The sequence below is a fragment of the Psychrobacter cryohalolentis K5 genome (genome assembly GCF_000013905.1).
GTDB classification, from domain to species: Bacteria; Pseudomonadota; Gammaproteobacteria; order Pseudomonadales; family Moraxellaceae; genus Psychrobacter; species Psychrobacter cryohalolentis.
This window is the reverse complement of the sequence record NC_007969.1, coordinates 1,499,457-1,557,127: the sequence shown is the minus strand read 5'-3', so window position 1 is coordinate 1,557,127 and position 57,671 is coordinate 1,499,457. Positions and strand designations below refer to the sequence as shown.

The 57,671-nt window shown below is 42.3% G+C and carries 51 protein-coding genes (2 of these 51 cut by a window edge); 35 read left to right on the top strand and 16 right to left on the bottom strand.

Translation table 11 applies throughout. The annotated features are described in order from the left end of the window. A protein-coding gene (locus PCRYO_RS06565) for a TonB-dependent receptor (protein WP_105575663.1) crosses the window boundary here: on the bottom strand, nucleotides 1–305 show its 5' end (the start). Its footprint begins 1,783 nt before the window's first position; 305 of the gene's 2,088 nt are visible here — the first part of the coding sequence; it begins with the start codon at nucleotides 303–305; the stop codon falls past the left edge of the window. A 205-nt stretch (nucleotides 306–510) separates the two neighbouring features. Here PCRYO_RS06565 and PCRYO_RS06560 point away from each other — a divergent pair, with 205 nt between their 5' ends. The 6 genes from PCRYO_RS06560 to PCRYO_RS06535 all read left to right on the top strand — a co-directional run bounded on the left by PCRYO_RS06560 (nucleotide 511) and on the right by PCRYO_RS06535 (nucleotide 10,819). Further along, nucleotides 511–2,706, top strand: a complete 2,196-nt coding sequence (locus PCRYO_RS06560) for a TonB-dependent receptor family protein (RefSeq protein WP_011513613.1) — start codon at nucleotides 511–513, stop codon at nucleotides 2,704–2,706. 329 nt (nucleotides 2,707–3,035) lie between these two features. Next, complete coding sequence (locus PCRYO_RS06555; protein ID WP_011513612.1) at nucleotides 3,036–4,271, top strand: ATP-grasp domain-containing protein; 1,236 nt, start codon at nucleotides 3,036–3,038, stop codon at nucleotides 4,269–4,271. Between the two features lie 52 nt (nucleotides 4,272–4,323). Next, nucleotides 4,324–6,132: an IucA/IucC family protein gene (locus PCRYO_RS06550; protein WP_011513611.1), complete on the top strand. Its 1,809-nt coding sequence runs from the start codon at nucleotides 4,324–4,326 to the stop codon at nucleotides 6,130–6,132. Further along, complete coding sequence (locus tag PCRYO_RS06545; protein WP_011513610.1) at nucleotides 6,132–7,445, top strand: MFS transporter; 1,314 nt, start codon at nucleotides 6,132–6,134, stop codon at nucleotides 7,443–7,445. The genes PCRYO_RS06550 and PCRYO_RS06545 overlap by 1 nt, the downstream gene beginning before the upstream one ends. Before the next feature lie 52 nt (nucleotides 7,446–7,497). Then, nucleotides 7,498–9,552, top strand: a complete 2,055-nt coding sequence (locus PCRYO_RS06540) for an IucA/IucC family protein (protein ID WP_011513609.1) — start codon at nucleotides 7,498–7,500, stop codon at nucleotides 9,550–9,552. A gap of 1 nt (nucleotide 9,553) precedes the next feature. Next, a complete protein-coding gene (locus PCRYO_RS06535; protein ID WP_011513608.1) occupies nucleotides 9,554–10,819 on the top strand; it encodes a type III PLP-dependent enzyme in 1,266 nt (421 codons plus the stop codon). Between the two features lie 771 nt (nucleotides 10,820–11,590). Here the strand turns inward: PCRYO_RS06535 and PCRYO_RS06530 are convergent. Next, nucleotides 11,591–12,409, bottom strand: a complete 819-nt coding sequence (locus PCRYO_RS06530; RefSeq protein ID WP_011513607.1) for a DODA-type extradiol aromatic ring-opening family dioxygenase — start codon at nucleotides 12,407–12,409, stop codon at nucleotides 11,591–11,593. Between the two features lie 221 nt (nucleotides 12,410–12,630). After that, entirely contained in the window at nucleotides 12,631–13,083 is a 453-nt protein-coding gene (locus PCRYO_RS06525) for a DoxX family protein (protein WP_011513606.1), read from the bottom strand. Between the two features lie 162 nt (nucleotides 13,084–13,245). Between PCRYO_RS06525 and PCRYO_RS06520 the strand changes: the two genes are divergently transcribed. Then, a complete protein-coding gene (locus PCRYO_RS06520) occupies nucleotides 13,246–14,157 on the top strand; it encodes a LysR family transcriptional regulator (RefSeq protein ID WP_011513605.1) in 912 nt (303 codons plus the stop codon). A 96-nt stretch (nucleotides 14,158–14,253) separates the two neighbouring features. On the opposite strand, the gene PCRYO_RS06515 is transcribed toward PCRYO_RS06520, so the two are convergent. After that, nucleotides 14,254–15,171: a LysR family transcriptional regulator gene (locus tag PCRYO_RS06515; RefSeq protein ID WP_011513604.1), complete on the bottom strand. Its 918-nt coding sequence runs from the start codon at nucleotides 15,169–15,171 to the stop codon at nucleotides 14,254–14,256. A 187-nt stretch (nucleotides 15,172–15,358) separates the two neighbouring features. Between PCRYO_RS06515 and PCRYO_RS06510 the strand changes: the two genes are divergently transcribed. From PCRYO_RS06510 to PCRYO_RS06445, 14 genes are all read left to right on the top strand, one after another. Continuing rightward, complete coding sequence (locus tag PCRYO_RS06510) at nucleotides 15,359–16,531, top strand: muconate/chloromuconate family cycloisomerase (protein WP_011513603.1); 1,173 nt, start codon at nucleotides 15,359–15,361, stop codon at nucleotides 16,529–16,531. Nucleotides 16,532–16,573: 42 nt separating this feature from the next. After that, nucleotides 16,574–16,864 (top strand): muconolactone Delta-isomerase, encoded by a 291-nt coding sequence (catC, locus tag PCRYO_RS06505; protein ID WP_011513602.1) that lies wholly within the window; start codon nucleotides 16,574–16,576, stop codon nucleotides 16,862–16,864. A gap of 99 nt (nucleotides 16,865–16,963) precedes the next feature. Further along, nucleotides 16,964–17,887 carry a catechol 1,2-dioxygenase gene (gene catA, locus PCRYO_RS06500; RefSeq protein ID WP_011513601.1) on the top strand — a complete coding sequence of 308 codons (924 nt, stop codon included), beginning with the start codon at nucleotides 16,964–16,966 and terminating at the stop codon, nucleotides 17,885–17,887. A 128-nt stretch (nucleotides 17,888–18,015) separates the two neighbouring features. Beyond that, the gene (benA, locus tag PCRYO_RS06495; RefSeq protein ID WP_011513600.1) at nucleotides 18,016–19,398 is read left to right on the top strand and encodes a benzoate 1,2-dioxygenase large subunit; all 1,383 of its coding nucleotides are present in this window, start codon (nucleotides 18,016–18,018) and stop codon (nucleotides 19,396–19,398) included. Nucleotides 19,399–19,460: 62 nt separating this feature from the next. Further along, entirely contained in the window at nucleotides 19,461–19,958 is a 498-nt protein-coding gene (gene benB / locus PCRYO_RS06490) for a benzoate 1,2-dioxygenase small subunit (protein WP_011513599.1), read from the top strand. Between the two features lie 65 nt (nucleotides 19,959–20,023). Further along, a complete protein-coding gene (gene benC, locus PCRYO_RS06485; protein ID WP_011513598.1) occupies nucleotides 20,024–21,040 on the top strand; it encodes a benzoate 1,2-dioxygenase electron transfer component BenC in 1,017 nt (338 codons plus the stop codon). Between the two features lie 59 nt (nucleotides 21,041–21,099). Further along, nucleotides 21,100–21,879: a 1,6-dihydroxycyclohexa-2,4-diene-1-carboxylate dehydrogenase gene (locus PCRYO_RS06480; RefSeq protein WP_011513597.1), complete on the top strand. Its 780-nt coding sequence runs from the start codon at nucleotides 21,100–21,102 to the stop codon at nucleotides 21,877–21,879. Nucleotides 21,880–21,954: 75 nt separating this feature from the next. Next, complete coding sequence (benE, locus tag PCRYO_RS06475; protein ID WP_011513596.1) at nucleotides 21,955–23,184, top strand: benzoate/H(+) symporter BenE; 1,230 nt, start codon at nucleotides 21,955–21,957, stop codon at nucleotides 23,182–23,184. A 111-nt stretch (nucleotides 23,185–23,295) separates the two neighbouring features. Beyond that, nucleotides 23,296–23,988, top strand: coding sequence for a 3-oxoacid CoA-transferase subunit A (locus PCRYO_RS06470; protein WP_011513595.1), 693 nt, complete (start codon nucleotides 23,296–23,298; stop codon nucleotides 23,986–23,988). A gap of 26 nt (nucleotides 23,989–24,014) precedes the next feature. After that, nucleotides 24,015–24,680, top strand: a complete 666-nt coding sequence (locus PCRYO_RS06465; protein ID WP_011513594.1) for a 3-oxoacid CoA-transferase subunit B — start codon at nucleotides 24,015–24,017, stop codon at nucleotides 24,678–24,680. A 17-nt stretch (nucleotides 24,681–24,697) separates the two neighbouring features. Then, nucleotides 24,698–25,933: a 3-oxoadipyl-CoA thiolase gene (pcaF, locus tag PCRYO_RS06460; protein WP_041753097.1), complete on the top strand. Its 1,236-nt coding sequence runs from the start codon at nucleotides 24,698–24,700 to the stop codon at nucleotides 25,931–25,933. Between the two features lie 82 nt (nucleotides 25,934–26,015). After that, complete coding sequence (gene pcaD, locus PCRYO_RS06455; RefSeq protein WP_041753096.1) at nucleotides 26,016–26,798, top strand: 3-oxoadipate enol-lactonase; 783 nt, start codon at nucleotides 26,016–26,018, stop codon at nucleotides 26,796–26,798. Between the two features lie 77 nt (nucleotides 26,799–26,875). Then, a complete protein-coding gene (locus PCRYO_RS06450) occupies nucleotides 26,876–28,171 on the top strand; it encodes a M20 family metallopeptidase (RefSeq protein WP_011513591.1) in 1,296 nt (431 codons plus the stop codon). A gap of 417 nt (nucleotides 28,172–28,588) precedes the next feature. Next, nucleotides 28,589–29,953, top strand: a complete 1,365-nt coding sequence (locus PCRYO_RS06445) for an MFS transporter (RefSeq protein ID WP_011513590.1) — start codon at nucleotides 28,589–28,591, stop codon at nucleotides 29,951–29,953. Between the two features lie 30 nt (nucleotides 29,954–29,983). On the opposite strand, the gene PCRYO_RS06440 is transcribed toward PCRYO_RS06445, so the two are convergent. Then, nucleotides 29,984–30,775: an aspartate dehydrogenase gene (locus tag PCRYO_RS06440; protein ID WP_011513589.1), complete on the bottom strand. Its 792-nt coding sequence runs from the start codon at nucleotides 30,773–30,775 to the stop codon at nucleotides 29,984–29,986. A 748-nt stretch (nucleotides 30,776–31,523) separates the two neighbouring features. Between PCRYO_RS06440 and PCRYO_RS06435 the strand changes: the two genes are divergently transcribed. The 6 genes from PCRYO_RS06435 (at nucleotide 31,524) to PCRYO_RS06410 (ending at nucleotide 35,512) form a co-directional block, all read left to right on the top strand. Further along, on the top strand, nucleotides 31,524–32,060 hold the full coding sequence (locus tag PCRYO_RS06435) for a peroxiredoxin-like family protein (protein WP_011513588.1): 537 nt from the start codon (nucleotides 31,524–31,526) through the stop codon (nucleotides 32,058–32,060). Between the two features lie 112 nt (nucleotides 32,061–32,172). Next, nucleotides 32,173–32,862, top strand: coding sequence for a glutathione S-transferase family protein (locus PCRYO_RS06430; RefSeq protein ID WP_011513587.1), 690 nt, complete (start codon nucleotides 32,173–32,175; stop codon nucleotides 32,860–32,862). A gap of 190 nt (nucleotides 32,863–33,052) precedes the next feature. Continuing rightward, nucleotides 33,053–33,964 (top strand): haloalkane dehalogenase, encoded by a 912-nt coding sequence (locus PCRYO_RS06425; RefSeq protein WP_011513586.1) that lies wholly within the window; start codon nucleotides 33,053–33,055, stop codon nucleotides 33,962–33,964. 251 nt (nucleotides 33,965–34,215) lie between these two features. Then, entirely contained in the window at nucleotides 34,216–34,692 is a 477-nt protein-coding gene (locus tag PCRYO_RS06420; RefSeq protein WP_011513585.1) for a GFA family protein, read from the top strand. A gap of 47 nt (nucleotides 34,693–34,739) precedes the next feature. Further along, the gene (locus PCRYO_RS06415; protein ID WP_011513584.1) at nucleotides 34,740–35,180 is read left to right on the top strand and encodes a purine phosphorylase family 2; all 441 of its coding nucleotides are present in this window, start codon (nucleotides 34,740–34,742) and stop codon (nucleotides 35,178–35,180) included. 44 nt (nucleotides 35,181–35,224) lie between these two features. Beyond that, complete coding sequence (locus PCRYO_RS06410; RefSeq protein WP_011513583.1) at nucleotides 35,225–35,512, top strand: HupE/UreJ family protein; 288 nt, start codon at nucleotides 35,225–35,227, stop codon at nucleotides 35,510–35,512. 202 nt (nucleotides 35,513–35,714) lie between these two features. Here PCRYO_RS06410 and PCRYO_RS06405 read toward each other — a convergent pair whose 3' ends face one another. From PCRYO_RS06405 to PCRYO_RS06390, 4 genes are all read right to left on the bottom strand, one after another. Beyond that, entirely contained in the window at nucleotides 35,715–36,116 is a 402-nt protein-coding gene (locus PCRYO_RS06405) for an ExbD/TolR family protein (RefSeq protein ID WP_011513582.1), read from the bottom strand. A 54-nt stretch (nucleotides 36,117–36,170) separates the two neighbouring features. Further along, nucleotides 36,171–36,812, bottom strand: coding sequence for a MotA/TolQ/ExbB proton channel family protein (locus PCRYO_RS06400; protein ID WP_011513581.1), 642 nt, complete (start codon nucleotides 36,810–36,812; stop codon nucleotides 36,171–36,173). 112 nt (nucleotides 36,813–36,924) lie between these two features. Beyond that, a complete protein-coding gene (locus tag PCRYO_RS06395; RefSeq protein ID WP_011513580.1) occupies nucleotides 36,925–37,941 on the bottom strand; it encodes a TonB family protein in 1,017 nt (338 codons plus the stop codon). A gap of 539 nt (nucleotides 37,942–38,480) precedes the next feature. Beyond that, on the bottom strand, nucleotides 38,481–39,476 hold the full coding sequence (locus PCRYO_RS06390; RefSeq protein ID WP_011513579.1) for a phosphatase PAP2 family protein: 996 nt from the start codon (nucleotides 39,474–39,476) through the stop codon (nucleotides 38,481–38,483). A 180-nt stretch (nucleotides 39,477–39,656) separates the two neighbouring features. Here PCRYO_RS06390 and PCRYO_RS06385 point away from each other — a divergent pair, with 180 nt between their 5' ends. The 5 genes from PCRYO_RS06385 to PCRYO_RS06365 all read left to right on the top strand — a co-directional run bounded on the left by PCRYO_RS06385 (nucleotide 39,657) and on the right by PCRYO_RS06365 (nucleotide 44,898). Further along, nucleotides 39,657–41,375 (top strand): phosphoethanolamine transferase, encoded by a 1,719-nt coding sequence (locus PCRYO_RS06385; protein WP_011513578.1) that lies wholly within the window; start codon nucleotides 39,657–39,659, stop codon nucleotides 41,373–41,375. Between the two features lie 42 nt (nucleotides 41,376–41,417). Beyond that, entirely contained in the window at nucleotides 41,418–42,104 is a 687-nt protein-coding gene (locus PCRYO_RS06380; protein WP_011513577.1) for a response regulator transcription factor, read from the top strand. Nucleotides 42,105–42,197: 93 nt separating this feature from the next. Beyond that, complete coding sequence (locus PCRYO_RS06375) at nucleotides 42,198–43,514, top strand: sensor histidine kinase (protein WP_011513576.1); 1,317 nt, start codon at nucleotides 42,198–42,200, stop codon at nucleotides 43,512–43,514. Nucleotides 43,515–43,687: 173 nt separating this feature from the next. Continuing rightward, nucleotides 43,688–44,131 carry a diacylglycerol kinase gene (locus tag PCRYO_RS06370; protein WP_011513575.1) on the top strand — a complete coding sequence of 148 codons (444 nt, stop codon included), beginning with the start codon at nucleotides 43,688–43,690 and terminating at the stop codon, nucleotides 44,129–44,131. 47 nt (nucleotides 44,132–44,178) lie between these two features. Next, nucleotides 44,179–44,898, top strand: coding sequence for a PAP2 family lipid A phosphatase (locus PCRYO_RS06365; protein WP_011513574.1), 720 nt, complete (start codon nucleotides 44,179–44,181; stop codon nucleotides 44,896–44,898). 191 nt (nucleotides 44,899–45,089) lie between these two features. Here PCRYO_RS06365 and PCRYO_RS06360 read toward each other — a convergent pair whose 3' ends face one another. The 7 genes from PCRYO_RS06360 to PCRYO_RS06330 form a co-directional block, all read right to left on the bottom strand. Next, nucleotides 45,090–46,229: a M14 family metallopeptidase gene (locus tag PCRYO_RS06360; protein ID WP_011513573.1), complete on the bottom strand. Its 1,140-nt coding sequence runs from the start codon at nucleotides 46,227–46,229 to the stop codon at nucleotides 45,090–45,092. A 335-nt stretch (nucleotides 46,230–46,564) separates the two neighbouring features. Next, on the bottom strand, nucleotides 46,565–47,596 hold the full coding sequence (locus tag PCRYO_RS06355; RefSeq protein ID WP_011513572.1) for a porin: 1,032 nt from the start codon (nucleotides 47,594–47,596) through the stop codon (nucleotides 46,565–46,567). 116 nt (nucleotides 47,597–47,712) lie between these two features. Continuing rightward, on the bottom strand, nucleotides 47,713–48,183 hold the full coding sequence (locus PCRYO_RS06350; protein ID WP_011513571.1) for an acyl-CoA thioesterase: 471 nt from the start codon (nucleotides 48,181–48,183) through the stop codon (nucleotides 47,713–47,715). A 97-nt stretch (nucleotides 48,184–48,280) separates the two neighbouring features. Further along, complete coding sequence (locus tag PCRYO_RS06345) at nucleotides 48,281–49,975, bottom strand: fatty acid--CoA ligase (RefSeq protein ID WP_011513570.1); 1,695 nt, start codon at nucleotides 49,973–49,975, stop codon at nucleotides 48,281–48,283. Between the two features lie 49 nt (nucleotides 49,976–50,024). Then, the gene (locus PCRYO_RS06340) at nucleotides 50,025–51,227 is read right to left on the bottom strand and encodes a 3-oxoadipyl-CoA thiolase (protein ID WP_011513569.1); all 1,203 of its coding nucleotides are present in this window, start codon (nucleotides 51,225–51,227) and stop codon (nucleotides 50,025–50,027) included. Between the two features lie 81 nt (nucleotides 51,228–51,308). Next, nucleotides 51,309–52,910, bottom strand: a complete 1,602-nt coding sequence (locus PCRYO_RS06335; RefSeq protein ID WP_011513568.1) for a 3-hydroxyacyl-CoA dehydrogenase — start codon at nucleotides 52,908–52,910, stop codon at nucleotides 51,309–51,311. Nucleotides 52,911–53,037: 127 nt separating this feature from the next. Further along, nucleotides 53,038–53,814 carry an enoyl-CoA hydratase gene (locus PCRYO_RS06330; RefSeq protein WP_011513567.1) on the bottom strand — a complete coding sequence of 259 codons (777 nt, stop codon included), beginning with the start codon at nucleotides 53,812–53,814 and terminating at the stop codon, nucleotides 53,038–53,040. A 313-nt stretch (nucleotides 53,815–54,127) separates the two neighbouring features. Here PCRYO_RS06330 and PCRYO_RS06325 point away from each other — a divergent pair, with 313 nt between their 5' ends. From PCRYO_RS06325 to PCRYO_RS06315, 3 genes are all read left to right on the top strand, one after another. Further along, nucleotides 54,128–55,282, top strand: coding sequence for an acyl-CoA dehydrogenase family protein (locus tag PCRYO_RS06325; protein WP_011513566.1), 1,155 nt, complete (start codon nucleotides 54,128–54,130; stop codon nucleotides 55,280–55,282). Between the two features lie 109 nt (nucleotides 55,283–55,391). Next, on the top strand, nucleotides 55,392–56,657 hold the full coding sequence (locus PCRYO_RS06320) for an MFS transporter (RefSeq protein WP_011513565.1): 1,266 nt from the start codon (nucleotides 55,392–55,394) through the stop codon (nucleotides 56,655–56,657). Between the two features lie 197 nt (nucleotides 56,658–56,854). Beyond that, nucleotides 56,855–57,671, top strand: the 5' portion of a protein-coding gene (locus PCRYO_RS06315; RefSeq protein ID WP_011513564.1) for an IclR family transcriptional regulator. Its footprint extends 29 nt past the window's final position; 817 of the gene's 846 nt are visible here — the first part of the coding sequence; the start codon lies at nucleotides 56,855–56,857; its stop codon lies off the right edge, out of view.

Sequence of the window (57,671 nt, the reverse complement as noted above, 5' to 3'; positions counted from 1 at the left end):
CGCACCGCGCCTCTATCCTCTAGCTCCGTTTTAGTTACTACCGATACTGACTGCGGCACATCTAACCACTCGGTCTGCGTCTTGGTCCCTGACGTTGGAGCATAAGCAGCATAGCCTTCATAGGTTTTAGCCATGACCACAATCGGCGCTAGCGTCGTTGATGGCAGTGTTGTTAATGGCTGTATAGCTGTCTCTTGAGCAGCAACCTGTTGACTCACCACCATGGTTAGACCAGTCGTCATCATGGCTAGGAATAATTGAGCACGGACCGCAGTCACTAAGGGTTTAGGTTGATGGTGAGACATAATTAGATCCATAGATGTGTTAAGGAATGAGCGAGGTTGTCAGTGGCTTAGTCTCAATAATTATTGAGCAGTATTTACTAATGCTTAAGCATATAAATGATAATAATTTTGCAAATGATAACTATTACTGTTTATAATTGCAACGTTTTAGTAACACTATTCACCTTTGACTGACATAAACACCTGCTAAATAATTGGAATTGTTATGGTTATTATTTTTAAACGTTCTTCGCTTTGTCTTGCTATGTTTTGCATTTATCAACAAAGTAGCGCTGAGATGACGCCCATTAGTAAGAAAACGAGTGTTGAGGCTCGCTCAGACACTTCCATTACAACTAGCTCCATTAATAATAAAGCAGAAACAAAAGTACTTTCTTTTACTGCCGCGCCAATCATTGTCACTGCAGAGACGTTAGGTGATTCTAGTGCTAATCAGGTAAAAGCATTTGCCGGTAATCGTACGGTAATTGATAACGATTTCATTAAAAAAACCGTGAGTAACTCAATTGACGGTGCATTACAGTTTATTCCAGGTGTCAAAATTGACGATGAAACGGGGACCGGTGTATTACCTAATATATCCATACGTGGTCTACATGCCAGCCGTAGTGGACAGGCGCAGTTTTTAATGGATGGCATTCCTTTAACCTTGGCACCTTATGGTCATACCGGTCAATCTATCTTTCCAGCAACCCTTGATAATCTTGAGCGCATTGATGTCGTACGCGGCGGGGCTGCGACCCAATATGGTCCAAATAATGTCGGTGGTGTGATCAACCTCATCACCAAACCTATTGCGAAAGAGACTCAAACTGAGATTGGTACCAATTTAACGGTCTTTGAACAGAACGGTAAGCCATTGACCAGTTTATATGCCCGTCACAGCCGCTGGTTAAATGATGATTTCGGAGTACAGTTAGAAGCCAATGGTATTAAGGGTGACAGCTTTAGAGATCACTCAGACACTGAAGTTACCAACCTACAAGCCAAAGCCCTTTGGTATATCGACGACAATCAGAAACTAGAAGGGTTTTTACAATACTATGATGCTGATACAGAAATGCCAGGTGCGCTCTCACCTGCTGCCTATGAGCAAGATGTTGGACAGAGTCAACGCCCACTTGAAGCTTATCAAGGTAAATCAACACGCTGGCATGCTAAGTACAAAAACTACTTGGATATCGGTGATGAAGCGGTCTTAGACCTCACTACTTTTGGTCATCATGCCACACGTAATTTTGAGTGGGGATTTAACTCACAAGCGAACAAACAAGGTGTACATTGGGCAGATCCTGCTATTGCAGCAGACAGCCTGCGTACCTCACCTCGTGAGTTTACTGTTTATGGCGTAGAGCCGAAGTTTTCTATGAAGATTGGTGATAGCAAAAATATCAAACATCACCTCATCAGTGGCGTGCGCTACGTCAATGAAGACATCGATTATAAACTGACGCAAACCAAACTTGCTGATGGTACGACGACCATGCCCCGTGATTGGAACCTACAAACGGATGCATGGGCCGCTTATGTTAGCGATGAGATAAGCTTTCTGGATGAGCGTCTAAAAGTTACCCCCGGTATTCGTTATGAAAATGCAAAAATGACGTTTAATGATGCTGGTAATAACACGCAAGCAGACAATACCATTACGGAATGGCTACCTGGGCTGACAACGTCTTATTCATTAACCAAGTCTGATGATAAGCTTTGGCTGATTTATGCCAATGCGCAGAAATCCCTAAGAACGCCGCAAATTGCCAACATTCGCGGTAACGGTGAAGAAGGCAGTGAGCTTGCGTGGAATTATGAAATAGGTACACGCTATACCACTGATAGTCTGCAAGCTAATTTGGGATTGTATCGCATAGACTTTAAAGACCAATTGCAATGGAACAGCGCAGAGCAAAGCTTTGATAATGTGGGTCGTACCCTGCATCAAGGTTTAGAAACTGCGATTACTTATGCCCCAAAAACATTCAAAAACCTAGATGTAGGTCTTAGTTACAACTATCTTGATGCCATGCTAAAAGAAGGGGCAGATGAAGGCAATCAACTGCCGTACAGCTCGCCACATCAGTTAGGCTGGCACGCCAGTTATAAGCATCAAGATTACAACGCCACTTTATCTGGCGTTTACTATGACAAAGCTTATGCTGATAATGCCAACACGGTAGCAGAAAGCAAAGACGGCGGCATTGGTGAGACACCTGCTTATCAAGTTTGGAACTTGAGCCTACAAAAAACATTGCAAGACACCAAGAACGAAAAGCTGTCTGTGCAGTTCGGTATTAACAATTTATTTGATGAGCAGTATTATTTCCGCGGTGTCGATACCAGTCCTGTTGGTCGCTATCCTGCACCCGGGCGTTCGTACAAATTAGGGCTCAACTATCAGTTTTAAGAGTTAATAAACCCTAATCCTGAGAGACCTCGCAACGATAAAAGCAAATCTACTTCCGATTTGCTTTTATTTCAAAAAAACATTGATAACTGCTTAGCGTTCTTACCAACGATATTACAAAACACAGCTACTCTCTATGTGAGTAATGGAAAATGGCTGAGCTGCCCGTCATCAATCCCCTCTTCAAAAAAATTGCTAGATTTTTACCATTAATTGCGTAATATTTTCATGTTTCACTTGTAAATGATTATCATTATCATTATCATTGCGTTCAATAAAAGATTGTGCTGCTTGTTTTTATTTATAGCTAATTATGAAAGGAAAACTCTATGACTTATTCTACGGTTCTCATCACTCATGTGGTCAACGATGCAGTTATTGAAGGTTTTATCCCCGCCTTATTGAAATCGAGGCACGTACCTGACAGTCAATTGATTATCATAACCGATGATAAAGAGGCACACATGGATGCGTTAATAGCGACGCCTTTAGGGGCGCAAATCAGCATCCTTGAATGCGATGTATTTAACCCTCTAGCGATCATTGATACCTTAAATAATTATCATATCCTGCCCAATCTCGTCTTTAGTAATAGCGACCATCTACAAGCCGCAACCGCTGTGGTCGCTGAATTTTTCCATTTGCCTAGTAAAGACTGGCGTCACTGCTTGGTCTTTAAAGACAAGTACTTAATGAGAACACAGCTGCATTCTGCTCACTTATATCAAGCCGGCTATCAGCTGCTAACCGCCAAAGATTTACACCTTGAGAATCTCAGCATCAGCTTTCCTCTGGTCGCTAAACCCAAGCAAGGCGTCGCTAGCATGGACGTTCAGCTTTGTATGAATAAAAACGAGCTGCTAAGCTATTGCCAAAGTTTTTGGCAGTCAAAAACCCTGCCTATTTTGGTTGAGTCCTATGTGGCTGGGCGCTTAATTACGTTAGAGACACTCGGAGATGGTGAGCGTTTGGTGGCGGTAGGCGGCTTTGAGGTGACATTGACCGAACCGCCACATTTTGTAGAGCTTGATGCAGTTTGGAATACGCCTTTATGTGTACAGTACCGTGAGCGTTGTTTGGCGATTCTACAAGATATCGGTGTGGGACTTGGCGTCTGTCACAGTGAGTTTATTATTACCCCAACGGGCGAGGTGCATTTGGTTGAAATCAACTATCGCAGCATCGGCGATGGTAGAGAGTTTCTATTACATGATATGGCGCACTACCCTTGGTTTGATACCATTGTTAGATTGCATCAAGGGGTCAGCATTGCTGAATTAGAGGCCGAGTTCGGACAGCTCGCCATCAGTACGCATGCACGCATTCATTACATTGTTGCACCTCAATCTGGCACCATTTGCATAGCACCTAGCCCATTTAATAAGCAAATGCAGCAGACGACCATTATCCATCAGCCCCTAAAAAAACAACATCAAACCATTCATATTACCCACTCTAATAAAGACTATCTGAGCCGACTACTGGCTTATTCCGATTGCGCGAACACTATGAATGACGTACTAAACGATGCCATAGCAAATTTGCAATGGCAGTTTGAATCCTAGGACGTTGTTACCTACTTTTTTACACATTTTAATTGTTATATTTTGAGAGTTTATGATGGATAAACAATATATTACTAAGCGCTTTATCAACACTTGTATCCGTGAAAATATCTATGGGTTGCTGTCAAATAATTCGATTATCGAAACAGAATTTGATATTCCTGATCTGCCAGAGGTATTAAAACAACAAAAATTGTGGCTAAAGATAACCTCGTCCAATCAAACCAACTGGTTGCCGATTGTAGCCAGTGACTATATGCAATATTGGCAACTTGCCAGCCCAATGTGGCTTCAAAAAAACTCAGACGGTTACCTCATCAAGCATGACTATCAGGATTTTGTCGCCATTCTCAAACAGTTGCCAGATGCCTGTGAGACTGCGCTCGACAGCTATCTGCTTGAGCTTGATTGTGCCACCGAACACCGAGCGTTAGCGCGCCAAGGGTTTGAGTCTCAACGCTGCCATCTTAAGCGCAATATTAATGGATACCCAAGCTGGTCTGAGCGTTTGCTATACGCCGATCAAGTCGCCTCGTATTTGGATCACCCTTACTATCCGACTGCTCGAGCCAAGCTTGGTCTGGACGCGTCTGATATCGCAGCCTATAGTCCAGAGTTTGCGCCAACCTTTAGTCTATATTGGGTTGCTATCTCTAAAGCAATAAGCACCGTCAGCGCGAAGCTACCTGATGTTTGGCCAAGCTTTACAGACGTCGGTCTCAGTCCGGACCTCCAACAGACGCACCATCTGTTTCCCATACATCCGTTAACCTTGCCGCTGCTGCACCAGCATGTTCTCAAGGATACTTCGCTGCAAATTATATTGGCACCCAAATCTGCGCTAAGCGTACAACCAACCTTATCTGTGCGCACAGTAGTGTGCTGTGCTGACCCAAATATTCATATCAAAGTACCGCTCATCGTCCGCACCTTGGGCAATAAAAACGTGCGCTTAATTAAGCCCTCAACCATTTATGATGGTCACTGGTTTCAGCGCACCTTACAGTTTATTGAAAAAAATGATGCCGCGCTGCAAGAGTGTTACGCCCATTGCGATGAAAGCCTAGGTGGTCATATGGGCGATGATAAAACTTTTGCCTTTATAGTCAGGCACTATGACGATATCAATTTAACGGACAAAACCCCTGTCCCAGTGGCAGCATTTGGCAGCGTCATGCCTGATGGTCGCCCCTTTATCAGTCACTTAATTGCACAGTTTTATGACGGTGATAGTAAGCTTTGGTTAAAAGAATACATCCATTTGTTATGCCATGTTCATTTAACTTTATGGATCAAATATGGCATTGCGCTAGAAGCCAATCAGCAAAATGCCGTCATTGTCTTTTATCACCATAGCCGCACGATGACCTTGCTCATGAAAGACAATGATTCTGCACGCCTTTATCCACCACGATTTAACGCTAGCATGGCACAAGTTGGTTTAGGCGATGTGATAAAGAGCAGTGCTATTAATGACATCAAGGATATTAAAGACCAACGTATCGTCGTTGAAGATGAGTTGGCATTAGCGCAGATGTTTTTGACCATCACGCTCCAGCTAGACATCGTTGCCATTATTGAGATGATGAGCGCCTATAACATCATCAACCGTCATGACGCCTATCAAACCTTAATAGACTGTATTGATACGACCTTACACAGCCTCTCTAAACAAGGTTACGACATCCATCTTGCCAAGCAAGTCTTATTAGAGAGCCAGCACTGGTATATCAAATACTTATTGTCTGCTGGTAGTCTGTTGTCAAAAGAGCAGTCTGGCGCGAGCGATATCAATAAGTTCTATGGCAAATCAGCACCCAACACCTTAAAACTTATGCAGCAACACAAGCAGGACTCCTAATGAGCTATCGAATTATGGTGGCAATCGTCTTATGTTGTCACTACCTGTCCGCGTTTTCTGCGTTAGGTATGCCTTTGTTTTTACCAATCATGCTCCAAGAGCTAAATGCGCCATTGCAATCAGGCTGGGTTGGTTTGCTGTTTATATTACCGACTCTCATGACTGCCATCGCTGCCAGATACTGGGGACGTTTTGCCGATACATATGGTCGCAAAACATCCTTGTTGCGAGCGGAGTTGGGGTTGGCAGTGGGGTTTTTAATATGCGGATTTTCTCAGTCTTTATGGCAGCTCGTCATAGGGCTGAGCGTTCAGGGGCTTTTTGGTGGGACAATGGCTGCCTCAAACGCCTATTTAGCCACCAGTATCACTGATAAAAACGCCTTAAAACAGGTGTTAAATTTCACTCAATTCTCAGCACGACTTGCCCTGATTACGGCCCCGATTGGGCTGGGTTTTTTGGTACACCATTACGAGGTGTTAAGTTTGTATCGCGTGCTTGCCATCCTGCCGCTCTTAGCATTACTACTCAGCTTTTTGTTAAAGAAAGACATTATCAAAGCAGGCAATATCGGCACAACCGCAAATACTACCGAATTGCCAAAAGCATCTACAAAAACCAAAACCAAAACCAAAACCAAAACCAAAACCAACAACAGTAACAGTAACAGTAACAGTAACAGTAACAGTAACAGTAACAAAGCTAAAAGCGATAAAAAGAAGACTCAGCACTCAGTGCAAGCAATAACGGGCACAGCTTTTTTCGCCAATCCTTATCTGTTTATATCGGTGCTGCAGTTTTTCTTGGCCTTTTGTATGGTAGCGACTTTCCCCTATTTTTTGCCATTTGCCAAAACTTTTGAGCTGAGCACCTCTCAAATAGGACAGTTATATGCCATGCCTCATGTCATGTATCTGATCTGTCAGCTGCTCTATGGACGTATCAGCCAACGCCTGCCAGCAATGTCCTTAAGCCTTGGCTTTACGGTATTAGCAAGTGCGGTTTTGCTGCATTTGACGGATTATCTTCCCCTGATTTGGTTGGCTAGGATGTTATTTGGCGTTGGTATGTTTATGTGTTATCAAAGCCTGCATGCGCAAATGGCGGATACCAATCAGTCTAAGCATAGCGGCAAAATATTCTCTCGCTATGATGCGCTAGCAAAATGGGGCGGCGTGCTAGCAGGATTGTCGGTCACTTTATTTGTACCGATGTTTGGTTTGCTCTCTCCGTTTGTTCTCTCAGCAATGATGGCAGTTATCGCGATAATAACCATCAAAATGTATCAAGCAAAACAGCGCAAGATTGTGTAAAGAGCACTACAGACAACAATCACTCTAAAAGCATCTAAAAAAGACTTCACTTATGAAACCAAACTATTCACTATCGAACAATACGATGCCAAATTTTCTACCACCCAGTAAAACAGTTGAAAATACCCCAGTGCCAAGCCTGCTTTCGCAGTACCATCAGTATAAGTCTGAGCAGCATGCACTGACAAATATCATCAATTGTTATCTTCGTGAGTTTGCCATCCCCAATCAAGACCTAAGCATTGATGAGTCTGATGACGATTTACCACTGTGTCTACGTGATAACCGCGCCTGCCTAAGCACGCGCCTATTAACGATTCGATTTCCTGTCGCTAATGAGATCGCTTCTGCAAAAATCGTATTGCCAGTGGCGTATTTTAGTCACTTAGGCAAGTGCCAGCCAAGCGGAGCGCCTTGGCTAAAAGCTCGCGGTCAATCATGGGCGTGCCTCAACATTCATCAATTGGTCGATTATCTGCACAGTTATATTGCTACGCGTTATCAAATCGATATCAACCAAGAGCTAAAATACCAGATTGATAATAGCATCAGCGTGACAACCGCTTTTTTGCAGGCCCTTAACAACCATGCTACTAACTACCATCACGATTTACAGCAAGATAAATCTACCGTTAATGGCTATATAGATAGCGAGCAAGCATTGCTGTGGGGTCATGCGTATCATCCGTCACCGAAAAGCCGGCAAGGGGTCGATATGACGTCTTTATTGGCGCACTCGCCCGAAACCCAAAGCCAGTTTGCTCTGTTTTGGTTTAAGGTTGATTCCTCCCTCGTCAGCTATATTGGCAAAGACACCCAAACCGTACTGCGCAATATCGCTCGCACGTTACTTGCTGGCGCTGGCGACTTACTAGAGTCTATTAATTCAGATACTGATACTTTACATCCTGATAGCGACACCGATTGGGTTTACTACCCTTGTCATCCGTGGGAAGCCGATGGCATCTTGGCAAATCCGATCATCAAGCGAGCAGTCACATCAGGATATATGATACCGCTTGGTCTGATAGGTAAGGCGGTATCCTCAACCTCATCAGTGCGCACCTTATATCATCACCAGCTATCACATTTTATCAAATGCTCTATCCATGTTCGTCTGACCAATTGCATTCGCAAAAACGCTTGGTATGAGCTCCACAGTGCCGTGTATTTGAATGCTATTTTAGAAAAAATTGATCACAGCAAGCGTCTGACTGCGCCAGCTTTTAAGCTGATGTTAGAGCCGGGGGCTGCCACCCTTGATATGAGCGCCAAATTCCCCGATGACGATTCCAGCTCGACTCAGTTTATTACCGAGTCCTTTGGCATGTTATTTCGAGAGTCATTTACGACGGATGAAATTAAATATCTTAAGCCACAAGTTGCTGCGGCCTTATTTACGGAGGATAGGTTCAGAGACAGCGTCATCGAGCGCCAGCTACAAAAACATTGCGTACACACTGGTCAACGTGATAATGAGCGTTCATCTTATGACACTCTAACCTGCTTATGGTTCAGCCGTTATGCCAATATTTTAATTGACGGTACGTTTGATTACTTCTTTAACCATGGTGTTGTGTTCGAGCCGCATTTACAAAACACGGTAATTGGCTTTCATCAAGGGCTACCGACATGCGTCTGGATTCGAGATCTTGAAGGCACCAAGCTGGTTGATAGCCTATGGTTACTTACTGACGCGACTGATTTATCCGAGCGCTGTAAACAATCCATCCGCTACTCTAAAGCAGCAGGATGGTCACGTATTGCCTATTGCGTTTTTGTGAACAATCTTAGTGAAGCCATCTTTTATTTATGCCGAGGTGCGCAATCAGCGGAGATTTTAGAGGCGCGACTTTGGCAGCATGTCAAAGAGATATTGATGAACTGGCAGCTGGTATATGGTACTCAGCCTGAAATTCAGGATTTGTTAGACGGCGGTAGCTTACCTAGCAAGACCAATTATAAAACTCGATTACTCACGCTTGCTGATAAACATTCCGCCTATGTGATGCTTCCTTGCCCATGGCAGTCCTCTATGCTCAACGCCAATAAAGACAATAAATCTAATATAAAAACTCATAAATTATCTGAATTAAAGGTTGCCTAAAATGATGACAAACGCGACAACAACACACTTAATCGAAACCTCAGATAAGCATTCGCTTCCTCAAAAAATAATTGACTGTATCCATAATTATGGTGCGCAGCCGTCACCGCTCTGTGCTTACATTTATGATTTAGAAGCTCTAGAAGAGCGTATAACAACTATGAAGCGCTGCCTGCCTGATAACACGCAACTGTTTTATGCCATAAAGGCCAATGCTGAGCCTAAGATACTATCAACCTTGGCAGAGCATGTAGATGGGTTTGAGGCCGCTTCTGCAGGCGAGCTAAATTGGCTACAAACCCACCAGCCAAACCATCCTATTATTTTTGGTGGACCGGGCAAGCTGACCTCAGACTTACAGCAAGCCATACACCAGCAAATCGATACCATTCATGTGGAGAGTCTGGTCGAGCTGACTCGAATCCAGATCTTAAGCCAAGCCTTGCAGCTTCCCGTCCGTATATTTTTGCGGATGAATATTGATATTGGTGATATCGGCAGCAGTAAGCTGGTCATGGGCGGCAAGCCTACCCCCTTTGGGCTAGATGAAACCCATCTCAAGCAAGCGCTAGCTATCATCGACTCAAGCCCATTTATTGAATTTTGTGGGTTTCATTTTCACTTGATGTCGCATCAATTATCCGTCGAGCGCCATCTGCTATTAATGCAGCGCTATATGGAGATGGTCAAGAAGTGGCAGCACGATTATCCGTCGTTGCCCTCAAACCTGACCATCAATGTGGGTGGCGGCATTGGTATTCACTATGATCAGCAGCCGCAGCATTTTGAGTGGGAAGTATTCTGTCAACAGCTTGCCAGCATTTTAACGGCAAATCTGCAGTTTACGGTCAGGTTTGAGATTGGACGTTTTATCACTGCGCCCTGTGGTTATTACGTCATGGAGGTACTGGATATCAAAAAAAATCTTGGCGAGACCTTTGTGATTGGTCATGGCGGCACGCATCACTTTAGAACGCCCGCCGCGCAGCAGCACAATCATCCTTTTTTCATCGTGCCGCGCCGCATGAGCCACGCAATGGAAAATAAGTTGCAAGCAAATCTGATAGAGCAAGCCGCTATCACTGGCACTAAGGCAACCCTTGTCGGTCAGCTTTGTACTCCCAAAGACATACTGGCAAAAGATCAATGGATTGACGCGCTACATATCGGCGATTACCTAGTTTTTACCTTAGCAGGCGCTTATGCTTGGAATATCTCTCACCAAAACTTCTTAATGCATCAGCCACCGAAAATGATTTTTTTATAAAAGGATAAGGCTAATTTAATATATGAAGAAGAATTTGCGTCTTTGTTAGGCACCGTTAATAATTAAGAAAGAATGAAGCTGGTTTAAGTGTGACAGGTTGACAGGTTGACAGGTTGACAGGTTGACAGGTTGACAGGTTGACAGGTTGACAGGTTGACAGGTTGACAGGTTGACAGGTTGACAGGTAAGGTTATGGCAAAAATAGAAACTCAAAGTCGTTGAATAAAGACTTATAAATACAAGAAAGCTGATGATGCGCATAAGACCCATGAAAACCTATTAAACTTTAACCCATCTGCGCTTAAACAATTCTAGACAGGTGATGTCACCTATATTCGTATCAAAGGCGGCTAGTGTTATCTAGCCGTGTTTAGGTTTGTATGCCTGTCGTGTGATGGGATTTGCCGTGTCAGACTTGCCTGATAGTATGCTGACCACTATAGACTGACTGTTGATTTTCGTGTGCTTAGAACCTCCTAACCATAACACTCATTTGCATTGATTTATGATCGATGCGCTATACAGATATCGAACTATTCATTTTAGATATGGATTGCATGATTACGAAATCGATAGCATAGGTTATTATTAAGCAGTATGCCTAAAATCTCCCAATTTAGTTCCTACCTGACTTACAGCGTAGACCACATAGCTGCGTTATGTATAAAAAACCCACTAAGCATCTACTGAGGCATTTTAGCGGGCTCTTATTAATTTTAGAAACATTCAGGTAGCTTGATTGATATTGAGGTTTGATAGAAGAATCTGAGCTTAGCCAAACTGAAAGGCTGATATCTGAGTCTTCATTACTTGCTGAGAATAGACCTTTTGCCCTTGATCTGTTCCTGCTGCGCCCGCGATAACCATCAGCGGGATCAAATGCTCTTCGCTTCCTAATAGATGAGACTCGATAGCATGGGGCGCTTTAGACCAATCACTAAGGGCTGCAAATCGCGCATCTTCATCGGCTGCAACCGTCTTAGTTAACCAATTATCAAATACCACTGATGGAGCCGTGAATTTTTTATCGCCATAACCGCGCATATTATGAAAACTCATACCGCTGCCCACAATCAACACCCCTTCATTACGTAATGCCGCAATTGCTTTACCTGCCATTAAATGGGCTTCAGGATCGAGATCATGACGTAGCGATAACTGCACTACTGGAATATCCGCATTAGGGAACATGAGTTTTAACGGGATGAATACTCCATGATCAAAGCCTCTTATAGCATCTTGTGTATTGTTTAAACCTGCATCAGTGAGCATATTACCTATCCGTTCAGCCAATACTGGCGCGCCCACTGCTGGATAAGTCAGCTGATAAGTATGCTCAGGGAACCCATAATAATCATAAATTAGATCAGGTTGCATACTAGTGGTGATACTAAACTCGGGTGCTTGCCAATGTGCGCTGATGATCAAAACAGCTTTTGGGCGCTGTGGCAAGCGACTTGAGATACCTTTTAAAAATTCGGCCATTTGATCCCAAGTATCAGTTGGCTGCCACTCCATAAAAAAACAAGGACCTGCACCGTGAGGTATAAATAATACTGGCTGCGTGGCTGAAATAGACTCATTATTCATTAGCTTCACTCCATTATCTTTACTAAATACTGCTAGGATGAACAGGGACAGTTCCATTAGGATTCAATGCTTTTAAATAATAATAAGCCACATGGAAGCATACTAACGTCACACGCCAGCGAACATAGCCTTCTTTATCTTATATAGGTTGCCAGTTTTTAGTCCAATTGTTGCCATTATTTAAGATGGACACTTACTATTAGCGAGTAAATGTGGATTTATTAATCATTATCTAATTTTTTTGATAAAGCGTTATCCATACTGAGATAACCGCCACCTTGTACCGCTAAAGCCAGCAAAGCTACCATTAAGGTCAAGGCATATTCGTAGCCACCATCAGCGGCAAATAATCCATTACCGATATGTACAGAGAAGATGGCGACTAACATCGTAAATGCAGCAACTAATGCAGCAGGTCGAGTCAGCAATCCTAAGACTAAGGCAAGACCACCAAAGAATTCGGCACCCCCTGCCAATATTGCCATTAACAAACCAGGTTCCATACCCATACTGCTTAACCACCCAGCCGTGCCAGCCAGCCCATTGCCACCAAACCAGCCAAATAACTTTTGTGCGCCATGTGCCATCAAAATCAAACCTACGGGTACACGAAGGATTAAGGCTGCAGTGCCAGCTTCTGATGTTAAAATTTTATTTAATAGTGATGGTTTCATTGATAATTACTCTATAACGTGTGATTAGGATAAATGCTATAGACACACTTTACTATCAACACAGTAAAAGAGTAAGATAGATAATATTGAGTAATTAACAACATATCATTGATAATTTTTTCGGCATTTAATTTTGATGGTTCAATAGAAATAGAGCAAAATATGGATAGAATCGATGCGATGCGTGCCTTTGTGGCAGTGGTGACCGAAGGCAGCTTTAGTAATGCGGCAAATACCTTGCAGCTGTCACCGCAGTTGGTAAGCAAATATGTCTCTAAGTTGGAGGAGCAGCTAAATAGTCGCCTGCTTAATCGCACCACTCGTAAAGTCAGCCTTACCGAAGCTGGTAGTCATTACTTCGGACATGCACAACAGATTTTACTTAGCATTGATGATATGGAATCAAAATTAGGTGGTTTACAACAGAATCCCAAAGGCGTCTTAAGAATCAGTGCACCAGTATCGTTTGCCTTAAAACATATGGCTAAGTTAATCACTGACTTTCAGATACATTATCCATTGGTCAAAGTCGACCTACAATTGACTGATCGCAAAGTCGATATTGTCGAGGAGGGTTTCGATGTGGCCTTGCGTATCGGGCAGCTAAAAAGCTCGTCATTGATTGCCAAGAAGGTCGCACCCATTCGTGTGATGTTATGCGCTGCACCTGATTACCTGAACAAACATGGCACGCCTACTCAACCTGAAGATATTGCCGAACACCGCTATTTGCATTACAGCTATATGAATATGGATGGTAAGGACGATATCTACCAATTATTAAAAGCAAAATACCTCAAGCAAGGTAGCGAGCTTCGTAGTAATAATGGTGATGTATTGGTGGACGCGGCTATTGCAGGCGCAGGAATAGTATTACAGCCGACTTTTATTATCAGCGAAGCGCTTAGTAGTGGCAAACTAGTCGTAGTGTTGCCAAAACTTGAGCCTGAGGCTTTGGGCTTATATGCAGTCTATGCTCATAGAAAATTGCTACCACATAAAGTGAGGTGTTTTATTGATTTTGTGGAAGGCTATTATGGCACGCCACCGTACTGGGACGAGTCCATACCTTAGCTTTTATTGGGCTTAACGGCAATGACTCGTTTATTGAACTAGCACTCGTAAATTCTCACGCATAGGTTTATATTCTATATTAACACTATGATGTATTCATATTGTCTCACGCTTATAATCAAACCCTTCTTCATCATAAATCTGATAAGTCACGTCTAACAATGTTTTTAACAATTCTGACTTGTCAAAGTGTCTCACACTCATGACAATAGGAGAGGTTAAAAGCCCGTCCTCGAAAGGAATATAAGTCACTTCCTGACTCCGCAGATGCTCAAGCGTTTTTGGTACGATAGTCAAGCCCTCACCTGCTGCTACCAACCCTAACGCAATATGCAGCTCACGTACCTCAGTAAAATAGTTTGCTTTTAGATTGCGTGCCTCAAACAACTCTAAGACATAGTCAATAAAACTAGGACGAGGTGCCATCGGATATAACAATAAGTTTTCATTGGTTAAGTCCATTAAACGAATGCTCTTTTGCTTCTCTTGTGCCAAACGATGTTTAACAGGAACAGCTACAACTAAGCTCTCCTCTCTTAATAGTAATCGTCTAATAGAAGCGTCTTCGAATAATAACCTTCCATAACCAACATCTATTTTACCCTCTACCAAGCTTTGTGTTTGCTGCCAAGAGTTTAATTCATATAACTTAATTTCTATATTTGGATAGACCTCTCTGAAGCGCGCAATCACTTTTGGCAATATGCCATATAATATCGACGATACAAAACCTATAGAGAGTGAGTTGTCAAAATTACCCTTACGAAAAGTCATAGCACGCAGATCATCTGATTTCTTTATTATCTGCAGCGCATGATCATAAAAAAACTCGCCAGCTTCAGTAAGTTTTAAAGGGCGATTGTCCCTATCAATGAGCGTGACGCCTATCTCTTCTTCTAATTGTTTTATCTGACGGCTCAGTGGTGGTTGTGAAATAAACAAACGCTCTGCTGCCTTATTAAAACTTTTTTCCTCTGCCACTGCTACAAAGTAGCGTAAATGTCTCAATTCCATTGAACGTTATTCCTTGAGTGATCTATAAGCTTATCGATACCTAAAGAACATAACATGGTGCGGGTTGGTTATCAAAATACCTAAAAGGTATTAATAATAGACTAAATGGGTCTTAGACATGTCGTTATACAGCAACTATAGTTCTTATTAAGCATAAGGAAGCAGCATTAACTTAATAGGGACTGTTATGATTCGTTCAATTAATACTTTATTGGTACCGATACCTACTATAAGAGCTCATAAGCTCGCTTGTACCGTTATGAACGAACAAGTTTTGGTGTTGGTGCACATTCAAACAGAAGATGGCTATGAAGGTTGGGGTGAAGCAACCACCATTGGCGGTCTAAGCTACGCAGAAGAAAGCCCTCATAGCATCAAGACTAATATCGACACCTACTTTACGCCTCTGTTATTAAAAGAACAGCCTACTAGCACAGCAAAAGCCATGCAGCTGCTAAGTCTTCATATCAATGGCAACCGCTTTGCAAAGTGCGCGATTGAAACTGCCCTACTCGATATCGAAGGCAAACGCCTAAACCTACCAGTAAGTGAGCTGATTGGTGGTCGTGTTCGTGACCGTATCGAAGTGGCATGGACGCTTGCCAGCGGCAATACAGCGACCGATATCGCCGAAGCGAAGCGCATGATTGAGCAAAAGCGCCATCGCATTTTTAAATTAAAAATCGGTAGCAATCCGATTATTGATGATGTTGCCCACGTATTGGCTATCAAAAAAGCGCTGCCTGATTGCCGCATTACGGTTGATGTCAACCAAGCATGGACAGAGCTTGAGGCAATGCAAGGTATTAGCCTATTGCAAGCTGGCGGCGTTGATTTAATAGAACAACCTGTCTCAATGCGCAATAAAGCCGCCCTAAAACGCTTAACCGAACATTTCGATGTAGCCATTATGGCGGATGAAATCGTCCAAGATCCTCAGAATGCCTTTCATTTAGCAGCAGATCATTATGCTGATGTTTTTGCCGTAAAAATAAATCAAGCAGGCGGATTAAAAGCAGCATGCTTAATCGGACAAATGGCACATTTAGCAGGTATCGAGCTCTATGGTGGCACTATGCTTGAAGGTCCTATCGGTACGGCCGCATCCGCCCATGTATTCTCAACCTATCCCAGTCTAAATTTTGATACAGAACTTTTTGGTCCTTTACTATTAACCGAAGACGTTTTAGTACAGCCTCTTGATTATCAAGATTTTGGTTTAAATGTACCTATGGGCGCAGGTCTTGGTATCGAAGTAGATAGCGATAAAGTCTATCACTACGCCAAACAAGCAATCAATAATTCACTTAAATCATCAAAGCCGCAACTTGCTACTAATGCTCAAACTGAAATACTGTAACAGCTAAAAAAATTACCCGTCATCAAATATAAGGAAATAATTATGTTATACCACGTCAGAATGGATGTCTTAATCCCAACAGATATGGATGCCGACAAGGTCAACGAGCTTAAAGCCACCGAAAAAGCATTATCACAAAAGCTCCAAGAGCAAGGTAAATGGCGTCATATTTGGCGCATAGCCGGTCAGTATTCTAACTTCAGCATCTTTGATGTTGAGAGTAATGAAGAGCTACACGACATTATGATGTCATTACCGCTCTATCCGTACATGAAGGTTGAAGTGACACCATTGTTACGTCATCCATCATCTGTTCGTAGTGATGACAGCTAAAGCAAGCCAGTACAGCTGATATCAGAATCTATAAAAACTGAGTAAGAATACTCACTGTAATTACCCCTTAATAAAACAGTCCTCAATAAGGAGAGAGACATGGAACGCAGCCAAATTGAAGCATTAGCCACTCAGTTCATCAAAGGCAAAATCGACTTCCCTGAGCAAGTCAATCCACGCGTACAAGAGATTGTCTTGCGTATCGTGACCGACCTTATGCAAACCATTAACGACTTAAAAATCACTGCAGATGAATATTGGTCTGGCGTTGAGTTTATCGGTGATTTGGGCAAAGAAGCTGGTTTATTATCACCAGGCTTGGGTTTCGATCACTTCATGGATTTAATGATTGAAGAGGATTTAAAAGCAGCCGGTCTTGACGGTGGTACTGTACGTACTATTGAAGGTCCACTCTATGTCGCTGGTGCGCCAGAAGAAAAAGGCTTTGCGCGTCTAGATGATGGCACTGACCTTGACAATGGCACCGTGCTATTTATGCAAGGCACTGTTTATGGTGAAGATGGAAAGCCTCTTCCAAACGCAAAAGTTGAAGTGTGGCATGCCAACAGCTTAGGTAACTACTCTTTCTTTGATGAATCACAGTCTCATTTCAACTTACGTCGTAGCATCATTACCGATGAAAACGGAAATTATGCATTCCGCAGCATCGTGCCGCTAGGTTACTCAGTACCACCAGAAGGAATGACGCAAAAAGTATTGGGCGCGCTAGGACGTCATGGTCATCGCCCCGCTCACATTCATTTCTTTGCCAGTGCTGACGGTCATCGCAAACTGACCACGCAGATTAACATCGATGGCGATGAGTACCTATGGGATGACTTTGCTTTTGCAAGCCGCGAAGGCTTGGTACCAGAAGTGACGATGATCGAAGATGCGGACAAACTAAAAGAAAAAGCGCTTGATAAGCCTTACGCAAGTATCGACTTTGACTTTCATTTAGTAAAAGACATTGACCAAGCTATACAAGGCAGCGAAGTAGAACGCCGCCGTGCTCAAGGTTAATGAGCACTCATATTAAATAGCATTAATTAATAACGATTAGCGACTTACGTTTGATATGTCCTCAGTTGTCGTATCAAACGTTAGCTTCTAATCTCATTTTATACCGTCATTATACAAGGAAGGCAGCCATGAGCGAGCGTATCAATCTAGTACCTGAAGGATCAGACATCACTATTGATGATTTTTTAGAAGAGAACAGTGAAAAAGGGATTTATCGCCTGCATCGTAGCGCCTTCACTAACGAAGAGTTGTTCGAGCTTGAGATGAAGTACATCTTTGAAAACAATTGGGTGTATTTGGCTCATGAGTCTCAAGTTCCTGATAACAACGACTACTACACCTCATACATTGGTCGTCAGCCTGTTATTCTTGCCCGCAATAAAGAAGGCGAGCTGCATTGCATGATTAACTCATGCTCACATCGTGGTGCACAGCTCTGCCGACATAAAAAAGGCAATAAAGCCACTTACACCTGCCCATTTCATGGTTGGACCTTTAACAACTCAGGCAAGCTGCTTAAAGTGAAAGACCCAAGACATGCAGGCTATCCAGAATGCTTCAATAAAGAAAGCTCACACGACCTAAAACAAGTAAAGATGGCCAACTATAAAGGCTTTATTTTTGCTAGCTTAAATGATGATGTCGACCCTATCGAAGACTGGCTTGGTGGTTCAACCAAGATTTTAGATATGATTGTCAACCAATCACCAGAAGGCCTAGAAGTGTTACGTGGTACCTCAACCTATACCTTTGATGGTAACTGGAAACTACAAGCTGAAAATGGCGCTGATGGCTACCACGTCTCAGCCGTACATTGGAACTATGCTGCCACGACTGCACGCCGTAAAGAAGAAACCGCTAAAGAAGACAATATTAAAGCCATGAATGCTGGCAAATGGGGTCGTCAAGGTGGCGGCTTCTATTCTTTTGAAAACGGTCACATGTTGTTATGGACACAATGGGAAAACCCACAAGATCGTCCAAACTATGCCTATCGCGATGACTATATCGCCAGCTACGGTGAAGCCATGGCGGACTGGATGATTGGGCGCTCACGTAATTTATGCCTATATCCAAACGTCTACATCATGGATCAATTCAGCTCACAAATCCGTATGCTCCGCCCTATCGCGGTTGACAAAACTGAAGTCAGTATCTGGTGTATCGCACCAAAAGGCGAAAGCGATGAGGCACGTGCACGCCGTATTCGTCAGTATGAAGATTTCTTTAACGTTACTGGTATGGCAACACCTGATGACTTAGAAGAGTTCCGCTCGTGTCAAGAAGGTTATAACGGTATCAAGCTTGAATGGAATGATATGTGCCGAGGCTCTGAGCATTGGATTCAAGGTGCAGATGAAGGCGCTGCCGCTATTGACCTCAAACCTTTAATGAGTGGTGTTAAGACTGAAGATGAAGGACTATATACCGTCCAACATCGCTACTGGCATGAAGAGATGAAAAAAGCTCTAGAGCAAGAGCAGCAGCTACACGGTGCTAATAGCGACTAATACATTTTTATTATTACTCTGCTATTTATTGTAGAACTGACAAAAAAATAAGGATATCAATCATGAAAAATGCAACTGTTAACATTGAAGACATTAGACAGTTTCTATACCGTGAAGCGCGTTTATTGGATGAGAAAAAATGGGAAGAATGGCTCACTTATTACGATGAAGACTGCCCTTTCTGGATGCCAAGTTGGGATGATGATGGTCAGCTCATCAGCGACCCACAACGAGAAATCTCGCTGATTTATTATCCGGATCGCCGTGGTCTTGAAGATCGCATCTTCCGCATCGAGACTGAGCGCTCATCAGCGACCATACCTGATACGCGTACCACGCACAATTTATCGAATATTGAACTACTCGAAGACAATGACGGTATTGTGACGGTGCGTTTCAACTGGATCAACAAGTCCTTTCGCTATCACGAGACCAATACCTATTGGGGTTACTCTCAGTACAAAATAGACATGACTCAAGACCAACCAAAAATCTTGGATAAGTATATGGTCTTAAAAGACGACTATGTGCATCAAATCATGGACGTCTATCACGTCTAATCATTATTCACTCATTATTTAGCCACTAGCTTTTAATTAATACGTGTTGAAAAGGGATATTTCTCATGGAATATAATATTGCTCTACAGTTCGAAGACGGCGTCACAGGCTTCATCAAATGTGAAGCCGACGAAACCGTCGCCGAAGCCGCTTATCGTCAAAAATTTAATATCCCTGTGGATTGCCTTGATGGTGCTTGCGGTACTTGCCGTTGCCATTGTGAATCTGGCAGCTACGACATGCACCCTGATATGTATATCGAAGATGCACTGACAGAAGCTGAAGCTGCTGAAGGGTATGTACTCACCTGTCAGATGATTCCAGAAAGCGACTGCGTGATCAAAGTACCAACCTCCTCTGAAGCCTGCAAAGTCGGCAAGTCTGTATTCAAAGGCAAACTACAGCAGCTGAATGTGCTGTCAGAATCTACCATTCACTTTGGCGTCGAAGTCGACAATCCAGATGCACTAGTATTTTTGCCAGGCCAGTATGTCAATGTCAGTATTCCTGATTCTAACGAGACACGCTCCTATTCATTTAGCTCTATACCTAGTGCCAATCAGGCTGAATTTGTCGTCCGCAATATTCCTAATGGCAAGATGAGCACCTTCTTATCTGATACTGCGACTATAGGTCAAGAGATTAATTTTGAGGGTCCATTTGGTAGCTTTTACCTGCGCCCTCTAATCCGCCCGACCCTATTTCTAGCAGGTGGTACTGGTATCGCGCCTTTTTTATCGATGCTAAAAAGTTTAGAGGTGTCTGGTGCTCATCATCCTGTCAGGATGGTCTACGGCGTCACCAACGACTTTGATCTTATAGAAGTTGAGAAACTAGAAGAAGTCAAACAAAACCACCCTTGGTTTGACTACCGCACCTGTGTCGCCACTGAAGACAGCCAGCATGAGCGTAAAGGCTATGTCACCGGTCATGTTGATAATGAGTGGCTGAACGATGGTGACGTCGATGTCTACTTGTGTGGTCCGTTAGGGATGGTGGATGCGGTGAGTAACTGGTTAGACAGCAGCAATCTAAAACCGAGTAATTTTTACTATGAAAAATTCACGCCCAGTGAACAATAACGTAGCCTAGCCGTATTACTCTACTAGCAAAGCATGAGCAAGATTTTTAGGAGACTGTCATGAGTAAAAGATTTGATAATAAAGTATGTATCGTTACTGGTGCCGCCCAAGGCATCGGGCGCGGAGTCGCATTACGCTTAGCAAGTGAGGGCGGAAAAATCGTCATGGCAGACTTTTCTCCATTAGTAGAAGAGGTGCTGGCTGAAATCATCGCTAATGGTGGAGAAGCCGTTAGCATTCAAGCTGACCTTGAAACCCATCAAGGTGCTAAAGAGGCTATTGATAAGGCACTTGATAGCTATGGGCGTATCGATATATTAGTCAACAATGTCGGCGGCGCAATATGGATGAAACCTTTTACCAGCTTCTCTGAAGTAGAAATTCAAAAGGAAATCAGCCGCTCATTATTTCCAACATTATGGTGTTGTCATGCGGTATTACCAACCATGGTCAAACAGCAATCAGGCACTATTGTTAATGTGTCCTCTATCGCTACTCGCGGTATCAACCGCATACCCTATTCGACAGCGAAAGGCGGCGTGAACGCCATGACCGCATCGCTCGCTTTTGAGTATGCAAACGATGGTATCCGTGTGAATGCTGTAGCAACTGGCGGTACTGAAGCGCCGCCCAGAAAGATTCCACGTAACGCCAAACCATTAACTGATGATGAAAAATCATGGATGAATGCGGTGGTTGATCAGACCATTGATCGCACCTTTATGAAACGCTACGGCACGATTGATGAGCAAGTCAATGCCATCTTGTTTTTAGCATCCGATGAGTCTTCTTATATTACTGGTAGTACCATTCCTGTGGGCGGTGGCGACGAAGGCTAATAATAAATCTGCCAATTAGTAGCATGCATCTTAATTTGCAACCCCGTAACGAATGCTAATTTGCAAGGAAGCAATATGGCCTCTGTAATCCAAACCTTAAAAAACGACTGGTCGCTCTCCGCATCGGTTGCAGGGTTCTTAGCGGTTCTTATTTCTTATGCGGGTCCTTTGATTATTTTTTTTCAGGCCGCACAAGCCGCACAAGTATCAGATGCCATGATGGCGTCTTGGATTTGGGGTGTCTCCATCGGTGCTGCCATTCCTGGTATTTATTTATCTATTAAATATAAAACACCGGTTATTACAGCATGGTCCGCCCCTGGTACCGCTTTACTGGTTACCCTATTTCCACAGATGAGTATTAATGAAGCTGTTGCTGGTTATATCATTTCAGCTATTATCATATTTATTGTTGGGGCAACAGGTTACTTCGACAAAATATTAAAATGGATTCCTAACGGTATCGCCGCTGGCATGATGGCAGGCATCCTATTTCAGTTCGGCTTAGAATTATTTAAAGCCACTGATAGCATGCCATTTATCGTCTTTAGCATGCTCGGTTGCTATTTATTAGCCAAACGCTTTTCGCCGCGCTATACGATGATCTGGGTACTACTGTGCGGTGTTATCTTAAGCGTCTTACTTGGCAAAATGAACCCTGTCCATTTCGATTTAGCCGTTACCATACCTACTTTTATTGCCCCTGAATGGTCGTGGAACTCAACGTTTAACCTCGCTATACCACTCATCCTTGTGAGCTTAACTGGCCAGTTTTTACCCGGTATGGCTATATTAAATCTAAGTGGCTATGACACGCCAGCCAAGCCTATTGTGAGTGTTACAAGCCTCGCCTCGTTAGCAGTTGCATGTGTTGGTGGTATCACTATCGTACTTGCCGCTATCACAGCCGCGCTTTGTACTGGCAAAGATGCGCATGAACTTAAGGAAAAGCGCTATATCGCAGGTGTCGCTAATGGCATCTTCTATTTATTTGGCGGTTTATTTGCTGGCAGTATCGTGATGGTATTTAGCTTGCTTCCAAAAGAGCTTGTCGCGGCACTGGCCGGCCTTGCGTTAATCGGTGCCATTTCTGCCAATATCACCATTGCTATGAAAAATGATGAGCAAAGAGATGCGGCGTTAATTACCTTTTTGGCGACAGCATCGGGTATGAGCTTTTTGGGATTAAGCTCTGTGTTTTGGGGCATTCTTATTGGCATGATTGCTCACTATATTCTGACCAAAAAACGCCTACTACCAACATCATCTATCTCATTAACGACCTCTAATAATGAAGCCAATTAATAATAACTCGCTTACAAAAAATTTAAGTAGTGTCAGAGTAATGACTCAACCTGTACACCGCTTATCAATCTTAAAGACACTACCTCATATGACTTTTTATAGGATATAAACATGATTAATAAAGCAGATAAAAATATCACTGACGTACTTAGTCAAATCAAAGATGGCGCTACCATCATGATTGGTGGCTTCGGTACTGCAGGGCAACCAGCTGAACTCATTGATGGACTTATTAATTTAGGCGTAAAGGATTTGGTCATCATTAATAATAATGCCGGTAACGGCGACTATGGCCTTGCCAAGCTCTTAAAAACAGGTGCTGTGCGTAAAATCATTTGCTCTTTCCCGCGTCAATCGGATTCTTGGGTATTTGATGAGCTTTATCATGCTGGCAAGATTGAGCTGGAGCTAGTACCACAGGGTAATTTGGCTTGCCGTATTCAAGCAGCAGGTATGGGACTCGGTGCGGTATATACGCCCACAGGCTTTGGTACTTTACTCGCAGAAGGCAAAGAGACTCGAGAAATCGATGGTAAAGACTATGTTCTTGAATATCCCATTAAGGCTGATTTTGCTTTAATCAAGGCGGATAAAGGCGATCGCTGGGGTAATTTAGTCTACCGCAAGTCTGCCCGTAACTTTGGTCCTATCATGGCAATGGCGGCTGATATTACTATCGCCCAAGTCTCCGAAACGGTTGAGCTTGGCGCGCTTGATCCTGAGCACATTATTACACCGGGTATCTTTGTGCAGCATGTGGTGCAAATTCAGCCTGCTAGCACAGCAACTACAGCCACCGCTTAATACTGCCAACTATAAGGAGCGTCATCATGAGCCATACTTCCTACACCGTTTTGACCCGCGATCAAATCGCTGAGCGCGCTGCACAAGATATCCCAGATGGTGCCTATGTCAATTTAGGCATCGGACTACCAACTAAAATTGCAAAATACCTACCGGATGATAAAGATGTATTTTTGCATTCAGAAAACGGTTTACTAGCTTTTGGACCCCCACCTGCTAAAGGTGAAGAAGATCCCGAGCTGATTAATGCCGGAAAAGAGTACGTCACCATGCTCGATGGCGGTAGCTTCTTTCATCATGGCGACTCCTTTGCCATGATGCGCGGTGGTCATATCGATATTTGCGTATTGGGTGCGTTTCAAGTGGCTGCCAATGGCGACTTAGCCAACTGGAGCACGGGTGCGCCAGATGCAATACCTGCGGTTGGCGGCGCTATGGACTTAGCCGTCGGTGCCAAAAAAGTCTTTGTGATGACCAATCACACCACCAAAACTGGCGACCCTAAAATCGTTAGCAAGCTTACCTACCCCGTGACTGGCAAAAACTGTGTTGATCGTATTTATACTGACTTATGTGTCATTGATGTCACTGATAAAGGTTTGGCCGTCACTGAAATGGTCGATGGCTTAAGCTTTGCGGACTTACAAGCATTGACGGGTGCGACGCTAATTGACGCTACAAATTCAAAATAATAAAAAGGACAAGGATGATGACTGATTCAATCACTGGTTTAAATAATGCTTATATTATTGATGCCATTCGCACCCCTTTTGGTCGCTACGGCGGCGGTCTAGCACCAGTACGTGCCGATGATTTAGGGGCTATACCTATCAAGGCGCTAATCGAACGTAATGCCAATGTCGATTGGGTAAAAGTAGATGACGTTATTTACGGCTGTGCTAATCAGAGCGGTGAAGACAATCGCAACGTCGGGCGTATGTCGTCGTTACTAGCTGGCCTACCTTATCAAGTGCCTGCCACTACGGTGAATCGCTTATGCGGCTCGTCAATGGATGCGTTAGCGATAGCGGCGCGTGCGATTAAAGCGGGTGAAGCCAACCTTATTATTGCAGGTGGTGTTGAGAGCATGAGCCGTGCGCCATTGGTAATGGGCAAGTCAGATCAAGCGTTTGGTCGTAGTCAAAAGCTCGAAGATACCACTATGGGCTGGCGCTTTATCAATCCAAAGCTTGATGAGCTATATGGTACGGAGACCATGCCGCAAACCGCCGAAAACGTCGCAGAGCAATTCAATATCAATCGCGCTGACCAAGATGCATTTGCATTACGTAGTCAACAACGTACCGCAGCGGCGCAAGAGGCAGGGTTTTTCAAAGATGAGATTACTCCAGTCAGCATCCCGCAACGCAAAGGCGAGCCTATCACCGTCGATACCGACGAGCACCCTCGTGCTGATACCACGCTTGAGAAGTTAACCAAACTGCGCCCTATCGTCACCGCAGAGGGTACAGTAACAGCTGGTAACGCTTCTGGTATCAATGATGGTGCAGCGGCTTTTTTAGTGGCATCAGAGCAAGCCGTTAAAGAGTTTAGTCTCAAGCCGCGTGCACGTATTGTTGCCTCAACTACAGTAGGTGTTGAGCCGCGTATTATGGGCTTTGCTCCAGCACCGGCGATGAAAAAGCTGCTTAAGCAAACTGGACTGTCACTTGATGAGATGGATGTCATTGAATTAAACGAAGCCTTTGCCGCTCAAGCTCTCGCTTGTACGCGTGACTTAGGGTTATCTGATGATAGCGCGCGCGTTAATCCGAATGGCGGTGCCATTGCCCTTGGTCACCCGCTTGGCGCCTCAGGCGCACGTTTAATTTTAACAGCACTCAATCAACTTGAGAAAACTGATAAGCGTTATGCCATATGCTCAATGTGTATTGGCGTTGGACAAGGTATCGCGATGATTATTGAGCGTGTTGTTAACGATTAAGCAGCACTATTAATAAATATCAATTAAATCACTCACCATTACTATTTCACGGACATCGTCAGGACTAAAAAGGATAATAATGATGCCTATATTTAACAACCAAGAAATTGCCCTAAACTATGCCACTTTTGGTGATAACAGCAATCCTGCTCTGATATTTTCTAACTCTTTAGGTACCAGCTATCATATGTGGCAGCCGCAAATCGATGCCTTACAAAACGATTATTTTATTATCTGCTATGACACCCGTGGCCATGGTAAGTCTTCCGCACCAAAAGGTCCTTATAGTTTCGATCAGCTTGGACAAGATGTGATTGATTTGCTTGATCATTTAAACATTGATAAAGCATTTTTTTGTGGCATCTCTATGGGCGGCATGACTGGTCAATGGTTAGCTATCAATCATCCTGAGCGCTTCCATCACTTGATGCTATGCAATACCGCCGCAAAGATTGGTAATGAGGCAGCATGGGTAGATCGCGCGCAATTGGTACGTGAGCAAGGTTTAGACCCTATCGCCACTACAGCTGCCTCGCGTTGGTTCACAGCAAGTTTTATCGATAACCATCCTGATGTAGTTAAAGCATTATCTGACGCTCTCGCAGCTGGCAGTAGTAAGGGTTATGCCAGCTGCTGTGAGGCATTATCTGTCGCTGATACTCGCGAGCAGTTAAAAACTATCCGTGTCCCAGTCACAGTGCTTGTAGGTTCTGAAGACCCAGTGACGACGGTTGCCGATGGTCAATATATGGTCGATCATATACCTAACGCTAAGCTAGCTACTATCGATGCCTCGCATATCTCGAATATTGAACAGCCTGAAGCATTCAATAAACTCGTGCGACAATATTTAAATGTTCAATAGCTCTATTGGTCACTAAAATTATCACATGAGCATATCAAAGCAATAACAAGGAAGTACCATCAAACAAGGAAGACAGTATGAAACGATCATTATTATCATTGGTTATCGGTATTTTTACTTTTAGCACATTTAGTGCTCATGCCAACATCAATATCGATAAAGAAGTTAAAAGTGTTGAAAGAAAAGTGATTGAATGGCGTCGGGATATTCACAAACATCCCGAATTGAGCAATAGAGAAACTCGTACTGCCGCTCTTGTTGCCAAGCATCTAAAATCACTAGGTATGCAGGTCGAAACTGATATAGCGCATACAGGTGTTGTTGGTTTTTTGAAGGGAGCTAAACCTGGCCCTACAGTGATGCTACGTGCAGACATGGACGCATTACCCGTTACCGAAAAAGCAGATGTGCCTTTTAAATCAACCATTGTGACTAAGTATATGGGTGAAGACGTTGGGGTCATGCATGCCTGCGGACACGATACTCATGTTGCTATGCTAATGGGAACGGCTGAAGTACTAGCTGCGGTTAAAAATGAATTGCACGGCAATATCATGTTTGTATTTCAGCCTGCCGAAGAAGGTGCCCCTGAAGGTGAAGAAGGCGGCGCTGAGCTCATGCTGAAGCAAGGCATATTCAAAAAACATAAACCCGAGGTCGCGTTTGGACTACATATTATGTCGAGCTTAAATAGTGGTCAAATTGGTTACCGAAGCGGCCCTATTATGGCAAGCGCTGATACCTTTGACATAACAGTAAATGGTAAGCAAACTCATGGCTCAGCGCCCTGGAATGGGGTCGATCCTATTTCAACTGCGGCGCAAATCGTTACCGGTGTTAATCATATAGTGAGCCGTCAGATTGATATTACTAAAGAGCCGGCTATTGTCTCATTCGGTAAAATAGGTGGCGGTGTACGCGATAATATTATTCCAGATAGTGTCAATATGATTGGTACTATTCGTAACTTTGATATGGATAATCGCGACCAAATTTTTGATAAGATGAAAACCACGGCCACTCATATCGCAATAGCATCAGGCGCTAAAGCTGACGTCAAAATCAATAAAGGTTATCCAGTTACGATTAATGACCCAGCGCTTACCGCGCAAATGTTACCAACGCTTAAAAATGTAGCAGGTAAAGACAATGTACTTGAGGTGCCTAAACTAACGGCATCTGAAGATTTCTCATTTTATGCCCAAGAAATACCTAGTTTATTTTTCTTTTTAGGCGGCACTCCAGTAGGACAAGACGTTAGCAAGGCGCCATATAATCATTCCCCATACTTTTATGTAGACGAATCATCATTCAAAGTTGGTACTAAAGCGCTTAGCCAACTAGCAATAGATTATTTGGCTATGAAAAAATAACTTTCTAAAAGAGCAATATCTATTGGTATGAGCACTTGCTTAACTCAATAATTAAAGTCGTCATTTTATCTCTTACAACCGATATAATTTAATAAAAATCGAAACAGCTCATATATTTAAAAGATATATGAGCTGTTTTTTCATCTACCTCTTAAGAAGTATTCTCTCTTACCAACAAGCGCATAAAATTCAGAAAAGCAGATATCTAAAGGTTTATTAGTTGTTTAGACATTATTTTAGTAAAAATACACTTTTTTATTGAAGCCATCTACTCGTACTTGTACTTTCTAATCTGCTATAAGATCAAAATCCATACCTTATAGGTATATATTTATACTTAGATGGTTTTTGACTTGCCCATCAGAAAACAATAACTTGTTAGATACTTATAAGGATATTACCCATGGAGAAATACGAATGGAATCACCAACCATAAACATCAATAAAGTTATTGATGAAGCCAAATTTGCTCCTTTTCATTGGAAGGTGCTGTTTTGGTGTCTATTGATCATTATCTTTGATGGTTATGATCTCATCATTTATGGAGTGGCCCTACCGTTACTCATGGAAGAATGGTCATTGACCGCGGTACAAGCAGGCTTTCTTGCCAGCGCAGCACTTTTCGGCATGATGTTTGGTGCCATGATTTTTGGTACTTTGTCTGATAAAATCGGTCGAAAAAAGACCATCATGATCTGCGTCGGTCTATTCAGTAGCTTTACCTTTTTCGGTGCTTTTGCTAATGGTCCGATGCAGTTTGCAGCTTTACGCTTCATTGCTGGTCTTGGTATCGGCGGCGTGATGCCGATTTGTGTGGCGCTGACCTCTGAATACGCCCCAAAGCGTATTCGTAGTACTCTAGTCGCTATTATGTTTAGTGGTTACGCGATCGGCGGTATGGCATCAGCATTATTGGGATCATTTTTGGTGGTAGATTACGGTTGGGAGATTATGTTTTATATTGCAGGCATCCCTACCTTACTCTTACCAATCATTTGGAAAATGCTGCCTGAATCCTTGATGTATTTGGTCAAAGAAAAAAGACATGATGAAGCCAAAAAAATCGTCCGCAAACTTGCACCACAAGAGACTATCACAACCTCTACTGACTTAATCTTAGATGAGCCAACCAAAGGCGATGACGCTCCTATCAAAGCGTTATTCCTAAAAAATAGAGGTTTTACCACCATCATGTTTTGGGTAGCTTTCTTTATGTGCTTGTTGATGGTATATGCTCTCGCCAGCTGGTTACCAAAGCTTATGATTCAAGCAGGTTATTCACTAGGCGCTAGTATGCTGTTCTTATTTGCGCTCAATATTGGCGGTATGGTCGGTGCTATTGGTGGCGGTGTGCTAGCCGATAGATTCCATCTAAAGCCTGTATTAACCGTTATGTTTGTCGCTGGTGCAGCCGCGTTGATATTACTTGGCTACAATAGCCCTCAAGTGGTGCTATATACCCTAATCGCGATTGCAGGTGCTACTACTATCGGCTCACAGATTCTGCTCTATACCTTTGTTGCTCAGTATTATCCGACTGCTGTACGTACGACAGCTATGGGCTGGGCATCGGGTATCGGTCGCATTGGTGCTATCGTAGGTCCTATCTTGACTGGGGCGCTACTCACGCTCGAGCTTAGCCACCAAACGAACTTCTTATTTATCGCCATACCAGGAATAATTGCAGCCGTTGCTATTTTCTTCGTAAACCTTAATGCAGCCGTAGATAGTAAAAAAATTCAAGAAAAACCAGTCACTTTAGACACACCTATAGCGACCTAAATTTGATTTCGACTCTATTTTAATTATACTTTACATTTGTATAACCTGATCGATCTGGCAGCATAAACGCAAGGCACTAAATGCTGCTAGACTTGAGGTTTTAGGGTTTTCGACCAATGGCAGTCCAGCCATGCTAATCTCAAGCTTACCGAATACCCCTTTCGCCATTATATGATGAATATTGTACTCAAGCGTTGGATCAGCGATTAACTCTACGGTTGTATCATCAAGGCCAACGCCTGCAATCGCAATCGTAGCGGCAACGTTTGAATTATCAGGGAATAAAGCAGCCGCTTCTCTAGCGGTACCCGTAAAAAACACAGTAGGTTCCACTAAATTATCGTAGTCAATAAGCCGATCTGCATGGCTTCCTTTCCAGCTCGATGGGTGCTTCTTACCTTGATAAACCACATCACTGAGTCCTGCGAAACTTGCAGCGTGTATGCCATCAATTCCAGCCACTGCACCCGCTAAGATATGAATTTCCACACCATTCGCTTCTGCAGTATCAGCAAGCGATATAGCAAACTTCTCATCAGTAAAAGCGCCGACAGATATAATCCCAAGTGGGATGCTCTTTCCCAATATTTTAATAGCATGTTCTTTGAGCCCATCCTGACCCGACATCTCAACTGCTAAATCAGGAGTTTCTATCAAATCGTCTACCGAAGTAATCACAGCTATAGACTCGCCTAGTTCAGTTTTTATAATCTCTGCGCTTCTGGTGCTGACCAATACTGTTGAGAGGATAATGTTTTTAGGCAACATCTCATGTACTTTTCTTGCCATAGATCCATAGCCTATAAACATCACGTTTTTCATACTTACTCCTATTTATTACTTTTTATATTTCTTCGCTTAGGCTATATAGTCTTGTGCTATTTTCATTCAGCTGCCCAAATATAGATTAAATATATTTTTGTAAAGCAATGATATTAATTGATGACATACCCTAAGACAATAACAAAACACTTTTATGCTGTTATTGGCTCTATATTCAATAGTAGCCATCATTCTGACTATGTGTTGCAAGCTGGGCTGCAAGTGGTACAGTAAAGAGGTATAGGCAATAGCTTTAAGGTAGTTTTTAGGATAGAAATTTTAATCCTATTCAAAGGGATTTTATTCAAAGGAGCTGAATACCAATGAGCATAACTAAACAGGCATCTATTCATATTCGTTGTGATTACGATTTAGCAAACGAATTTAAGTAAGTAGTCGAACAAAACGGATATATCAAATCACTTGTGATGTATGAATTGATGCAAGATTATATTAACAACTTTAAAAACCACAGTCTGCGATCCGAAAAGACGGTAATGGGTCAAGTCTTAAAAAAGTGAACTGGTGAATCTACCACATTACCTTCTATTTTAAATAATGCCTGTCTTATGCGCCCATACTCTTTTACTACACGCTTAGTAAACTGGATATTGGCATCTGTAGATTGGAATGATTAATTAAGTTGAGTGATTACTCAAATATATCTTGAACATTTATTTTAGTCCAGTTAAGATGATCATTGCTATATAAATTACTCCTACTTATAAACACTTCTAAAGGATAAATCATGCCATCAAATTACGGACAAAGAATTCAAGCTGGTGTCAAATTCCCCGATATAAACGTACAGATGCTAAATGGTGATATAAAGTCACTAGGTACGCCTGATAATGGTCATGACTGGAAATTGGTCGTGGTGTATCGAGGTCAACATTGTCCGATATGTACTAAATACCTCAACCAGTTAGAAACCGTAAAATCGTCATTTGCTGATGCGGGTGTCGATATCATTGCAGTATCAGGTGATAGTAAAGAGCAATTAGAGAGTCATTTAGAAAAATTAGATATCGACTTCCCTGTTGCCTATGGTCTGACTGTTGAGCAGATGAATACGTTAGGACTTTATATCTCAGAGCCACGTTCAGAGAAAGAGACCGATCATCCCTTTGCAGAGCCTGGTGTATTTGTGGTTAATGCTGATGGAGAAATTCAAATCGTTGATATCTCCAACGCACCTTTTGCTAGACCTGAACTTGAAGCCCTTGCGAATGGTTTAGCCTTTATTCGAAAAAATGACTACCCTATTCGCGGTACGCATCGTTAGACTCACTGTAAAAAATAATCCTTAATGACTGCATGAGTCTTTAAGGATTATTTGTATTTTTCATTGCTTTTATGATTGTCAAACTAAGACCTCAACACGATAGGATCAGGTTATGCTCAAATTTTATTTTCATCAAACCCCAAACCCGATGAAAGTAGCTGTCTATCTCGAAGAGACTGCCTTGCCGTATGAGTTGATCGCTATAGATACCTTAAAAGGCGAACAACATAGCCCTGAGTATCACGCTATTAACCCCAATGGTAAAACTCCGGCAATCGAAGATGATGGCAAACGCGTGTTTGATTCTACTGCTATCTTGATGTATCTCTCCGAAAAAACAGGGAAATTAGCCGGTAAACCAGAAGATCGTAGCGAGATGCTGTCATGGTTGATGTTTATAGCGACAGGTTTAGGACCGTTTTCTGGTCAATCCGTGCATTTTAGACATAAGGCACCAGAGAAAACGCCTTATGCTATCAATCGCTATCTTCGTGAAGCCGAACGTCATTACGAAGTGTTAGAGACCCACATGGAAGGTCGCGAGTATCTGGTTGGCGATGAGTATTCCATTGCTGATATTTCAGCTTGGGGGTGGATTGATAAAGCAACCGTAGTCTTAGGTGAGGAAGGTTTAGACAACTATCCTAATCTAAAGCGCTGGTTTGCAAATATAAGTGCTCGTCCTGCAGTCCAAAAAGCCCGAAATATTCCTAAAGGCATCGAGTTTAAGACCGAGTTTGATGATGTGGCAGCACGCGCGCTATATCCTCAAAACTTTGCTAAACCCGATAAGAATACCTAACAGCCAAAGAACGACTATCAAGTTAGAGGAATAATTGGCATAGGGTAAGAGTACGAAATATGATACTCACATGATTAAGATTGGTGACGGCGATCCATTCTCATCGGGTTTTGTGGCGATCCACCCTAACTCTAAGATTCCATCAGCTGTGTAAGAATACGCGCTCATTTACCCAACTCAAGGACGAGACATGAAAATACTCAGAACTCCCGATTCGCGTTTTGCAAACCTACCAGATTACAACTTTGACCCGCACTATCTAATGGTCGACGACAGCGAAGACAGTGAGCTGCGCGTGCATTATTTAGACGAAGGACCAAGAGACGCTGATCCAGTGTTACTGCTGCATGGGGAGCCTTCATGGTGTTATCTATATCGTAAAATGATTCCGATACTGACTGCAGCGGGACACCGCGTTATTGCGCCAGACCTCCCCGGTTTTGGGCGCTCAGACAAACCCGCGTCTCGTACTGACTATACTTACCAACGTCATGTCAACTGGATGCAATCCGTACTCGACCAATTAGATCTGAATAACATCACTCTGTTTTGTCAAGATTGGGGTGGACTGATTGGTTTGCGTTTGGTTGCAGAAAATCCAGACCGATTTGCTCGGGTAGCAGCTGGCAACACCATGCTCCCCACCGGCGACCACGATCTAGGTGAAGGTTTTCGTAAATGGCAACAATTCTCGCAGGAAATACCTCAATTTCATGTCGGAGGGACCATCAAGAGCGGTACCGTTACCAAGCTATCACAGGCGGTGATTGACGCCTACAATGCGCCATTTCCTGATGAATCCTATAAGGAGGGTGCTAGACAGTTTCCACTGCTTGTACCCTCGACGCCGGATGATCCTGCTTCAGAAAATAATCGCGCCGCATGGATTGAGCTGAGTAAATGGACAAAGCCCTTTATCACACTATTCAGCGATTCTGACCCAGTGACTGCTGGTGGCGATCGCATTATGCAAAAAATCATTCCCGGAACCAAAGGTCAAGCACATACGACTATTGCCAACGGCGGACATTTTCTTCAAGAAGACCAAGGTGAAAAAGTGGCTAAGCTTTTGGTCCAATTTATTCATGATAACCCGAGATAATTCATCATCACCCTAAGTGACTTAAAGTAAAAAATATAAAGAACTTTGCGCTATTTTCTATAATTTTTTGACAGCTTTTGCTTTTTGTTAGTCATGCTAAATGCTTCATTAAATCACTAGTTTATCTCTGCATCTTCTTTAACATAGATCCTATTCGATCATGATACTGAAAGCGACTACACTAATACGCTAGGATAGTGCTATATTTCAAAACAATAAATATCCACGCCCCTACTATTAAGGACTGACCAATGAGCAGAGAATTTACCCCACAAGAAGGCTCTTGCTCCTGTTATAGCAATACTTATACGATCAACAATCAGCCCATTGGACGCTTTATCTGCCACTGCACTATTTGCCAAGAATTCACTGGCCAAGCTTATAATGATGTGACGATTTTACTTAAACCCGATGTGAGTTCATTAAACCTTATCAGAACCAAATTTCGCCGTTGGAAACTCCCGCCAAATATTAGCCGCGGACTTTGTACGCGTTGCAACAAACCCAGTATAGAAATGGCGTTGGGCGGCAATCTAATATTAATACCCACAACAAATTATCCTGATGTGGCGGCACTACCCAAGCCAACTATGCATCTATTTTATAATCGCCGCACCAGCGATATAGAGGATGATTTGCCCAAGTACAACGGCTTTGTGCAAAGTCAGGCGATGATCTTGAAGGCGCTTGCTCAAGGTATGTATAAGAAGAGAGTCAGTAAACGCTAGTAGTATTAACTTTGATAGACTCTACCAATGATCATTTGGAACCCAATATGACTTCAACCGCAGTAGAAATTACGGTAAAAAACGCTGCCGATATCGCTATTATCGGCGGTAGCGGTCTGTATCAAATGCAAGCTTTGACCAATAAGCGCAGCGTTAAAATTGAGACACCCTATGGTGAGCCATCTGATGACATCGTGCTCGGTGAACTTAATGGCGTCACAGTTGCATTCTTAACGCGGCATGGTCAAGGACACAGGTTAACCCCCTCTGAGGTGCCTTATCGTGCCAACATCTATGCCTTAAAGACTTTAGGTGTACGCTATATCGTCTCAGTATCAGCGGTTGGCTCATTGCAAGAGAAGCTGAGACCATTAGATATGGTCATTCCCGATCAAATGATTGATATGACCAAGCAGAGAGTAAGCACGTTCTTTGGAGATGGTGCGGTCGCCCATGTGTCAATGGCTGACCCTTTATCGAATCTTTAATTGCTCTGTCCATCGCATTCGCTGCGTTAAACAATCTGGTACCAATGTTACGAGTGCGAGCCGTCTATCTAGCCTTTGTTTTTGGTCTGATTCACGGGTTTGGCTTTGCCAATGTGCTCGTAGATCTGCCACTAGCAACAAGTGAGCGCGTATTGGCATTATTAAGCTTCAATGTAGGGATTGAGCTAGGACAACTAGTATTCATTGCCATAGTATTTCCGATCGCGCTGTTATTACGTCATACGCGTTTTTATAAATCAGTTATATTTTATGCTGGCTCTTTTGTTAGTATCGCCATTGCATTGTGGTGGTTTTTTGAACGAATAACGTGATTAAAACGTTAAAATACATATAGGTTGTTCAACATAACATCGATACGTTATTGAATAATTTCGACTAGTTTTACAATGATTCCACTATGTTTGCTTTTATCATAAACACGGTTTAAGACATTAAAGAAGGGGCTAAGATTAATAATCTTAACCCCTTCTTTAATATTTGCAGCAGGAAATTTTATATTCTATAAATGGCTATTTATTCAGTGACAAAAGCAACCTTAGTCAAACCCGCAGTACTGGCGGCAGCCAGCACTTGCGCCACCATATCATAACGGGTGTCTTGATCTGCCCGCAGATGAATATTCGGATTAGCACCGTCTTTTGACGCTTCTTCAAGCCGCAATCGCAATTGCGCTAACGTCAGCGCTTCCTCATCCAAAAATAGACCATTGTCTTTATCAATGCTTATTTGCAATATCTCATCAGGCAAGCCGCTTACTGTGGCATTGGTATCGGGCAGATCTAGTGGTACGGTTGGATTCATCACTGTGGCTGTGACCAAAAAGATAATCATCAGCACCAGCATAATATCAATGAGCGGAATGAGATTCATCTCGCTCATACCTTGGGTCTCTTCATCACCTAGATGGAATGCCATACCTGCCTCCTTATTTTTCTTTATTCGTTAATTTATCGAATGAATAGCCACTGTCTATACTTTGCCATCAGCAACTTGACTATCAGTCACTTTGGCACCAGTTGCTTCAACGAGAGTTGCTTTGCTATTTGCTAGCATACTCGGTCGCATTGACTCGCCTAATAGACCATGCGCAATGTCATTGGCTCTATACAAGATCCGGCGATTCATACGCGTAATGACGTTATAGAAAATCACCGCAGGAATCGCGACCGCAAGACCTAGACCAGTCATAATAAGCGCTTCACCTACTGGGCCCGCTACTTGGGCAAGTCCTGCCTGCCCACTATCACCAATACTACGTAGCGCATGGAATATGCCCCACACTGTCCCAAATAGCCCAATAAAGGGTGCAATAGCAGCAGTCGTACCGAGCAGTGGTAACCCTTGCTCGCTTTGATAACGATATCGACCAATCTGCTGTAATAGCATCTGTTCGGTGAGAAGCCTGCGCTCTTCTGGACTAGCTTGCAAAGTGGGCGGTATCTGATTGTGTATTTGCTGAGCTAAGTCAACGACGACGGTTTTAGCCAACTGATGGCTATAGTACAATCGTAAAATCCCTGTCACCCAAGACACAATCGACAAAGCAAATAATGCGAAAAATAAACTCTTAGTAATGATATCCGTATATTGCCAATAATCTGTAAAATCCATATAGACTCCTAAAAGCAGTTAAGTAGCTAGTGAGGCTGACAATACATTTTTTATGAACACATTCTTCATATAGTCGGTTTAATCAAAAAAGGAAAACGAGCTATTACTTAGATTAAGGTCGCTCATATATTAATGACATCGGTACAATGCCATTAACAGGTCGCTCATTTTGTTGGAACGGTTTAAGTTGTCCTGCTCTGACTTGGGTCATCGCTGCAATATCAACAATCTTATTACCCGATGATTCGAGCAATTGCACATCCGTAATGTAGCCGCTTTTATCAACATGAAGCTCCAATAATACAGTGAAGATATCGCCTGATTGACTAGTCACTTCACGCCAAATCGCCGACGGTAGGTCTGTTTCAGGTTTCTTCTGATCAAGCCAGCTGGCTTGCTCCTCCAAAAAGTCAACTGCCTCATCATTGAGATTAAGCTGTTTTCGTTTCTCATTACTCTTGCCAGCCTGCGTTTGCAGCAGCTCTTGCCCTGCGCGTTTTCTACCTTCTTGCCACTGACGTGCTTGATCACGATTGAATTGTGCTGTCACCGATCGGATTAACGACGCTATATCTATTTCTTCTTCAGCCTTAATCTTAACTGTTTTTCTCGTCTCTTTTATGACCAGCCCTTGCGTTGACATATCTGTTGATTCAGGGCTGACCTGTTCTGTCATCGCTTGAACCAAGGCTACAATATCCTGTTCTTCTTCCGCTATTTCTTTGGCAATTTCTTCCGATTCTTTGGTCGTATTTTTCTGTACCAAGACTGGCAGTTGAGTTTCTTTTGTTATCTTAGTCTTTTCTGGATTTGACTGATTTTTTATTGGATCAGGTGTTTGTTTTTTTGGTTCAGAACTTAAAGGTTTAATAGAATTTAGCGGTTTACTAAAGGTTGGCTCTGACACAGCATTTACTGACTTAGCTTCTACCTGTTTAGTACCTGATAGTTCAGCGGATTTTTTCTCTGATTGCGGCAGTCGTTGAGGAGCAGGATTAGAGTTTGTAAGGATATTTTCGGCACGACGTTCTTCAGTAGCCGCTGCGGATGATTTTGGCAATGTCACTAGCTCTAATTGGATTGCCTGAGGCTTAGCTGCTTTAGCCTTTAAAATTTCAGGGCTATCCATAGATATCACAGCCCATACAGTAAGACCGTGTAATATAATCACAAAAATAGTTATCCAAGCACTGATAGAGCCGCTGAGACGGGTAAATGGATGTAGTATCATGATGATTTATTAGGCAGCCTATTAGAAATAGCAGTTGAATAATTGTCCATCAACGATAGCAAATATTTGCCTATAAGCGTCAGATTATATAGTAATTTTTATGGAGTGCTGAAGTAGCTTATTGTGCTTACAGTGATGAATGTATCTATTGCAAGAGCAGGACTGATATTACAGCCGGCTTTCATTATTAGCGAAGCGCTTATGAGTGGTAAACTGGTCGTAGTGTTGCTAAAAATTGAACTGAGGCTTTGGGCTTATATGTAGTTTATGCCCACATTCAACTGCTACCACAGAAGGTGAGACGCTTTATTGATTTTATGGACTGGTATTATGGTACACCACTGTACTGGGACAAGCCTATGACTAAAAACTAGCCATTATTATTAATGTTAAATATGAATGATAATATTTTTTTGGCATTAATACCTTGAATTTACTTAGATTAACAATGGCAACTGATAAAATTCAGCATATATCGAGGTGCCGATCAGTACACATACAATATTGAGCCAGACCAGACGAACCTGAGTAACTGACCAACTTATCTGCCAATCAATTTTGTCACGCGTCCTTAGCCACTCTGTCACACTAATCGCTACTGTTAGCCATAATGCGCCTACCAAATAACCTCCCAGTACATCGCTCAAATAATGCTCATTCAGCAAAATCCTGCTTAATCCTATCAATAGTGAGAAAAAAACAGTAATCACAGCTATCCGAACTTGCGTGGCAAAGTTGCGACTAAAACGAATGGCCATGTAAGCCAGAAAACCATATAACGCAACCGTAACTGTCGCATGTCCACTGGGAAAAGAATCTGTCTGCTCAAACAATAAAATATCTACTGGTCGCGTGCGATGAAATAATAGTTTACTGAGGAAAGTAAATATCGTACTTCCTAAAGTGGCTATTAAGAACCCTACCAATATATAGGGTTGGCGAATCACCCAGCAGAGGATACAGACTAGCAATACGATTAAACAGGTCGTTGCAGTAGAGGCAAAGCTAGTAATAAAAATAAAAAACGTCACTACAGGCGACTCACTCAGCATACTCATCTGCTGTGACACGAAAAAATCCGTTGCCACAATAGTATCTGACGTAACCACATCTTCAACCAAACCAAAAAACAAAGCTAAGATATAACCCATGACTAAAAATAAAACCGTCAGAGGCAATCCATAAAAGTGCTGTACAGTAAGCCTTTGCAACGAAGCATGATACAGTTTTGGATAGTTATTTTTTAAGCGAGTGAGTCGTTTGCTTTTTCCAAAATATTGTTCGAGCACCGTCCAACATGTCGGCACCTGATTCAGTACCTTCTGACCATAGCGAATTATCACAGACTGTAAAACCCATAAAACAACCACCACTAATAGAATAAAGACTCCTAAAAGCAACAATTGCTGATTTTTTTGGATGAGCGTAATCATGAATGAGAAGTCTCTTGTACAGCCGTTTTTGTGAGTATTTTATGAGTTTTTAGAGTATCAGATACAATCTGACCTTCGTTATCTATTATGCATCTAATATAGACTTCTTAACATCTTCTTAACAGGGTAATTGCTACCTTAGAGAATAACATTTATCTCACTCTATTAAGAAGTCTGTGTATGTCAAAACACTTAATTACCGATCTAGCCATTGCAGAAACCCATAATATAAGTCTTGCTAAAAATAATAATGCAACTTCCGATAAAAATAAATTTTATCATCGTGAAGTCAATCTTACTTATCTGATTATAGTGGTTACGCTCTATCTCGTTGCTACTGCAAATATTGGCTTCTTTAAACAAGTATTAACGATCTATCCGTTTGCTGATAACATTGGTTTTATCGTTTCTCTGACTGGCTTACTGTTTGGGCTGATGTGGTTATTGTTTCAGCTATTATGTTATCGACCGACAGCAAAAGTAGTACTTATTGCTATGGTGCTGATTGCGGCAGTATGTGGTTACTTCACCGATGCTTATGGAACGATATTTGACACTGGCATGTTGGTTAACAGCTTGCAGACAGACCAAGCAGAAGCGATGGGTTTGATAGCACCAAGCTTTATTGTTCGACTGCTACTATTGGGTCTGCTACCTGCTTTCTTAATTAGTAAGATTCGTATAAAGCGTTTGTCTATAGTTCGCTCAATCGTGCAAAAGACAATCACCTTGATAACGTCTATTGCGATAATAGCGGTTTGCCTATTACCATTTGGAGATCAATACGCCAGCTTTTTCCGCCAGCATAAAATAGTACGTAGTTATACCAATCCCATTACCCCTGTTTATTCTGTTATCAAACTCGGTACCGATTACGTCGATGAGCTACGCCGCCCTGATACCTTGATACTGCATGCGCCAGATGCAAAGCGTACCGCAGCCGTCAGTAGCACAACGAAACCTAAGCTGATGGTGTTCGTAGTCGGTGAAACGGTTCGCGCTGACCATATTGGCTTGAATGGCTATAAACGCGATACGATGCCGTTACTTGCCAGCCAGCCGGATATCTATAGCTACAAGCATGCGACCTCTTGTGGTACGTCGACTGCTTATTCAGTACCTTGCATGTTCAGTTATGCAAACCGAAGCGATTACGACGTTGACACTGCTGAATATAATGAAAACGTGCTTGATACCCTCAACAAACAAGGCGTTAATGTTATCTGGCGGGACAATAACTCTAGCTCTAAAGGCGTGGCAGATCGAGTCACCGTTGAGGACTATAAAACGCCTAAGCTAAATCCTAATTGTGATATTGAATGTCGTGATATTGGCATGTTGGACGGTTTTGATACTTTAGTTAAGTCGGACACAGGGGTCAAGACAGCTGCGAAGCCACAAGATACACTGATTTTATTACATCAAATGGGCAATCACGGTCCTGCTTATTATCAACGTTATCCCAAGGAATTTGAAGAATACAAGCCAGTCTGTATGACCAACGAGTTATCTAAGTGTGATGCTCAATCCGTTATAAATGGTTATGACAATGCGATTCGCTATACCGATTACTTTTTAAATGCCGTCATAGATACGCTAAAACCCTACGAGCAAGACTATGACGTAGTGATGGTATATATTAGTGATCATGGGGAAAGTCTGGGTGAAAACAATGTATATTTACATGGTCTGCCGTACGGTATTGCGCCGAATGCGCAAAAACAGGTGCCAGTCATTATTTGGTCACCTAAAAACAATGGCATCAATCCTAAGAGTCTGTCTAATATGACCAATCAGCCAGTGTCACATGATTTTATTACGCCAACCTTATTGCATTTTTTTGGTATCACTACTCAAGAAGTAGCGTCAGAACCCACCTTTTTTAAGACTACCCATTAAACTTTTTTATTCAATTCACACTTTTTGTAGATAGTAGCCATTATGTATAAGATACTTATTATTGAAGACAATCCTGATATCGTAGCCAATATCTATGCTTTTTTTGAGCCAAAAGGTTTCGAGTTGGACAATGCCCATAATAGTCTGAGTGGCTTGGCACTGGCTTCAAGCAATCGCTACGATGTTATATTGCTCGACGTGATGCTTCCCGGTATGGATGGTACTAAGCTGTGCAAAACGCTTAGAGAAGAGCTGCATGATAAGACGCCCGTATTGATGCTGACCGCGCGTGATACTGTTTTGGATAAGGTTGCAGGGTTTGATAGTGGTGCGGATGATTATTTGGTCAAACCTTTCTCATTGGTTGAATTAGAAGCTCGCATCAAAGCATTAATACGCCGCCATCAAGATGAACATTTTCAGCACAATATAGAAGTTGGCAAGCTGTCTCTAAATACTGAGGAACACAGTATCAAACGAGAAGACAAACCATTAAAACTAACCCCAACGGGATTCAAAATCTTACACACTCTGATGATTGCCTCGCCTCGGGTAGTCAGTAAAACTGAGCTTGAGGAAAAAGTATGGGGACAAGATGTGCCAAGTAGTGATGCGCTTCGCACCCATTTGCATAGTGTGCGTGCGCAAGTTGATAAACCGTTTGATAAAGTCATGATAGTAACAATGGCTGGTGTTGGTTACCAAATTATTGACCCAGACAAAGTTTGAAAATTCATAATACAATTTAAAGATTGAAGTTTACTATAAGTAGTTACGCCCGTACTTCCCTATCTATTACCTGACTCTAAATAAGCACCTGCCATGTTCACTATAGAATCCATCGCTAATAAGTTTCGAATCTCCTATTTGTTATTTGCCTTACTGCTTTGCACAACGTTCGTCAGTATTTTTATGTACGCTGAGATGCGAATCGAACAGGACTTAGTGAAAGGACGTCTTTTACAACAGCTGCAACTTAGTCAAGAAAAAGAAGGTGAACAGGCGGCTTATACAGCAAATCCTGGTATTAAAATTTATCGTTATGACAGTGCGCCAGAAAATTTAAAAGCGATAGCAAACGGAACTGTTCAAGAGATGCAGGTAACCGTGAACAATCAAACGGGCGATACTGAAACGAATCTTCATTTTTTTGCCCATCAACAAAATGAGCAAAAATATATTTTGACCTACTTAGAAGGGTCCGAGATGGTGATGGAAAACTATCCTGTTTTAGCTATCTTTGAAGAGTTAGAGGATATATTTGCAGATGCACTAAAAATTGCGGTTGTTTTGAGTTTGCTCATTGCAGCGCTATTCTCTTACTTATCCTCTAAGCAAATCATCAAGCCTTTACTAGATTTAAAGCAAGCCGTAGAAACCGATCATCAAAACCTCACTGACTTAACCCATTTACCCTCAGAAGTTGGGGTGTTGGCACGTGCTATCGATGAAAAAAATCATAAACTAGAGCAATATCTAAAACGTGAGCAGCTATTTACTGGCGATGTCAGTCATGAATTACGCACACCGTTGACCATTATCATGGGTGCATCGGAGGTACTAGCCTCACAACTTGAAGAAAATAGTCGCCTGAGCGAATTCGCCAACCGTATTAGTACGACCGCCAAAGAAACCTCCGAAATCATCAGCGCTTTATTACTTTTATCGCGCGCGCCTGAACAGCTGGACACACCGCAAACCTCTATCAACACCATCGCCCTTAATGAAGTGACACGCTTAACATATTTGCTCCGCCATAAACCGGTAACTTGTAAAGTAGTCGCTGAGCAAGATTACATAGCAAATGTCCGCCCTGAGCTGCTAAAAATGGCATTGGGTAATTTAATAAAAAATGCGTTTCAATACACAGATGATGGTGAAGTCATTGTCACTATCGATGCTGAAAAAATTACGGTGACTGATACTGGTCTTGGTATTCCCGAAATTATGATGCCTTTACTCTATGAGAGATTTGAGCGTCTGAATGACATAAATACCAGCGATCAGGTAGAAGGTAGCGGTTTGGGTCTTAGCATTGTGCAACGTATCATGACTCATATGAACTGGGAGCTTATGCATCAAGACAATGCTACAGGTGGTAGTACGTTTAGCATTTATTATAATAAATGCCATATATAAGTCTTCACTGTATTTCATGAATCAACCAATCAATATTGTCTTAACGTTTTCTTAATATCCCCTGTTTTATACTGTTTCCATAAGAACAGTATGCTAATTTTTTGTTTGATTATTTTTTTAATTATTCAAAACATCTAGCGTAACTCAATATTAATGCGTATTAAGAATTCAATATGAATACAATCAACTCCGAATCAAAAAATCAAACGACAGCCACCCATCTGCTCACGCCTAATAGTTATGCCAGTCTTGCCAAAGGCAACAAAGGTCTTTCTCGTATTGTTAAAGCCACCGGTTATTCTCTAGATGGTTTTAAAGCCGCTTATAAATATGAGGCGGCTTTTAGACAAGTATTCTGGCTCAATAGCGTCTTGTTAATGGCCATCATACTTATACCTTTTGATATCAGCATAAAAATGATGCTGACAATCACCTCTTTTTTATCCCTTATCGTTGAGCTGTTTAATACCGGTATTGAAGCCAGTGTTGATCATACCTCAACGAACCAACATCCACTCGCTAAAATAGCTAAAGACGTAGGTTCTGCGGCGCAATTTTTGGCGTTATTGCTTTTGTTTGTCTTATGGGTAATGGCGTTCTGGAACCTTTTATATTAAGTAAGGCTCAGAAATTTTCGACTTAATATAATTTAAAAGGAGACTCAATGACGCTAGTAAAAAACACAACTGATTGGACGTGGCTCAAGCTGCTGTGCTTAACGATTATTGCGACATTGACGTTTGAGCACAGCCAATTTGACGTTCGTATTAGTAATCTTTTTTATACGAATGGACATTGGCTTCTTGAAAAAGGCGCGCAGCCTTATAGATTTATCTTTTATGATTCTCCAAAATTATTATTAATATTATTTGGCGTCTATTTAATAATGGTATTAATTTGGCACTATTGGCAACGTCGATACGCTAATACTGTGAATGCTAAAGTGTTTTTTATTAGACCAATCGCAGCGTTGTCTAGCCGAGAAGTAGGTTATTTATTAATCACTATCATCATAGTACCTACGGTTATCGCAACCCTCAAGAGCTTTACCCATGTTAGCTGCCCAAATAGTTTATTTCTTTTCAATGGTGATTTACCATATCTCAATCTTTGGCAAAACATACTCGCTAAAACGCCTGCGAAGTGCTTTCCAGCGGCGCATGCCAGTGCAGGATTTTCTTTATATGGATTGGCATTTTTACCGACAGTACAAAAATATCGCTATAAAATCTTTGCAATAGTCACAGTTTTAGGATGGACGATGGGGCTATATAAAATGGCATTTGGCGACCATTTTTTTAGCCATACTTTAGTCTCGATGTTGTTATCATTGACGCTTACCTGTGCGCTTGCCAGCCTATTTTTCAGAAGGTCTTTAAAATAATAAACTTAGACAATTTATGAGTTGCATTGTGATAATGCCATTGGAAGTTTGTTTTGAGGCTGGCTTGTAATATCTTAGATATAAATATAAAAAAAAGGTTGTTATCGCTATATTAAAAATAGCGATAACAACCTTTTTATGATGGTTTTTCTTATGTGGTGTTATAAAATTAGGATTAGAGAAGCTATTAATTAGCGTAAATCATCAACGACCGCTAACATGGCAACTAGCGACGCTTCTCCCAATTTAATAGAACGCTCTGGTGACCAACCCGTATCTGCATCAGGTACATTATTGTTATCTATGAACGGCATCTCTAAAGTATTGGCTAGGCAGTCAAAACGTTCGGCCACCCAGTGAGTGGCGAGCGTCATATTCGCTGTACCCGGTGCATCAACGTCATAGCCTTCTTCAGTCTGAAAGTCAGCACTGGCCAGCTTTAACACTTCTGCAAATCTATCACGGAGTCGGGCGAGTCGGTCATTATAATTAGGCGTCCCTTGAGAGCCAGCAAGGAAGACAAAAGGTATCTCTTCGTCACCATGTACATCATAGAATAGATCAACGCCAGTCGCTTCCATTTTCTTAATAACATGAAACACTTCAGGGCTTTTTTCTAAACTCGGATTTGACCAGGCGCGGTTTAGGTTCGTTCCGACTGCATTAGTACGTAGGTGACCACGTACACTGCCGTCGGGGTTCATATTCGGCACAATATAAAAGTTTGCTTTATCTAATAATAATTTGCCAGTCGCATTATCACCGTCTAATAAGCTATACATGAGACCTTCGACTAACCATTCAGCCATGGTCTCACCGGGATGCTGACGCGCCGTGATCCAAATGTTGCGCTTACTCTCGTCACTACTGCTATCGCCATCACTAATTTTAACTAAGGTTAAGTCGCGCTTATCAAGCGTTTCACCTAAATGCTCTAACGTCACAAATGGATGCATTTGTACAGCGGCTAATAAATCTTGATGACGCTCATAGCTGTAAGGAGCAAAAAAAGCAATTTGAATGGTTTCACATTCCATGTCTACGTTTATGGTCAGCTTGCCGTCTTTATAAGAGGTGGGCAGGCGGAACCAATACTCACGATCATAGGAAGCAACTGCTTGATAACTCTCCCACCCTCCAGGAAACGCGGCTTCCCCTGCATTTAGGATATTGAGCACATATTGCTCGCCAATTTGACCGGTTATACGAAAGTTAAACCATTGAAAAAACTCGCCACCGACGTCCGGACGAATAGCCAATTGGATATCTTTTTTATCTTCTAAACTAATAACCTCAATATTGCCCGCGTCAAAATTTGCCGTGATATGCATAACCTGTCCTTAATCAGTTTTTATGGTAGTGCTTTAAAGAATATGTTGGAGTATCAGATAGTGTAATAGTGTAGCAGTCAACGCAAAAATGAGCTATGCCGAAAAACGCTAAAGCTTAAATTTGGCATAGCCGTATATAAAAATCCCATTGCACCTGCTTGCAGTCACGCTAACAACCTTTTATCCTTTCGCTCTTTACTACCATAAGTAACAAGCTTTATGCACCTTTTCTGCAACCTGTTATATAAGTACTAACTATATAATCATGATTTAGATGATGGCATATAACTTTAAACGACATACTATTCAGCTATTCGGCTTAGAAATTATTTAGCTTAGAAGCTATATTTGGCCATGATTTCGACTTGCTGACCTTTCTTTACTTGCGATAATGTCTTATCGCTTCGATCTCGCCATTCAATACCAAAATCGAGATCTGGTAAATAATTATAGACAAGGTTTATACTTTTTACATTGACAGAAGTATCAGCCGCATCATCTACATTAATCTCGCCATAACGCATATTACTCAGAAGTTTTTCTGAAAATTTATGCCTATACCCTACCGTAAAGCCCGTTTGCGACACAAGTTCGCCGTTTTCAGCATCACAATCTATGGCTCCAGTGACCCCAAGCATTTTTCCGACACATACTGTCGAATAGACACCCATCCCTTTACCATTGAATACGCTCGCATGTAATGAGTCATTACCCAGTTTGAGTTTACCAGCCAAAGAAGCACCGAGGCCTACATCTGAATCGTTTCCATTTTTAGCCTCACGCGCAGTGACCGCTAGGTTATAGCTAAGATCAGATATGTTATTTTTATAGCTGACCACCATATCAGGCAGGTTAGCGTCCTCATAAACAGGTTGTTGAGCGGTAAAACGAAGCCCTTTATGGGTATAATGCACCGTCAAATCTGGACGGATATCAGCGCCCCCACCCGAGATGGTTCCTAATCCCGTACCTCGAAAGTCGAGCTGTTCAGTCAAAAGTGGGTAGACTGCCAAAAACTGACCATTCCATGTCTTTCCTACGGTCAAATCATTGACCTGAACATAAGCATGGCGAAGTCGCAAGTCTGAACCGCCATTTGCGGCATTGCCATAAAAATCCCCTTCAATAAAACCCGTTAATTTTTTATCCTCTACCTTCTTAGTGGTTTTCAGATTGATCCTAGATTGCCGTGCATTGCCTTTGAACTCTGACTCGCCTTCATCTGGAGAATAAAATATACCCTCGGCTTTAACATAACCACCGATACTTAGAGTAGTATCTGCATTTGTGATAAGATCTATGGCTTGTGCTTGTGCACATACCCCAAGAACCGCCAAACCAAAAGACAACTTTTTGATATAAAGCATGATCTATACATTCCTTGTATTGTTTGAAAATTCCTTTAAATGCCTATCGCTACTGTATTTTGTTACTTCATAAATACCAGTACTATCTCCTTGTACAAAAACACATGTCTCCTACTTTATTGAACCCTTTCAAAAGCGCTAATAGCGGCTTTTTTTGTCTCGTCGATATTTTTCTTTTGTCCAGTGGCTTTATCAAGATATACCAGTACTGACTCACCGCTAGCAACGATAGTATTCATAGCGGTACTATAATAGGTATATTCATGAATCAAGCTGGCATTGCCAATTTTCTTAATTCGAACTCCAATCCATAAGGTATCGGGGTAGACCACTGGTTTGAAATATTGGCAGGATGATGCTGCCATGACTGAAAAAGTGTTTTTATTAAATAGATTTAATTGGCTGTTATAGTGAATACGAGCATTTTGGGCATAAGTGTAATAGACCACATTATTGACATGACCAAAAGAATCCATATCGCCCCACTCTACTTGTTGAGAGTAAATGACTGCAAAACCATGCATAGGATGGTTATTATCTTTATTAAGCGTCTCTTGTATTTCTGGTAATTTTTCTAAAGCTTTCATAATTATCTCGTCTAGTCACGCCAATGAACATACCTACTCAAATTATCAGTAAGCTGCATTAACTGTTTTCTTGCAGTTACTAATAAATATGTTTGGATTAGATTAATTTTTCTGCGTACATCATCCGCATCTTTTTCTTATCAAGCTTACCCACACTGGTCTTCGGCATTTCTCTTAAGAACTTTATTTCACTTGGGACGCCATACTTTGGTAAATAGCCTTTTTCAACCGCTTGATGACCCAATGCTAAAATTTCCTCCGCTTTAATATCGGTATGATCAGGTTTCAGGACCACTAACGCTAGAGGACGTTCGCCCCATTTTTCATCCGCTACTCCAATAACGGCCACTTCAGCAACGCAAGGATGGAATGATAAAATATTTTCGACTTCAAGCGAGGATACCCACTCGCCACCTGACTTGATGACATCTTTGAGTCTATCCGTAATTTTTAGAGTACCATCAGCGGTAATGCAGGCAATATCTTGGGTATGCATCCAGCCACCACGCCATAACTCATCGCCAGCATCTGGATTCTTAAAATAGCTTTGGGTCAGCCAAGGCGCTCGAACGACGAGTTCGCCGGTCGACTCACCATCCATCGGTAAAGATTTGCCGTTCGCATCCCAAAGCTCCATCGATACCAGCATAATTGGTGAGCCAGAAAGACAACGATAGTTGATCTGCTCTGTCGTTGTCATAGTACTTGTCTGATCACCAAATGCCATTCTGGCAAGGACAGGACAGGACTCTGACATTCCAAACCCCGAGATGAACTCTATGCCACTTTCAATAGCGGCTTCAGCTAGAGCTTCGTTTAATTTGGAGCCCCCTACTGACAATTTAAGACCGTTAAACTTGCGTCCTCGGGTTGCCATTTCTTTGATTAACATTTGTAAAATGGTTGGGACACCATGTGATAGCGTTACCTTATGCTGTTCAATCAAGTCAACCAATACTTCGGATACATAGCGCCCTGGATACACTTGTTTTAGCCCTATCATGGTTGCCCCATACGGCCAGCACCAAGCATGCACATGGAACAATGGCGTCATTGGCATATAAACATCATTATAGCGAGCACCTTGACCTTCGGCGCTGAGTGCAGAGGCAAGCGTACTCGATAGCGTCTGTAATACGATCTGTCGATGGGTAAAGAAAACCCCTTTTGGGTCACCCGTCGTACCACTGGTATAAAATGTGGTAGCAATGGTATTTTCATCAAAATCGGGAAAATCAAACTCATCACTGGCAGCGGCTAGCATTGCCTCATACTCACCTTCAACATAATCTGGCATGCTAGTTTGCTGAGCTTTTATAGTGTCTTCATCATACTCAGCATCATCCAACCAAATAATTTTCTCAATAGAAGGGGCTTCATGACGGTAGTTTTTAGCCATTGGCTCAAACTCAGCATTAAGTAACAAAGCTTTTGGTTTAGAATGATTGATGGTATACAGCACTTTATCTTCAGCCAAGCGTACATTGACCGTTTGCAAAATCATTCCAGACATAGGCACAGCAAAGTACGCTTCAAGGTAACGATGACTGTCCCAATCCATAACAGCAACCACATCACCTGCTTGCAAACCCATGTTTTTAAGTACGTTTGCCAAGCGATTAACACGCTTAAAAAATTCAGAATACGTATAAGTAACCTTATCCGCATAACTAATGGTTTGATCTTTAGAGGCGATTTTTGCACGGTTTAGTAGCTGTTTGATAATCAAAGGAAAACCATAGGCTTCTTGAGCTTGCTGGTAATCCTCATGTTGGTTAAGTATCGTAGTCATTATGGTCATCCTTGATAATAAAAAATATATGGCAAAAGTATTGAAAGGGTTAGACTCGTTCAATCACCATGGCAAGCCCTTGCCCAATGCCAATGCATAAACTGACCACCGCGTATTTTTCGCCCGTACGCTGTAGCTCACGCGCCGTACTTAACGCAAGTCTTGCGCCTGATGCACCCAGCGGATGACCGACGGCAATTGCTCCGCCGTTAGGGTTGACGCGTTTGTCATCAAAGTCAATATCTAAACCTTTCAAGCAGCCGAGTACTTGCGAGGCAAACGCTTCATTAATCTCAATAATGGACATATCATCAAGGGTCAAATTTGCACGTTTCAATGCCAGTTTAATCGCCTCAACAGGGCCTACGCCCATAATATTAGGCTCAACACCCATAGCACCGGACGAAAGAATCTTAGCGATAGGCTTAAAGCCTAACGTTTCCTCTGCTCGCTTTGACCCAATAATCAACGCAGCTGCACCATCATTGATACCTGACGCATTGCCTGCTGTGACGATACCTTCATTATTTAAAGGTTTTAGCTTTTGTAGTGCCTCAACAGTAGAGCTGGCACGAGGATGCTCATCTTCTACTATTGCTTTTTCGGGTAACTTTTTACCTTGCGATACCATAATTGGTGTTATTTCATCGTTGAAGAACCCAGCTTGTTTTGCCGCTTGGTATTTGGCTTGCGAGGCCGCTGCAAATTTATCCGCTTCTTCGCGAGTGATACCGTATTTGAGGGCGACATTATCACCCGTTTGCGGCATGCTATCGCTGCCAAACTGTTTTTCGATGATAGGATTGGGGAACCGGCTGCCAATAGTCGTATCAAATACTTTAAATTCACGACTAAAAGGCTGCTCAGTCTTAGCAAAGACAAAAGGTGCGCGGGTCATGGACTCAACGCCCCCTGCTAAAAATATATCCCCTTCATGACAAGTAATACTACGAGCGGCATCGATAATGGTCGATAGTCCTGAAGCGCATAAGCGATTGACGGTTTGACCGGGTGTTTTGACATCTAATCCTGCCAATAACGCAGCATTGCGGGCGATATTGCGTGAGTCCTCACCAGCTTGATTGGTATTACCGATCAGCACTTCATTAAAGATATCATTAGGTAATTGATGCTTTTCAACCAAAGCTTTCATTACTGTCGCAATCATGTCATCAGGACGAACGGTGGCTAATGCGCCTCCATGGCGACCAAAAGGGCTTCTTAATCCGTCATAAATATAGGCATCTAACATAACTTTTCCTTGTTGTGTTTTGAGAGTTTGTCTTATTAAAATATATGGTTTAGCAAGATTGCTAGGTTGTTGGTATTAATATTAATGATTAGTTTGCTGAGTAAATAGTGAAATACCTAGCGTGGCGCGGCGTTGTAACCACGGGCTTGGGCGATAACGCGGATCACCTGTTAACCCATAAATACGCTCTAAGATAAGTAAGATTCTCTGAGCCCCAAGCTCGTCTCCCCATGAAATAGGGCCATATGGATACCCTAATCCAAGCTTGACGGCATTATCGATATCTTCAGGAGACGCAATGCCTTGCATCGCAATATCACAGCCTAAATTAATCACCATAGCCACGACTCGCTGCGCCACAAACCCAGTGCTTTCAGTAATTAACGTGGCATCAACAGCAGCATTTGAACCTTCATCCGAGCTTTTACCGAACTTATTATTTTTACCAAATAAAGCATAAGCTTGTGCAATAAAGTTATCTTGGGTGACAATACTTGGCATCAAGGTGCGATGCTTAGATAAGTCAGTCAGCATATCAATAGCGACTGCTTGGTTAGGATTGACTTGATAGCGGATAGCCGCATTGGTTGTATCCTCGCCATAGATTGCCAGTAATACTAAACTATCAGGGTTTGGCTTATCATTATCGTCGATAGTAATACCATTAGCGTTTAGATGATCAATCAGCTGTTGTCTATCTTCTGCTAAATCTGCGCCAATCCAAACTGAGATATTTGAGGTATCAGACCCTGTTTTAAGAACTAATGATTCAAACAATGATTGTTCAGACGTATCTGCTGACACTTTTTGACCGTCTTGTTTTTTATTTTCTGTGTAGTGATAAAAGCCTTCACCAACTTTACGCCCAAGCTTGTTACCCGTTAGCATTTGACGGGTCAAGGGATGCGGACGATAGCGAGGCTCAAAGTAATATTGATTATAAATCGACTCCATAACTGGATGAGAGACATCGATACCCGTAAGATCAAGCAGCTCGAATGGCCCCATGCGAAAGCCAGCGCCGTCACGTAAAATATGGTCGATGTCCTCGAAACTTGCAACTCCCTCGCCTAATATTTTCAACGCTTCTGTACCGTAAGCTCTACCGCCATGATTGACGATAAATCCTGGGGTATCTTTTGCCACCACCCCTAAATGTCCCATGCGTTTGGCTAAAGACGTCAGCGTCTCAACCACTGAAGATTTGGTAGAGATACCCGGAATAACTTCAACGATTTTCATTAAGGGTACTGGATTAAAAAAGTGAAATCCTGCCACACGCTCTGGGTGCTCGCAATTAGAAGCAATCGCGGTCACCGCTAGCGAGGAGGTATTGGTTGCCAAAATCGTCTCGGCAGGAACAATGCTTTCTAACTGTTTAAAAAGCTGTTGTTTTATTTCTAAATTTTCAATAATTGCTTCAATAACGACATCAGCCTCGGCAATTTTGGCTATATCTTCAATCACGATCAGATTTTTCAAAGTAGATTGCAGCTGCTCATCGGTGAATTTACCTTTGGCGGCTAGCTTCTCTAACATAGCTTGAAGCGATTGGCGTCCTTGCTCAGCAGCGCCTGCTTTGGCATCAAATAACAGCACTTGAATGCCTACTTGGGCGGCGATTTGGGCAATACCCATACCCATAATACCGGTGCCAATAATGGCCAATGATTTAACAGTCATAATAATCCTTTATATGGTCTTGTTAATTTATATGCTCTTATTGAAGAGTCTCGTTTTCAAAGTATATGTGCTGTTTCTTTCTATGCTTTGAAAAGTCTATGTTTCGAAAAGTCTATGCTTTGACAAGCTACTGACCTTTATAGTTCGCATCACGCTTTTCTAAGAAGGCTTTTGCCCCTTCTTTTTGGTCTTCAGTATCAAACAAAATCTGAAAGGCTTTACGCTCTAAAGCCAAGGCGGCTTGTAGCGGCATATCTATCCCTAAATTAGCAACTTCTTTGATTTGGGTTAAGGCAATAGGCGAGTAACCCGCTAGTTGCTCCGCAATCTCGATAGCACGTTTGATAGTCGCTTCATCTTCGACTACTTCAGAGACTAGCCCCATTTGATCTGCTTCATCAGCACTTATCATGTCGCCCGTTAATATCAGCTTCATGGCTTTATGTTTGCCAATTACTCGAAATAGCCGCTGCGTACCCCCTGCTCCTGGCATCAACCCTATTTTTATTTCTGGTTGGCCAAACTTAGCAGACTTGCCAGCGACGATGATGTCGGCATGCATAGCAAGCTCACAGCCGCCGCCAAGCGCATAGCCATTGACCGCTGCGATAATCGGCTTACGACAATTGGTGATGGCATCCCAATAGCGTTCGCTATGACGCAAGTACACATCGACTGTTTTCGCGGTTAAAAAATCATTGATATCAGCACCGGCCGCGAACACCTTATCACCACCTGTCAGCACAATAGCTTTGGTATTCACGTCATCGTTTAATTTGATGAAAATCTCTGCCATTTGTTCGCGTAGTTCAGTATTTAAAGCATTGCGAACTTTAGGACGATTAAGTCTTATCACACTAACGCCATTTTCTAATGTTTCACAAATAATGATTGGCTCTTCCATGATGCTGTCCCTTAAACAGTGTCCTTAGGTAAAGTACATCAACCCTTAAAAAACACCAGTAATTATGATAATTAATACCGCATAGCGATATTTAAGACCAATATATACTGTTTATTTTCCTTTGTGAAGGGTAAATATCAGTTAAATTGAGAAATAAACCAATCATTTAAACTTTAATTTTTTAATAAATACCGCATTGCGGTTATTTAAACCAAAACTATTGTAATTTCATAAACTATCAATTATGCTGTTTGTTCAAGGCCATTATGAAGCCGCTCTCAATTTGAATATCAATTAAACAAGGAAGAATCACATGATCAGAGATAAGGACGTTCTTAACCAAATCACCGACACTATCCGCCAATTTGTGAATAACCAATTAATACCGATGGAACACTGGGTAGCAGAAAACGACCGTCTTCCAGACGATATCATCAATCAAATGCGCGAGTTAGGGCTGTTTGGACTGACTATTCCCGAAGAGTATGGCGGGCTTGGCGTTACGATGGAAGAAGAGGTCACACTGGCATTTGAATTAGGACGCACCTCTCCTGCTTTTCGCTCATTGATAGGGACAAATAACGGTATCGGCTCATCTGGACTAGTCATTGATGGTACTGAAGCGCAAAAACAGAAATATCTACCAAGGCTCGCCAGTGGTGAAATCATCGGCTCATTTTGTTTGACCGAGCCGGATTCTGGCTCAGATGCCGCTTCATTAAAGACCACTGCTATCAAGGACGGTGATACCTATATTATCAACGGTACTAAGCGCTATATTACCAACGCCCCTGAAGCCGGCGTATTTACCGTAATGGCACGTACTGACCCACAAAATAAAAGATCGGGTGGCATTTCAGCCTTTATCGTTGAGAGCGATACCCCTGGTATTACTTTGGGTAAAATTGACAAAAAAATGGGACAAAAAGGCGCTCATACCTGTGATGTTATCTTTGATAATTGTATCGTGCCTGCTGATGCTTTGATTGGTGGTGTCGAAGGTGTAGGTTTCAAAACCGCGATGAAAGTACTTGATAAAGGGCGCCTACATATTGCTGCAGCGAGTACCGGAGCCGCTACTCGTATGTTGGATGATGCATTACATTATGCCGTTGAACGTAAGCAGTTTGGGCAACCGATTGCCAACTTCCAACTTATTCAAGCGATGCTCGCTGATTCAAAAGCGGAAATTTATGCGGCTAAATCTATGGTATTAGACGCCTCACGCCTGCGTGATGAAGGTAAAGATGTCGTCACTGAGTCCTCCTGTGCCAAGATGTTTGCTACTGAAATGTGTGGCCGCGTTGCTGATAGAGCTGTGCAAATTCATGGCGGTGCGGGTTATATTGCCGATTATGGCATTGAGCGTTTTTATCGTGATGTGCGCTTATATCGTTTATATGAAGGTACGACTCAGATTCAGCAGATTATCATCGCCCGTAATATGATTAAAGAAGTAAGTGAATAGTAGTTTGTTTGATGAGCTAGGCGATACCGGTATTTGCTAGGACGTGAATACCGTCATAAAGACACTATCAAAATAGTTTTTTATTCTCACAACGATAAGGATATGTATTGTGAAAAGTGCGGCTATAACTTCGAATCCAAGCTTAAATTCTGCTCAGAAGCAACCTTGGAAACTGGCCTTTGTATTTTGTTTTTTAGTCTTGTTATGTGATGGGGCTGATATCGGTATTCTTGCCTTTACGCTTTCAAGTTTAAAACAAGAATTTGGATTGACTAATGTACAAGCAGGTGCTTTGGGCAGTTGGTCATTATTTGGCATGGCAATCGGTGGGTTCTTTGGCGGCTGGGCCTGTGATCGTTTTGGACGGGTACGGGTTATCGTGATTGCGACCGCACTCTTCTCTGTATTATCAGGTTTTAGTGGGTTTGCGCAGAGCTACGAACATTTTGTAGCATTACGATTCACCGCATGTTTGGGTCTTGGTAGCTTATACATTGCGACCAATACGTTGATGTCTGAGATGGTCCCTACTAAACATCGAACGACGGTACTTGCGATGTTGATGACAGGGTTTACTTTAGGCTCTCTCGTTATTACGAGCCTGTCTGCTTGGATTATTCCTAGCTATGGTTGGCGCACCCTATACCTCTTAACCTTTATACCTATTATTCTTGCAGTATTGATGTATTTTCTAGTGTCTGAGCCGCAGTCTTGGAAAGAGTCACGTGCCCTTAAACTTAGTGGCGCAAAGAACTCACTTCAAAAACCTGAAAACCCTTACAAAGCCATATTTGAGAATCCAAAGCATCGCATCATGTTTATTTTATGGTCTATGAGTTCAGGGCTTTTATTATTTGGTTATTTTGGCGTAAGCAACTGGTTACCGTCTTATCTAGAAACTGAATTAGGTATCAAGTTTAAAGAGATGGCTATCTATATGGCAGGTACTTATCTGACTATGATGTTTGCCAAATTAGTCGCAGGTATCGTGGCTGATAAGATAGGTCGCAAGATAGTATTTGCTTTCGGTACGATGGGTACGGCACTATTTATACCAGTATTGGTCTACATGCATACGCCAGAAAACATCGGTTGGTTAATGATAACCTTTGGCTTCTTATATGGTATTCCTTATGCAATTAACGCCACCTATTTGACCGAAAGCTTTCCAACTGCTATTCGAGGTACTGCTATCGGTGGTGCATTCAATATCGGACGACTGGGCTCAGTCATTGCACCCGTCGCTATTGGTTATATGGCGATGCAAAATTCTATCGGTGCAGGTTTATTGCTGATGGCAGGTGCGTACTTCTTATGTGGTCTTATTCCGACGTTGTTTATTAAAGAACAGCAGTATGACCCACAAAAAGCATAATATTATTCAATATATAAACCGCATAGCGAAATAGCTTATAATAGCTGTGCTAAGTATTTTAAATGCACCTTTAAGATAGTATGGTTAAAGGTGCATACTATTATTAGCTCAAAGTAATTTATTCTGATAATAAAATACGATAAGCAGTATGTTGACCATTACATTTGTATTAACTTAATTGAGAATAAAAATAATATATGACAACTAAAAACCTTATTACCGAAGGCTCGGCTAACACAACACATATCGAACTGCTAGAGCCGATTGCAGAGATGCGCGACAAGAATGATCGGCAGTTCGTCACCGCGTTGGCGCGAGGGCTAGAGCTACTTCGTTGTTTTACCCCGCAGCGTCCTTATCTTGGTAATCAAGACTTAAGTCAATTAACAGGACTGCCTAAAGGCACGATTACGCGTCTTACTTATACTTTAGTTAAGCTCGGCTATTTAAAGCAATCAATAAATAGTAGTAAATATCAATTGTCTGCCGGTGTATTGGGTTTTGGCTATACGATGATGGCGAACATCTCTATCAACAATCTAGTAACGCCATACATGGAAGAGTTAGCAGAGTATGCAAATAGTGCGGTTGCCATGGCCACTCGCGATCGACTAACGATGGTATATTTGAATGTGGTGCAAGGTGATGGCACTACGACTATGCGCCGTAATGTCGGCTCATACTTACCTATTCACTTAAGTTCGATGGGCAGAGCCTGTCTAGCAAGTATGCCGCAGGCTGAGCAAGAATTTATCCTTGATGCCATTCGCACTAAGTACAAAGAGGATTGGATAAAGATTAGAAGAGGACTAGATAAAGCTTTTAAAGATTATGAAGATTATGGCTATTGCTTTTCAATTAGCGAATGGCAAAAAGATGTCAATGCGGTTGCCACTGCTTTAATGCACCCTACTGAGGGTTTACTGACTTTTAATTGTGGCGCGCCAAATTTCGTTTTGAGCCGTACAAAACTAGAGGAAGATGTTGCCCCTCGTTTACTGCATATGAAAAATA

What these genes read in the sequence shown, in the direction of transcription:
- PCRYO_RS06560 (WP_011513613.1), top strand. Translation starts at nt 511, where the DNA reads ATGGTTATTATTTTTAAACGTTCTTCGCTTTGTCTTGCTATGTTTTGC.
- PCRYO_RS06555 (WP_011513612.1), top strand. Translation starts at nt 3,036, where the DNA reads ATGACTTATTCTACGGTTCTCATCACTCATGTGGTCAACGATGCAGTT.
- PCRYO_RS06550 (WP_011513611.1), top strand. Translation starts at nt 4,324, where the DNA reads ATGATGGATAAACAATATATTACTAAGCGCTTTATCAACACTTGTATC.
- PCRYO_RS06545 (WP_011513610.1), top strand. Translation starts at nt 6,132, where the DNA reads ATGAGCTATCGAATTATGGTGGCAATCGTCTTATGTTGTCACTACCTG.
- PCRYO_RS06540 (WP_011513609.1), top strand. Translation starts at nt 7,498, where the DNA reads ATGAAACCAAACTATTCACTATCGAACAATACGATGCCAAATTTTCTA.
- PCRYO_RS06535 (WP_011513608.1), top strand. Translation starts at nt 9,554, where the DNA reads ATGATGACAAACGCGACAACAACACACTTAATCGAAACCTCAGATAAG.
- PCRYO_RS06530 (WP_011513607.1), bottom strand. Translation starts at nt 12,409, where the DNA reads ATGAATAATGAGTCTATTTCAGCCACGCAGCCAGTATTATTTATACCT.
- PCRYO_RS06525 (WP_011513606.1), bottom strand. Translation starts at nt 13,083, where the DNA reads ATGAAACCATCACTATTAAATAAAATTTTAACATCAGAAGCTGGCACT.
- PCRYO_RS06520 (WP_011513605.1), top strand. Translation starts at nt 13,246, where the DNA reads ATGGATAGAATCGATGCGATGCGTGCCTTTGTGGCAGTGGTGACCGAA.
- PCRYO_RS06515 (WP_011513604.1), bottom strand. Translation starts at nt 15,171, where the DNA reads ATGGAATTGAGACATTTACGCTACTTTGTAGCAGTGGCAGAGGAAAAA.
- PCRYO_RS06510 (WP_011513603.1), top strand. Translation starts at nt 15,359, where the DNA reads ATGATTCGTTCAATTAATACTTTATTGGTACCGATACCTACTATAAGA.
- catC (WP_011513602.1), top strand. Translation starts at nt 16,574, where the DNA reads ATGTTATACCACGTCAGAATGGATGTCTTAATCCCAACAGATATGGAT.
- catA (WP_011513601.1), top strand. Translation starts at nt 16,964, where the DNA reads ATGGAACGCAGCCAAATTGAAGCATTAGCCACTCAGTTCATCAAAGGC.
- benA (WP_011513600.1), top strand. Translation starts at nt 18,016, where the DNA reads ATGAGCGAGCGTATCAATCTAGTACCTGAAGGATCAGACATCACTATT.
- benB (WP_011513599.1), top strand. Translation starts at nt 19,461, where the DNA reads ATGAAAAATGCAACTGTTAACATTGAAGACATTAGACAGTTTCTATAC.
- benC (WP_011513598.1), top strand. Translation starts at nt 20,024, where the DNA reads ATGGAATATAATATTGCTCTACAGTTCGAAGACGGCGTCACAGGCTTC.
- PCRYO_RS06480 (WP_011513597.1), top strand. Translation starts at nt 21,100, where the DNA reads ATGAGTAAAAGATTTGATAATAAAGTATGTATCGTTACTGGTGCCGCC.
- benE (WP_011513596.1), top strand. Translation starts at nt 21,955, where the DNA reads ATGGCCTCTGTAATCCAAACCTTAAAAAACGACTGGTCGCTCTCCGCA.
- PCRYO_RS06470 (WP_011513595.1), top strand. Translation starts at nt 23,296, where the DNA reads ATGATTAATAAAGCAGATAAAAATATCACTGACGTACTTAGTCAAATC.
- PCRYO_RS06465 (WP_011513594.1), top strand. Translation starts at nt 24,015, where the DNA reads ATGAGCCATACTTCCTACACCGTTTTGACCCGCGATCAAATCGCTGAG.
- pcaF (WP_041753097.1), top strand. Translation starts at nt 24,698, where the DNA reads ATGACTGATTCAATCACTGGTTTAAATAATGCTTATATTATTGATGCC.
- pcaD (WP_041753096.1), top strand. Translation starts at nt 26,016, where the DNA reads ATGCCTATATTTAACAACCAAGAAATTGCCCTAAACTATGCCACTTTT.
- PCRYO_RS06450 (WP_011513591.1), top strand. Translation starts at nt 26,876, where the DNA reads ATGAAACGATCATTATTATCATTGGTTATCGGTATTTTTACTTTTAGC.
- PCRYO_RS06445 (WP_011513590.1), top strand. Translation starts at nt 28,589, where the DNA reads ATGGAATCACCAACCATAAACATCAATAAAGTTATTGATGAAGCCAAA.
- PCRYO_RS06440 (WP_011513589.1), bottom strand. Translation starts at nt 30,775, where the DNA reads ATGAAAAACGTGATGTTTATAGGCTATGGATCTATGGCAAGAAAAGTA.
- PCRYO_RS06435 (WP_011513588.1), top strand. Translation starts at nt 31,524, where the DNA reads ATGCCATCAAATTACGGACAAAGAATTCAAGCTGGTGTCAAATTCCCC.
- PCRYO_RS06430 (WP_011513587.1), top strand. Translation starts at nt 32,173, where the DNA reads ATGCTCAAATTTTATTTTCATCAAACCCCAAACCCGATGAAAGTAGCT.
- PCRYO_RS06425 (WP_011513586.1), top strand. Translation starts at nt 33,053, where the DNA reads ATGAAAATACTCAGAACTCCCGATTCGCGTTTTGCAAACCTACCAGAT.
- PCRYO_RS06420 (WP_011513585.1), top strand. Translation starts at nt 34,216, where the DNA reads ATGAGCAGAGAATTTACCCCACAAGAAGGCTCTTGCTCCTGTTATAGC.
- PCRYO_RS06415 (WP_011513584.1), top strand. Translation starts at nt 34,740, where the DNA reads ATGACTTCAACCGCAGTAGAAATTACGGTAAAAAACGCTGCCGATATC.
- PCRYO_RS06410 (WP_011513583.1), top strand. Translation starts at nt 35,225, where the DNA reads ATGTTACGAGTGCGAGCCGTCTATCTAGCCTTTGTTTTTGGTCTGATT.
- PCRYO_RS06405 (WP_011513582.1), bottom strand. Translation starts at nt 36,116, where the DNA reads ATGGCATTCCATCTAGGTGATGAAGAGACCCAAGGTATGAGCGAGATG.
- PCRYO_RS06400 (WP_011513581.1), bottom strand. Translation starts at nt 36,812, where the DNA reads ATGGATTTTACAGATTATTGGCAATATACGGATATCATTACTAAGAGT.
- PCRYO_RS06395 (WP_011513580.1), bottom strand. Translation starts at nt 37,941, where the DNA reads ATGGATAGCCCTGAAATTTTAAAGGCTAAAGCAGCTAAGCCTCAGGCA.
- PCRYO_RS06390 (WP_011513579.1), bottom strand. Translation starts at nt 39,476, where the DNA reads ATGATTACGCTCATCCAAAAAAATCAGCAATTGTTGCTTTTAGGAGTC.
- PCRYO_RS06385 (WP_011513578.1), top strand. Translation starts at nt 39,657, where the DNA reads ATGTCAAAACACTTAATTACCGATCTAGCCATTGCAGAAACCCATAAT.
- PCRYO_RS06380 (WP_011513577.1), top strand. Translation starts at nt 41,418, where the DNA reads ATGTATAAGATACTTATTATTGAAGACAATCCTGATATCGTAGCCAAT.
- PCRYO_RS06375 (WP_011513576.1), top strand. Translation starts at nt 42,198, where the DNA reads ATGTTCACTATAGAATCCATCGCTAATAAGTTTCGAATCTCCTATTTG.
- PCRYO_RS06370 (WP_011513575.1), top strand. Translation starts at nt 43,688, where the DNA reads ATGAATACAATCAACTCCGAATCAAAAAATCAAACGACAGCCACCCAT.
- PCRYO_RS06365 (WP_011513574.1), top strand. Translation starts at nt 44,179, where the DNA reads ATGACGCTAGTAAAAAACACAACTGATTGGACGTGGCTCAAGCTGCTG.
- PCRYO_RS06360 (WP_011513573.1), bottom strand. Translation starts at nt 46,229, where the DNA reads ATGCATATCACGGCAAATTTTGACGCGGGCAATATTGAGGTTATTAGT.
- PCRYO_RS06355 (WP_011513572.1), bottom strand. Translation starts at nt 47,596, where the DNA reads ATGCTTTATATCAAAAAGTTGTCTTTTGGTTTGGCGGTTCTTGGGGTA.
- PCRYO_RS06350 (WP_011513571.1), bottom strand. Translation starts at nt 48,183, where the DNA reads ATGAAAGCTTTAGAAAAATTACCAGAAATACAAGAGACGCTTAATAAA.
- PCRYO_RS06345 (WP_011513570.1), bottom strand. Translation starts at nt 49,975, where the DNA reads ATGACTACGATACTTAACCAACATGAGGATTACCAGCAAGCTCAAGAA.
- PCRYO_RS06340 (WP_011513569.1), bottom strand. Translation starts at nt 51,227, where the DNA reads ATGTTAGATGCCTATATTTATGACGGATTAAGAAGCCCTTTTGGTCGC.
- PCRYO_RS06335 (WP_011513568.1), bottom strand. Translation starts at nt 52,910, where the DNA reads ATGACTGTTAAATCATTGGCCATTATTGGCACCGGTATTATGGGTATG.
- PCRYO_RS06330 (WP_011513567.1), bottom strand. Translation starts at nt 53,814, where the DNA reads ATGGAAGAGCCAATCATTATTTGTGAAACATTAGAAAATGGCGTTAGT.
- PCRYO_RS06325 (WP_011513566.1), top strand. Translation starts at nt 54,128, where the DNA reads ATGATCAGAGATAAGGACGTTCTTAACCAAATCACCGACACTATCCGC.